This is a genomic window from Streptomyces sp. NPDC056169, assembly GCF_042268445.1.
Classification (GTDB): domain Bacteria; phylum Actinomycetota; class Actinomycetes; order Streptomycetales; family Streptomycetaceae; genus Streptomyces.
The window spans coordinates 55730-112729 of record NZ_JBHJUO010000008.1 but is presented as its reverse complement, the minus strand read 5'-3'; the positions used below and the strand labels follow the sequence as shown (position 1 = coordinate 112729).

Sequence of the window (57000 nt, the reverse complement as noted above, 5' to 3'; positions counted from 1 at the left end):
GCCAGCTCTGCGAGCAGTTCGGCTTCACCAAGGAGAAGCAGTGGACGCCGGTCGGCGACCTCTCCGGCGGTGAGCGCCGCCGCCTCCAGCTGCTGCGCCTGCTCATGGACGAGCCGAACGTCCTCTTCCTCGACGAGCCCACCAACGACCTCGACATCGAGACCCTGACGCAGCTGGAGGACCTCCTCGACGGCTGGCCGGGCTCCATGGTCGTCATCTCCCACGACCGGTTCTTCATCGAGCGCACCACCGACAAGACGCTCGCGCTGCTCGGCGACAAGACGCTGCGGATGCTGCCGCGCGGCATCGACGAGTACCTGGAGCGCCGCCGGAAGATGATCGATGCGGCCGTCCCGGCGCCCGCCGCCGCGGCCGCGCCGCAGAAGGCGGGCGTCTCCGCCGCCGACGCGCGCGCCGCGAAGAAGGAGCTCCAGAAGGTCGAGCGGCAGCTCGACAAGGTCGCCCAGAAGGAGGCGAAGCTGCACACGCAGATCGCCGACAACGCGACCGATTTCGAGAGGGTGGCGAAGCTCGACGCGGAGCTCCGGGAACTGGTCGGGGAGCGCGAGGAGTTGGAGATGCGCTGGCTCGAACTGGCCGAGGACGCCTGAGGCCGACCGGCCCCGACGTCGACAGGACGCATAACAAGGGCATCACGGGCCGGTCCTCCCTTGGGTACAAGGGGCGGACCGGTCGCTTTTGCGCCATCGCGTGAGTGGTAGAAAGAAAAGTCGCTCACGTCAAGGGGGAACCGCTGATGACCCAGCCGCCCAGCAACCAGCCGCCGGGGGGCTTCGGAGCCCCTCAGGACCCGAACCAGGTCCCGGCCCCGGGCATGCCGCCCGTCCCGCCCGTCCCGCCGCAGGCACCGCCGGTGCCGCCGCAGGCCCCGCAGGCGGGCGCGCCCGGCGCACCCGGCCAGCCGGCCCAGCCGGGCCCGTACGGGCAGCCTCCGCAGCCGCAGCAGCCCGGCTACGGATATCCGCAGCAGCCGGGCCAGCCGGCCCAGCCCGGTCCGTACGGGCAGCCGCCGCAGCAGCCCTACGGCTACCCGCAGCAGCAGCCCGGCCCGTACGGCCAGCAGCCGCAGCAGCCGGGTCCGTACGGCCAGCAGCCCGGCCCGTACGGCGGCGGCTACCCCACGCAGCCCATGTACCAGGGCGGCCCCACCCCGCCGCCCGCGCCGGGCGGCGGTGGCCTCAAGGGCCGGACCGGTCTCGTCGCGGGCGTGGCGGCCGGTGCCGTCCTGATCGCGGCCGTCACCACCTGGGCGGTCGTCGGCGGCGGGGACGACGAGAAGACCCCGATCTCCCAGCCGACCGTGACCGCGAGCCCCTCGACCTCGGGGTCCGACGCCCCGAAGCCGACCGAGTCGGTGGACGAGGGCGACGGTTCGGGCGACGGCCGGGGCGGCGACGACGACCTCAACGCCGGCCGCAAGCCCGGCGAGGCGAAGGTCGGCTGGCTGCTCAAGAACAACGTCGACCTGCCGCGCAACGGCGCCGACGTCCTCGGCCCGTGGATCGTCGGCGACGTCGTCGTCAAGGCGATGTACAAGAGCATCGACGGCTACAGCCTCAGCGACGGCTCCCTGAAGTGGCACGTCGACGTGCCGTTCGAGCTGTGCGCGGCCCCGCCGGCCCCCTCCTCCGGCGGCTTCATGGTCTTCGGGCACAACGACAGCGCCAAGGACGGCGCCAAGTGCCTCGGGCTCCAGCAGGTGAACCTGAAGACCGGCAAGGTGGGCTGGAAGAAGTCCGTCCCCAAGCCGACCGGTCTCTTCGCCTTCTCCGACAACACCCTGGCCATCAGCGGCAACACGGTCACCGCGGCCGGTTCCAGCACCGCGTACGGCTTCTCCCTCGCCGACGGCAAGCAGCTCTTCAAGGGCGCCACCACCGGCTGCAAGCCCTTCGCCTTCGCCGGCGGCAGCAAGCTGATCGCCGCCATGGACTGCCCCTCGGGCAGCACCACGAAGAAGATCCAGGCGGTCGGCGAGGTCGACCCGGCCACCGGCAAGCCCAAGTACACCTTCCAGCTGGAGGCGAACTGGGAGGTCGACAAGGTCTACTCGGTCGACCCGCTGGTCGTCTCCGCCACCCAGCGCGATCAGAAGAAGTGGACCATCTTCGCGCTCGACGCCAAGGGCAAGCTCCGCTCGCAGATCCAGGGCGGCAAGGACAAGTTCGCCCCGTCCTGCGGCGGCAGCTTCGTCATCTTCGGCAAGAACCTCCAGGGCTGCACGGGTGTCGCCGCCGACGCGAACACCTTCTACATGGCCACCGAGACCTCGTACGGCAAGTCCAACGAGGTCGTCGCCTTCGACCTGAAGACCGGGAAGCCCAAGTGGCGTTCCAAGGCGCCGGAAGAGCAGTCGATGACCCCGCTGCGCATGGAGGGCGGCCAGGTCCTGGTCTACGTCGACCCGAAGTACGACAAGGGCGGCGCCGTCGCGACCATCGCCCCGACCGGCGGTGCGCCGAAGATCGTCCTCCAGCACCCGGCCTCGACCGCCGAGATCGAGAACAGCTTCTACGACCCGGGGTTCGCCTACGGCAGCGGCACCTTCGTCGTGACGAGCGGGCGCGTCTCCGCGTCGAACGACAAGGAAGAGAAGCAGGTCAAGACGATGATGGCGTTCAGCAAGTGAGGTATTCGGACCGATGACGCAGCCACCTCCGCCCCCGCCGAACCAGCCCCCGGATCCCCAGGGCGGCGGCTTCGGCGCGCCCACGCCCCCGCAGCAGCCGCCGGGTTACGGCTACCCGCAGCAGCCGCCCGCTCAGCAGCCCGACCCGGGGTACGGCTACCCGCAGCAGCCGCCGGCCCCGCAGCCCGAGCCCGGCTACGGCTACCCGCAGCAGCCGCCGGCTCAGCAGCCCGACCCGGGGTACGGCTACCCGCAGCAGCCCCCGGCGGCTCCGCAGCAGTCCCCGTACGGCTACCCGACGGCCCCGCAGCAGCAGCCCGTCCAGCCGCCGTACGGCTACCCGGCGCAGCCGCAGCAGCCCTACGGCGGTCACCCGCAGACCGGCTACCCGCAGACCGCCCCGATCCCGGCCGCGGCGCCCGGCGGCAAGAAGCTGTCGGCGCAGCTCCAGATCGTGATCGCGGCGGCCGTCGCCGTCGTCCTGATCGTCGGCGCCGGCATCTGGTACGCCAACTCCGAGAGCGGCGGCGGCAAGGACGACGAGGCCAAGACCTCGGCCGGCACCTCGCAGGGCACGTCGCAGGGCGGCTCCGGTAGCGACGGCGGCAACGGCGAGTCGAAGGGGACGGGCGGGGGCGGCAGCGAGAAGGCGCCGGCCGAGACCCAGGCGAAGCTCACCTTCCAGCTGCCCAAGCCCGGGGTCCCGGACGTCACCGACGTCTCCGGCTCCTGGGTCACCGACAAGGCGTACGTGAAGACGGGCGTGAACTCGCTCGCCGGCTACGACCTCGCCAAGGGCACGCCCGTCTGGACGCTGCCGCTGACCGGCCAGATCTGCGGCGTCTCGCGTCACGTGACCGCCGACAACAAGCTGCCGATCCTCTTCGAGGCCACCAAGCGGGTCCCGCCGCGCTACTACCAGCAGTGCACCGAGGTCGGCGTGGTCGACCTGAACACGGGCAAGCTGCTCTGGTCCACCTCGGTCACCGGTGGTTCCGCCGGCGACCAGAAGGCCCGGTTCAGCGAGGTCACGGTCAGCGGCAAGACGGTCGCGGCCGGCGGCAACGACGGAGGCGCCGCCTTCGACATCGCCAACGGCAACCCGCGCTGGAAGCCGCAGGCCAACGACGAGGACTGCTTCGACCTGGGGTACGGCGGCGGCGAGGGCCTCGTCGCGGTCCGCAAGTGCGGCCCGTACGACACCCAGTACGTGCTGATCCAGAACCTCAACCCGACGACGGGCGCGCCGCTCTCGCAGTACAAGATGCCCACGGGCGTGAAGTACGCGTCGATCGTCTCCACCAAGCCGCTGGTCGTCGCGGCCGACGTCGGCGACAGCGCCGGTGACGGCAGCGGCATCTCGGACTTCTTCTCCCTCGACGAGAAGACCGGCAAGCTGAAGGCGAAGATCACGGCGGACGCCGACCAGTACGCGGGCCGCTGCCGCTCGACGAAGGTCGAGTCCTGCACCAAGGTCCTCGTCGGCAACGGCCGGCTGTACGTGCCGACCGAGGAGCACGAGGGCTCCACCGGGGAGTACGGCGACGAGACCAACGAGGTCATCGCCTTCGACCTGGCCACCGGTCAGACGGCGCCGGAGAAGGCGGACGCGGGCGACAAGTACACGCTCGTCCCGCTCCGCATGGACGGCGGCAGTCTCATCGCCTACAAGGCCCCGCCCTACGACAAGGGCGGGCGGATCGTCTCCCTCGACGGCGTCACCATGAAGGAGACGCTTCTCCTGGAGAACCCGGCGGACGCCACGGTCAACGACATCGAGAACTCCTTCTCGCCGGACTACTCGGAGATCCTGTACCGCGACGGAAGGGTGTTCATGTCCGCCATGATGCTCTCCAAGCCGCGGGCGTCGGCATCGCCGGACGACAAGGAACCTCTGGCGGTGTCGTACAGCACCCGCTGAACCCGCCGACGCCGTACGGAACGCCGTACGGGCGTCCGTGGAGACTCGCGCGGCCCGGCGCATCGGTTCACCCCGATGCGCCGGGCCGTTTGCGTGGTGCGCGGGCTGGTGAGGAATTCGAGGTCGAGCGGGCCGTGCCGGGTGACGGCGGGCCCGGAGGATGGGGGATGACCGGGATGGGCGTACGCCTCGTGGTGGTCGACGACCACCGACTGCTCGCCGAGGCGCTGGCCTCGGCGCTGAAGCTGCGCGGGCACCGGGTGCTCGCGGCGGCGGCGCCGGTGGCGGGTGCGGCGGAGCTCGTGGTGAGCAGGGCGCCGGAGGTGTGCCTGCTGGGCACCGCGGCCCCCGCCGAACCGGGCGCCTTCGACGTGGTCGTCCGGATCAAGCGGGAGCGGCCGCAGGTGGCCGTGGTGGTGCTCGGTCCCGTGCCGTCGCCGCGCGGGATCGCGGCGGCCTTCGCGGCCGGGGCCTCGGGGTACGTCCGGCACGACGAGCGCATCGAGGGCGTGGAGCGCGCGCTCGTGAAGGTCCGGGCGGGGGAGACGGCGGTGGCGCCGCAGCTGTTGCAGGCGGCCTTCGCGGAGCTGCTCAACCCGGCGGTGCGGCAGGACGACGAGGGGCAGCGACTGCTGCGGCTGCTCACGCAGCGGGAGGTGGAGGTCCTCGTCCGGGTCGCGGAGGGGGAGGACACCCGGCTGATCGCGGCGGGGATGCGGATCGCGCCGAGCACGGCGCGGACGCATGTGCAGCGGGTCCTGATGAAGCTGGGCGTGGGCTCGCGCCTGGAGGCGGCGGCGCTCGCGGCGCGCACGGGGCTCCTCGACCGGGCGGTGCCGACGCAGCGCGGCACGTTCTCGTAATCCTTCGGTCAGATGTCCGTCCGTCCGTGTGAGCGGGCGGTGGAGCTTCGCCATTGACGGTGATGTTTGAATGTGATTCTTTGTGCGTGGTTCTGTTTGATCCCGCCCGGAGGGCACCCCCGTGAAGAAGACCGTCACCACGCTCGCCGACGGGCGCGAGCTCATCTACTACGACTCGCGCGACGACGCCGTCCGCGACGCCGTCGACCCGCGCCCCCTCACCCCCGTCGTCTCCCGCTCCGAGATCCGGTACGACGAGCTCACCGGCGACCCCGTCGCCGTCGCCTCGCACCGGCAGGCCCGCACCTACCAGCCGCCGGCCGACGCCTGCCCCCTCTGCCCCGGCGGCCGGGACGGCCACGAGAGCGAGATCCCCGTCGCGGACTACGAGGTGGTGGTCTTCGAGAACCGCTTCCCGTCCCTCTCCGGCGGCGTCGGCCGCTGCGAGGTCGTCTGCTTCACCGACGAGCACACCGCCTCCTTCGCCGGCCTCACCGAGGAGCGGGCCCGGCTCGTCCTCGACGCCTGGACCGACCGGACCGCCGCACTCTCCGCGCTGCCCGGCGTCGAGCAGGTCTACTGCTTCGAGAACCGCGGCCAGGAGATCGGCGTCACCCTGCCCCACTCGCACGGCCAGATCTACGCCTTCCCGTACGTCACGCCCCGCACGGCCCGGATGCGGAGCCGTCTCGACGAGCACCGCGCCGCGACCGGACGGAACCTCTTCGACGACGTCGTCGCCCGGGAGCGGGCCGACGGCGAGCGCGTGGTCCTGGAGACCGCGCACTGGATCGCCTTCGTGCCGTACGCCGCCCACTGGCCGTACGAGGTCCACCTGTACCCCAAGCACCGGGTGCCCGACCTGCTCGCCCTCGACGAGGCCGCCCGCACAGAGTTCGCACAGGTCTACCTGGAACTCTTGAGGCGCTTCGACCGGCTCTTCGGCCCGGACGAGCCGCCGACGCCCTACATCGCCGCCTGGCACCAGGCGCCCTTCACGGACGAGCGGCGCGAGGACTTCGGACTGCACCTGGAGCTTTTCACCGTCCGACGGGCCTCTGGCAAGCTGAAGTTCCTCGCGGGCACCGAGTCCGGCATGGGCGCGTTCATGAACGACGTACGGCCGGAGGACGCGGCCCGACGCATCCGAGAGGTGGCCACCGCATGACCACGACCGCGAAGAAGTACCTGGTGACGGGAGGGGCCGGGTACGTGGGCAGCGTCGTCGCCGCCCACCTCCTGGAGCGGGGCCACCGGGTCACCGTCCTCGACGACCTCTCCACCGGTTTCGCCGAAGGCGTCCCGGACGGCGCCGAGTTCATCGAGGGCCGCATCCAGGACGCCGCACGGTGGCTGGACTCCGGTTACGACGGCGTCCTGCACTTCGCCGCCTTCTCGCAGGTCGGCGAGTCCGTCGCCAAGCCCGAGAAGTACTGGGAGAACAACGTCGGCGGCACCATGGCCCTCCTCGCCGCCATGCGCGCGGCCGGGGTGCGCCGGCTCGTCTTCTCCTCCACCGCCGCGACCTACGGCGAGCCGGAGTCCGTGCCGATCACCGAGTCCGCGCCGACCGCGCCCACCAGCCCGTACGGCGCGAGCAAGCTGGCCGTCGACCACATGATCGGCGGGGAGTGCGCCGCGCACGGCCTGGCCGCCGTCTCGCTGCGCTACTTCAACGTGGCCGGGGCGTACGGCTCGCTCGGCGAGCGCCACGCGCCCGAGTCGCACCTGATCCCGCTTGTCCTCCAGGTCGCCCTGGGCGAGCGCGAGGCCATCTCCGTGTACGGCGAGGACTACCCGACCCCGGACGGCACCTGCGTCCGCGACTACATCCACGTCGCCGACCTCGCCGAGGCCCACGTCCTCGCCCTCGACGCGATGACGGCGGACACCGTGCCGGCGGGGGAGCACCTGGTCTGCAACCTCGGCAACGGCAACGGCTTCTCCGTCCGCGAGGTCGTCGAGACCGTACGGAAGGTCACCGGCCACCCGATCCCGGAGATCACCGCCGCCCGCCGCCCCGGCGACCCGGCCGCCCTGGTCGCCTCCGCCGAGGCCGCCCGCGAGCGGCTCGGCTGGACGCCGTCCCGCCCGGACCTGGCGGACGTGGTCGCCGACGCCTGGGCCTTCGCACGCCTTCGCGCCGAGGGGGTCCGGCCATGACGTCGACGAGTGTCGCCGCCGGCTTCGAGGCGCTGTACGGCGCCGCCCCCGACGGGGTGTGGGCCGCCCCCGGGCGGGTCAACCTCATCGGTGAGTACACCGACTTCAACGACGGCTTCGTGCTGCCGCTCGCGCTGCCGCACACCGCCGTCGCCGCCGTCTCCCGCCGCGACGACGGGATCCTGCGCCTGCACTCCGCCGACATCGACGGCGGGATCGTGCAGCTGGAGACCGACGCCCTGGAGCCGCTCTCCGGCGGCGGCTGGGCGGCCTACCCGGCCGGTGTCGTCTGGGCGCTGCGGGAGGCCGGCCACCCGGTGACGGGGGCCGACATCCACCTCGCCTCGACCGTCCCGACGGGCGCGGGGCTCTCCTCCTCGGCGGCCCTGGAGGTCGTCACCGCGCTCGCCCTGAACGACCTCTTCGGCCTCGGGCTCTCCCGGCCCGACATCGCGCGGCTCGCCCAGCGCGCGGAGAACGCCTTCGTCGGCGTCCCCTGCGGGGTCATGGACCAGATGGCCTCCGCGTGCGCCGAGGAGGGCCATGCCCTCCATCTGGACACCCGTGACCTCTCGTACCGTCAGGTCCCCTTCGACCTGGCGGGCGAGGGGCTCCGGCTGCTCGTCGTCGACACCCGCGTGAAGCACGCGCTCGGGGACGGCGCGTACGCGGAGCGGCGCGCCGGTTGTGAAGCGGGTGCGCGGGCGCTCGGCGTGCGGGCCCTGCGCGACGTGAGCGCCGCGCACCTACCCGAATCCCTCGCACTCCTGAGCGACGAGACGGTTCTGCGCTATGTCCGGCACGTCGTCACGGACAACGCCCGGGTCGAGCGCGTGATCGCGCTGCTCGACGCCGGGGACACCCGGGCCGTCGGCCCGGTCCTCACCGAGGGCCACGCCTCCCTCCGGGACGATCTGCGGGTCTCCTGCCCCGAGCTGGACCTCGTGGTCGAGGCGGCGAACGCGGCCGGGGCGCTCGGCGCCCGTATGACCGGCGGCGGCTTCGGCGGCTCGGCCGTCGTCCTGGTCGAGACCGACCGGGCGGAGGCGGTCACCGCCGCCGTCGGGAAGGCCTTCGCCGAGGCCGGGTACGCGGCCCCCGGGGTCTTCCCCGCCGTGCCCGCGGAGGGCGCGCGCAGGATCTGAACCCGGTCAACCGTACGTACGACTTCGGACAGTTCCGCCAAACGGCCCCCGCCGCGACGCCCCGCCCCTAACCTGAGGGGCAGCGCCGGTGGGGGCCGGTGCTGTTCAGGGGTCGAGACCTGCCGGGTACGGCGCCACAAGCGGGGGTAACAGTCAACGCACGGCGGCGGCCGCGCGACCGGCGGACCCGCCTCCGGCGCCGTGCCCGCGCCGGTCCGTTCCTCGACACTTGGGGGTGTCCGTGGCACGTATCCGGGTCCTGGTGGTGGACGACCACCGCATCTTCGCCGAGTCGCTGGCCGCCGCTCTCGCGGCGGAGCCCGACGTCGACGTCTCCGCCGCGGGCAGCGGCCCGGCCGCCTTGCGCTGCCTGGACCGCGCGATCGCGGAGGGGCGGCGCTTCGACGTGCTGCTCGTCGACGCCGAGTTGGGAGCGGGGACCACCGGGGCCGCGGCGGCGCGCGCGGTGCCGGACCAGGCGGAGCCCGCCGTCGACGGGATCTCCCTGGTCGCGGGGGTGCGCAGGGCCCAGCCCGCCGTCCGTACCGTCGTCCTCGCCGAGAAGGACGACCCGCGCAGGGCGGCGCTCGCGCTCCAGGCCGGGGCCTCCGGGTGGGTGGCGAAGGACTGCTCGCTCCAGCGCCTCCTGGCGGTGGTGCGCGGGGTGCTGCGGGACGAGACGCATCTGCCGCCCGCGCTGCTCACGGGCGTCCTGCGGGAGCTCACGGCGGCCCGCAAGCACCGGACGGACAGCGAGCGGCTCGTGGAGGCGCTGACCCCGCGCGAGCGGGAGGTGCTGCGCTGCATGGTCGCGGGCCTGGGCCGCAAGGCGGTCGCCGAGCGGCTCTTCCTCTCCCCGCACACCGTCCGTACGCACATGCAGAACGTGCTGGGGAAGCTGGGCGTCCACTCGACCCTCGCGGCGGTGGCGCTGGCCCGCCGCGCGGGCGTCGGCCCGGCGGCGCTGGAAGCGGACGGCCCGCCCGCTCAGGCGCTAGCCGGGGACGTTGTCGAACGGGGCGGTCAGCCGGCGTAGCAGCGCGGCCAGTTCGCCGCGCTGGGCGCGGGAGAGCTGCGCGAGGATGGCGCGCTCCTGGGCGAGGAGCCCGGCGAGCGCCTCGTCGGCGCGGTCGCGGCCCTCGGGGGTGAGCCGGACGAGGACTCCGCGCCGGTCGCTGGGGTCGGGGAGCCGCTCGACCAGGCCCTTCTTGGTGAGCCGGTCGATGCGGTTGGTCATGGTGCCGGAGGTGACCAGAGTCTGCGTCAGGAGCTGGCCGGGAGAGAGCTGGTAGGGAGCGCCGGCCCGGCGGAGCGAGGTGAGGACGTCGAACTCCCAGGGCTCCAGCTGGTGCTCGGAGAAGGCGAGCCGACGGGCGCGGTCGAGGTGCCGGGCGAGCCGCGAGACGCGGCTGAGCACCTCGAGCGGTTCCACGTCGAGGTCGGGGCGCTCGCGGCGCCATGCTGCGACCAGTCGGTCGACCTCGTCCTCCATGACGATCAGTGTAGAGGGTCTGTTGACATAAAGTCTCTTGTGTTCGAGTTTCTCGATCTCAAGAATCTTGATTACGAGATATATTTCCCCGGAGTGTGGGGAAGAGACCGGGCCGGAACACCGTTCCGCTTCGGCAACTCGTTCCAGCAAGGGGGCTTCGAACATGCATTCCGTGGAATCCGCCGCGCCAACCTGGGATCCGCAGCAGTACCTCCGCCACTCCGGCCACCGCACCCGTCCCTTCCTCGACCTGCTCGCCCGAATACCGCGCCTGCCGGCCCAGGGCCGGCCCGCCCGCATCGCCGACCTCGGCTGCGGCCCGGGAAACGTGACGGCGCTCCTCGCCGACCACTGGGCCGACGCCCACATCACCGGCTTCGACCTCTCACCCGACATGCTGGAGCGCGCCGAGAAGGACTGGTCCGGCACCACCCGGGGCGGCGGCTGGCTCGACTTCCGGCCCGCCGACGCCGCGCACTGGACGCCCGACGAGCCGTACGACCTGATCGTCTCCAACGCGGCCCTCCAGTGGGTGCCGAACCACCCCGAGTCCTTCGCCGCGTGGATCGACGGGCTCCGCCCCGGCGGCACCCTCGCCTTCCAGGTCCCCGGCAACTTCACCGCGCCCAGCCACGCCCTCATCGGCGAGCTCTGCGACACCCCCGAGTGGCGGGACCGCCTCGGCGACCAGGGCCGCCGCTTCGTCCACATCCTCGACGCGGCCGAGTACCTCACCCGGCTCAGCGACCTCGGCTGCGAGACCGAGGTCTGGGAGACGACCTACTGCCGGCTCCTCCAGGGCGAGGACCCCGTCCTCGACTGGGTGATGGGCACGGCGCTGCGGCCCGTCCTCACGACCCTGGGCGACGACCACGAGGCGATCGACGCGTTCGTCGCGCAGTACCGCACCCGCCTCCGCCAGGCCTACCCGCCGGGCCCGCACGGCACGGTCTTCCCGTTCCGCCGCGTCTTCGCCGTCGCGCACAAGCCGGCGTGAGCGCCTCGACGCACGGACGCTTAAGCACGGGCGCCCCGCACCGGAGAACCGGTGCGGGGCGCCCGTGAGCGTTTTCTAGTACAGGTCGGCGTAGGTCTGGAAGCCGTGGCCGATGTTCACCCGGGGGGTGAGCGTGGCCTTGCCCGTACCCAGGTAGCGGTACAGATCGCCCGCCGCGTTGACCGCGACCAGGTCGGCCTTGCCGTCGCCGTTCAGGTCGCCCGGCGTCGCCAGCTTGTTGTACGTGCCCCAGCCACCGCCGAGGCTCACGCGCTTGGCGAAGGGGGCGGTCTTGGAGCCCGTGCCCTTGTACAGCCACAGGGTGCCGGAGCCGTCGCGGGCCAGCAGGTCCGTACGGCCGTCGCCCGAGAAGTCGCCCGCACCGAGGATGCGGTTGTAGGCGCTCCAGCCGTCACCGACGCGGATACGGGAGGCCACGGCTGTGCCGTTGCCGTTGCCGGGGTACAGGTAGAGGACGCCGGAACGGTCCCGGGCGACCAGGTCGGCCTTGCCGTCGCCGGTCAGGTCGCCGGGGCCGACGATCTGGTTGTAGATCTGCCAGCCGCCGCCGAGGTCGGTCTCACCGTTGTTGTACAGGTGGCCTTGGTAGACCTCCAGGAGGTCGGCGAAGGCGCCCGCGTCCAGGGCGGAGGCGTACACGATGTTCGCGCCCTCCCAGCCGTTGGTAACGCCCCACTGCCCGCGGGCGGTGAGCTTGCCGGTGTTCGTGTCGCCGTACCAGAAGAGCGTCGAGGCCTTGTCGCGGGCGAGGAACCCGCTCCGGCCGGCGGTCGGGATGTTGCCCGCCGCGCCGAACTGGTCCGCGTGGGTCCAGCCGCCGTTGAGCTTTACCGGGGCCGTGTACGTGCCGTTGCCGAGGCCGCTGTAGGCGTGGATGGCGCCGTTGTGGTCGCGGGCGAGCAGGTCGGCGCGGCCGTCGTGGTTGCGGTCGTCGGCGGCGATGATCTGGTTGTACGTGTTCCAGCCCTGGCCGAGCAGCTTGGGGGCCTTGAAGGGCGCGGCCGGGTTGCCGGTGGAGCCGTAGAAGAACAGCCGGCCGTCGGTGGCCCGGGCGACGATGTCGCCGCGGCCGTCGCCGCTGTTGTCGCCGATGCCGACGACCTGGTCGTAGATGCCCCAGTTGTGACCGACCTTCACCCGGGAGGCGAAGGGCGTACTGCCGCCGGTCCAGCGGTAGTAGTAGAGGTCGCCGTTGTGCTGGCGGGCGAGCACGTCGGCCTTGCCGTCGCCGTTGATGTCGCCGGGCGAGAACACCTTGTTGTAGATGTTCCAGCCCTTGCCCGCCCACGCGTACGAGGCGGAGGCGGTGGTCGCGTGGGTGTACAGCCGGACGACGCCCTCCTTGCCGACGGTGAGGAGCTCGGGGCGGCCCGAGCCGTCCTGGTCGCCGAGCGGAACGAGGTCGAGGTCGAGGAGCGCCTCGGAGGTCTCGAACTCGCTGCTCGCGGCGGACGTGAACGTCCGGCCGTTCTGGCCGCGGTAGACCAGATCGGGCCAGCCGTCGCCGTTCACGTCGAAGCGCGGCTTCACGGCCGCCGTCGCGGCGGCGATGCGGGCCGAGCCCGTCTCGACCGCCGGCTGCGTCATGTCCAGCTTCGTGAACGCGGTGCCACCGCTCTGCGGGTGCTCCGGGACGGGACGGGGGCCGTTCTCGGCCACGGCCGGCGAGGCGAGGAGCATGCCGGCGGAGAGGGCGAGCGCGGTGCAGGTGGTCACACGGCGGGCGCGGGTACGCCCGAGGAATGCGGAACGCAAAGGTCTCCCTGGGAAGGTGGGATCAGGAGAAGGGGAAAGAGGCCCGGGGGCGTCAGGACATCGAGTTGTAGATGCCGTAGCCGTTGCCGATCTTGGAACGGCCGGCGAACTTGCCCGGGGTGGTGTTCAGGTACCGGTAGAGGTCACCGGCCGAGGTCACACCGAGGATGTCGGCCTTGCCGTCGGCGTTCAGGTCGCCGGGGGCGGTGAGGTGCTTGTACGTGTTCCAGCCGAGGCCGACGCTGATGCGCGTCGTGAAGGGCGTGTTGGCGTTGCCGCTGCCCGGGTAGAGGAACAGCTCGCCGCCGGTGGTGCGGGCCAGCAGGTCGGCCCGGCCGTCGCCGGTGTAGTCGCCCGCGCCGAGGAGCTTGTTGAAGCCGCCCCAGCCGCCGCCGACCCGGATCCGGGTCGCGAAGGCGTCGCCCTTGCCGTTGCCGCGGTACAGGTAGAGGACGCCGGAGCGGTCGCGGGCGAGCAGGTCGGCCTTGCCGTCGCCGCTCAGGTCACCGGGGCCGACGAGGGCGTTGTAGACGCCCCAGCCGCTGCCGATGGGGCTGTAGTCGATCCAGAGGCTGCCGTCGCTCCAGACGTCGGCGATGTCGGAGTAGCTGTCCGAGTTGAACGAGGACGTGTTCGTGAAGCTGCTGTCCGCGTACTCGCCCGGGTCGCTCAGGTCACCGGCCGCGATCAGCTTGCCGGTCGTGTCGGCGAAGTACCCCTTGAGCGTGCCGGCGCCGGTCCGCCCGACGAGGGTGTCCTTGCCCGTGTACGGGTTGCCGCCGCCGCCGGAGAACTGGACGATGCCGAGGCCGTCGCCCGGGTTGCCGAGCTGCTGGCGCCCGGCGAGGGTGCCGTTGGAGCTGGTGACGTAGGTGTAGAAGGTGCCGTCGTTGGTCCGGGCGAGGAGAACGCCCTGGCCGAAGTTGGTGATCTGGTTGTACGCGCCCCAGCCGCCGCCGATCAGCTTCTTGCCGGCGAACGGAGCGGCCGTGCTGCCCGTGCCGGAGTAGAAGAAGAGGCTGCCGGAGCGGTCGCGGCCGTACAGGTCGGCGCGGCCGTCGCCGGTCACGTCGCCGGCGCCGACGAGCTGGTCGTAGGCGTTCCAGCCGCCGCCGACGCTGATCCGGCCGCCGAGCGGACGGTCCAGGTCGCCGGTGGCCAGGTACAGGTAGAGCCGGCCGTCCTTGGCACGGGCGACCACGTCGGCGCGACCGTCGTTGTTCACGTCACCGGGCGACACGATCTTGTTGTAGACCTGCCAGCCGCCGCCCACCGTGCTCTCGTACGGCGTGCCGGTCGGGCCGACGTCGGTGTACAGCTTCAGCGTGCCGTTCTCGGAGAGGACGAGCACCTCGGGCTCGGCCGTGTCGCCGCCCTGGTTGCCGATCGGGATGATCTCCGTCGCGACGTCCTCGAAGCGGTAGAGATCGAAGAACTCCTCCTCCGCCAGCGGCGCGGTCGAGTAGAGCTCGCCGTCGATGGCACGGTAGATGAGGTCGTCGGCGCCGTCGCCGTCCAGGTCGGAGAGCGGCAGCGAGGACGCGGTCCCGGCGGCGGCCGCGCCCGCGCGGGTCGTGCCCTGCTTGGGGTGCGTCAGCTGAGGCGGCGCGAAGGAACGCTCCACCTGCTTGGCCGCCGGCGTCGGCGCCGGCTCGTCCGCCGAGGCAGGGCCCGCCAGGATCATGCCGGCGGAGAGGGCGAGTGCGGTGCAGGCGGCGATGCGGCCCGCGCGCTTGGAGTTACGGAAACGCAAGGAGATCCCCCCCAGGGATCAGAGGTTCGACTGAACCGGGTTGGGGGGCTCGAGCAGCGTCGAACGGTGTCAGCGCAGGCCAAGCGCCTGTTCAGGCGAGCACGCGGAGACGGCCTCGCCCGACGGTCGGAACACCCCCCTGGATGTTGAAATGGATTCTACCCACGGGGGGATGTCGCGCCAGAGCTTTACTGAACGCATTCGAAATCAGACCGTCCGGTCCGCCTGTTCGGCGGGATGTACCCGGACGATCCGGTCAGTTCTTGCGATGCCCTATCAACCGCGGCTTCTGCTCCAGACCGTCAAGTCCGTGCCACGCCAGGTTCACCAGGTGCGCCGCGACCTCCGCCTTGTCCGGCTTCCGTACGTCCAGCCACCACTGGCCCGTCAGCGCCACACTGCCCACCAGCGCCTGCGCGTACAGCGGGGCCAGCTTCGGGTCGAAGCCGCGGTTCTTGAACTCCATCCCGAGGATGTCCTCGACCTGCGTGGCGATGTCGCTGATCAGCGAGGCGAACGTGCCCGTCGACTGCGCCACCGGCGAATCCCGCACCAGGATCCGGAAACCGTCCGTGTAGTTCTCGATGTAGTCGAGCAGCGCGAACGCCGCCTGCTCCAGGAGCTCCCGCGGATGGCCCGCGGTCAGCGCGCCCGTCACCCCGTCCAGGAGCTGCCGCATCTCCCGGTCGACGACGACCGCGTACAGCCCCTCCTTGCCGCCGAAGTGCTCGTACACCACCGGCTTGGAGACCCCGGCCTTCGCCGCGATCTCCTCCACCGACGTGCCCTCGAAGCCCTTCTCGGCGAACAGCGTGCGGCCGATGTCGAGGAGCTGCTCCCGGCGCTCCGCGCCCGTCATCCGCACCCGGCGGCCACGCCGGGGCTTCTGCTCGCCACCGCTACCGCCGCCGGCACTGTCGGTGCCGCCGGTGCCACTGGTACTGCCGTCGATCGCCACGTCTTCCATCATGCCGCTTCTGCGGACGGGTTCTGCCGCCGGGCTTCGACGCGTTCCTTCGCCGGCCAGCGCACGTCCGACGCCCAGCCCGCCAGCTCGAACCAGCGGATCAGCCGCGCGCTGGAGTCGACCTGGCCGCGCAGCACCCCGTGCCGGGCCGAGGTCGGGTCCGCGTGGTGCAGGTTGTGCCAGGACTCGCCGCAGGACAGCACCGCCAGCCACCACACGTTGCCCGAGCGGTCACGCGACTTGAAGGGACGCTTGCCCACCGCGTGGCAGATCGAGTTGATCGACCAGGTCACGTGGTGCAGCAGCGCCACCCGGACCAGCGAGCCCCAGAAGAACGCGGTGAACGCGCCCCACCACGACATCGTCACCAGACCGCCCACCAGCGGCGGGATCGCCAGCGACAGGATCGTGAAGGAGAGGAACTGGCGCGAGATCGCCCGGATCGCCGGGTCCTTGATCAGATCGGGGGCGTACTTGTGCTGCGGCGTCCGCTCCTCGTCGAACATCCAGCCGATGTGCGCCCACCACAGGCCCTTCATCAGGGCCGGGACCGTCTCCCCGAAGCGCCACGGCGAGTGCGGGTCGCCCTCCGCGTCCGAGAACTTGTGGTGCTTGCGGTGGTCCGCCACCCAGCGCACGAGCGGACCCTCCACGGCCAGCGAGCCCATGACCGCCAGCGCGATCCGCAGCGGCCGCTTCGCCTTGAAGGAACCGTGCGTGAAGTAGCGGTGGAAACCGATCGTGATCCCGTGGCAGCCGATGTAGTACATCGCCACCATCAGCCCGAGATCCAGCCAGCTCACCCCCCAGCCCCAGGCCAGCGGCACCGCCGCGAGCAGCGCCACGAACGGCACGGTGATGAACAGCGCCAGGGCGATCTGCTCGGCCGATCCCTTGCTGTCACCGCCCAGCGTGGCGGAGGGCAGGGCCGTGGCGCCGACGGGCGCCTCGGGTGCCTCGGGCGCCGAGGTCACCTCGGGGCTAGTGGTCATGGGTGTCCCCTGGGGATGAGGGTGAGGGTGAAAGAGCGGAAAACCAGGCCGTGGCTACGCTTCCGTAACCTACGGCGTCGTAAGTATGGCAGCGCCGTGACGCGCGGCAAGAGGGCACGAGAGGGGCGTTGGCCACGCCGCCCCGGCGGACACCTATCCTGGGTGCGTCGGACAGCGCGGTCCGCAAGCCTCCAGTACCCCTCCAGACGTGCTCAAACACTGCAAGGAGCCGCACCTGTGAGCAGTGCCGACCAGACCCCCACCGCCAGCACCGAGCTGCGAGCCGACATCCGCCGACTGGGCGATCTCCTCGGCGAGACCCTCGTCCGCCAGGAAGGCCACGAGCTCCTCGACCTCGTCGAGAAGGTCCGCCGCCTCACCCGCGAGGACGGCGAGGCCGCCGCCGAGCTGCTCCAGGGCGTCGAGCTGGAGACCGCAGCCAAGCTGGTGCGCGCCTTCTCCACCTACTTCCACCTGGCGAACGTCACCGAGCAGGTCCACCGCGGCCGCGAGATGCGCGAGAAGCGCGCCGCCGAGGGCGGCCTCCTCGCCCGCACCGCCGACATGCTCAAGGACGGCGACCCCGAGCACGTCCGCGAGACGGTCAAGAACCTCAACGTGCGCCCCGTCTTCACCGCGCACCCCACCGAGGCCGCCCGCCGCTCCGTACTCAACAAGCTGCGCCGGATCGCCGCCCTCCTGGAGACCCCGGTCATCGAGGCCGACCGGCGCCGCCACGACCTGCGACTCGCCGAGAACATCGACCTCATCTGGCAGACCGACGAGCTCCGGGTCGTCCGCCCCGAGCCCGCCGACGAGGCGCGCAACGCCATCTACTACCTCGACGAGCTGCACGCCAACGCCGTCGGCGACGTCCTGGAGGACCTCGCCGCCGAGCTGGAGCGCGTCGGCGTCGAACTGCCCGCCGGGACGCGCCCGCTGACCTTCGGCACCTGGATCGGCGGCGACCGCGACGGCAACCCCAACGTCACCCCGCAGGTGACCTGGGACGTCCTGATCCTCCAGCACGAGCACGGCATCACCGACGCCCTCGAACTCGTCGACTACCTGCGCGGACTGCTCTCCAACTCCATCCGCTACACCGGAGCCACCCAGGAACTCCTGGACTCCCTCCAGCGCGACCTGGAGCTCCTCCCGGAGATCAGCCCCCGCTACAAGCGCCTCAACGCCGAGGAGCCGTACCGCCTCAAGGCGACCTGCATCCGGCAGAAGCTCGTCAACACCCGCGAGCGCCTCGCCACCGGCACCCCGCACCAGGACGGCCGCGACTACCTCGGCACCGCCGAGCTGATCCACGACCTCACCCTGATCCAGACCTCGCTGCGCGAGCACCGCGGCGGCCTCTTCGCCGACGGCCGGATGGACCGCACCATCCGCACCCTCTCGGCCTTCGGCCTCCAGCTCGCCACCATGGACGTCCGCGAGCACGCCGACGCGCACCACCACGCCCTCGGCCAGCTCTTCGACCGCCTCGGCGAGGAGTCCTGGCGGTACGCGGACATGCCCCGCGACTACCGGCAGAAGCTGCTCGCCAAGGAGCTGCGCTCGCGCCGCCCGCTCGCCCCGACCCCGGCCCCGCTGGACGCCGCGGGCGAGAAGACCCTCGGCGTCTTCCACACCATCAAGCAGGCCTTCGAGCGCTTCGGCCCCGAGGTCATCGAGTCGTACATCATCTCGATGTGCCAGGGCGCCGACGACGTCTTCGCCGCGGCCGTCCTCGCCCGCGAGGCCGGCCTGATCGACCTGCACGCCGGCTGGGCCAAGATCGGCATCGTGCCGCTCCTGGAGACCACCGACGAGCTCAAGGCCGCCGACGTCATCCTCAACGACATGCTGGCCGACCCCTCCTACCGGCGCCTCGTCTCGCTCCGCGGCGACGTCCAGGAGGTCATGCTCGGCTACTCGGACTCGTCGAAGTTCGGCGGCATCACCACGAGCCAGTGGGAGATCCACCGCGCTCAGCGTCGCCTCCGCGACGTCGCCCACCGCTACGGCGTGCGCCTGCGCCTCTTCCACGGCCGCGGCGGCACCGTCGGCCGCGGCGGCGGCCCCTCGCACACCGCGATCCTCGCGCAGCCCTGGGGCACCCTGGAGGGCGAGATCAAGGTGACCGAGCAGGGCGAGGTCATCTCCGACAAGTACCTGATCCCGTCCCTGGCGCGGGAGAACCTGGAACTGACGGTGGCCGCCACCCTCCAGGCCTCCGCGCTGCACACCTCCCCGCGCCAGTCCGACGAGGCCCTCGCCCGCTGGGACGCGGCCATGGACACCGTCTCGGACGCCGCGCACACCGCGTACCGCAAGCTCGTCGAGGACCCGGACCTGCCCTCGTACTTCTTCGCGGCCACCCCGGTCGACCAGCTCGCCGACCTCCACCTGGGCTCCCGCCCGTCGCGCCGCCCCGACTCGGGTGCCGGTCTCGACGGACTGCGCGCCATCCCGTGGGTCTTCGGCTGGACGCAGTCCCGGCAGATCGTCCCCGGCTGGTTCGGCGTCGGCTCGGGCCTCAAGGCCCTGCGCGAGGCCGGTCTCGACGCGGTCCTCGGCGAGATGTACGGGAACTGGCACTTCTTCCGGAACTTCCTCGCCAACGTCGAGATGACGCTCGCGAAGACGGACCTGCGGATCGCCCGCCACTACGTCGACACCCTGGTCCCCGACGAGCTGAAGCACGTCTTCGACACCATCGAGGCCGAGCACGCGCTGACGGTCGCCGAGGTCCTCAAGGTCACCGGCGGCGAGACGCTGCTCGACTCCAACCCGGTCCTCCAGCAGACCTTCGCCATCCGCGACGCCTACCTGGACCCGATCTCCTACCTCCAGGTCGCCCTCCTCGCCCGCCAGCGCGCGGACGCCGAGCGCGGCGCGGACCCGGACCCGCTGCTCGCACGGGCCCTGCTCCTCACGGTGAACGGTGTCGCGGCGGGCCTGCGCAACACCGGCTGATCCACCCCCCCCCGCTCATGACGGTGCCCCCGTCGGAATCCTCGGACTCCGGCGGGGGCACCGTCATGTACGGGCTACGTGTACGTCAGTGCTGCTGCGCCTTGCGGCGACGGCTCACCAGGAACGCGCCGGCACCCGCGAGGGCCACGGCGACGGCGGCGAGGACGCCGACGGGGGCGCTGGAACCGGTCTCGGCGAGGTCGCCCTCACCCTTGGTGTCGGTGCCACCGGTGCCGGTACCGGCGGTCTCGCCGGCCGGGGTGGTGGCCGACGGGGACTCCGTGCCGCCCGGGGTCTCGGAGGAGCCCGGGGTCTCGGAGGCGCCAGGGGTGCCCGTCGGGGAGACGCTCTCGGTCGGGGTGCCCGGGGTGGTCTCCGAGGGGGTCTCGGTCGGGGTACCCGGGGTGGTCTCCGAGGGGGTCTCGGTCGGGGTGCCGGGGGTGGTCTCCGAGGGGGTCTCGGACGGCGTGCCCGACGGCGTGCCCGACGGCGTCGTGGTGACGCCCGCGGGGCAGGTGTGGGACAGGTTGAACCAGCCCTGCTTGACCGTGCCGTCGACCTCGGCCGAGGCGGAGACGAGCTTCGCGCCCGGCTCGGAGGTCGCGTAGGCGTGCTTGTCGCTCGGCGGGCCGAAGACCGTGATGGTCTGCTCGCCGCCGGGCTCGAACTCGACCGTCAGCTTGGTGAAGACGGCGGAGTCGCCCTTGCCGCTGCCGGGGAGCACGAAGTGCCAGCCGTCCTTGCCGGCCGGAACGGTCGGGCAGTCGCCCTTCTCGCCGAACTCGCCGGCGGTCAGCGGCAGGGACTCGATCTGGTGCAGCGGGAGCGGCTTGGGGCCCTCGGACGCGAGCGCGGCGGGGGCCAGAACGAGGGAGCCTGCCATGGCCGCGACAAGCGCGGCGGCAGGTATCAGGGAGCGTCGCATGTGCAGTCGTCCATCTGGGATGAGGGATGCCGTGGGAGGTGGCGGAGGCAGCCTATCCGTGGCTTTAAGCCATCCTTAACCCAGAGGTTCATAACGATCGCGCCGGACTCGGCAGTATCTCCGGTATCGGTCAGAGTGCGAAGAATGCGGAGACGAGAAGCGCCCCGCCCACCCCCGCGAGCGACCACGCCGTCCGCGTCATCCGCAGCCCGCCGCCGATCACCGGCGCCGCGAGCAGCAGCGCACCGCCCAGCGGCAGCCACGCGTGCAGACCGCCGCCCCACCCCGTCCGTACGCCCTCGTCCGTGCCCGGCTTCACCACCACCGGGATCGTCACGCCCTTCTCCGCCGCGACCGAGGCCTCGATCGTCAGCGTCCGCCGCGTCGACGCCGGGTCCTCGGAGGCGTACGTACCGCTGCACGTCTCCTCCGTGCAGCCGGTCACCGTCAGCGTCCCGTGCTCACGGCCCTTGGCGAGCAGGACGTGCTGGGCCGAGTCCCACGACGCCCACGCACCCCCGACGACGAGGAGCAGGGTGACCAGGGCCATGGCGGCGTTACGGACGTGCGTCATGACCCGCGATCGTACAGTCGTACGTTCGCGGCGCCAGGAACCCTACGAGTTGTACGCGGACTGGGCCCGCTCCAGGCCCTCCGCGACCAGGCACTCCACCGAGTCCGCCGCCCGGTCCACGAACCAGTCGAGGTCCTTGCGCTCCGTCGACGAGAAGTCCTTCAGGACGAAGTCCGCGACCTGCATCCGGCCCGGCGGACGCCCGATCCCGCACCGCACCCGGTGGTACTCGGGACCCATCGCCTTCGTCATCGACTTCAGACCGTTGTGCCCGTTGTCGCCGCCGCCGATCTTCAGCCGCAGCACCGCGTAGTCGATGTCCAGCTCGTCGTGGATCGCCACGATGTTCGCCGTCGGCACCTTGTAGAAGTCGCGCAGCGCCGTCACCGGACCGCCCGACAGGTTCATGTACGACATCGGCTTCGCGAGGACCACCCGGCGGCTCGAAGGCCCGGGGGGACCCATGCGGCCCTCGACGACCTGCGCCTGGGCCTTCTGCGCCCGCTTGAACGAACCGCGGATCCGCTCGGCCAGCAGGTCCACGACCATGAAGCCGATGTTGTGGCGGTTGGCCGCGTACTCGGGCCCCGGGTTGCCGAGGCCGACGATCAGCCAGGGGGCGTTGGCGTCGTCCGTCATGTGCGTCAGGTCTCCTCGTATGCGTATCCGTACGCGTATCCGTACGCGCGTCCGTGCGGGGGCAAGAGAAACGGGGTGACGGGCCGTACGGCCCGTCACCCCGTCACGTCAGGCAGAGCCTACGGCTCAGGCCTCGGCACCCTCGGTGGCCTCGGCCTCGGCCGACGGCTCCTCGGCCTGCGCGGCCAGGACCTGGAGGACGACGGCGTCGGCGTCGGTCACCAGGGTGGAGCCCTTCGGGAGGGTGATGTCCTTGGCGAGGACGGAGGCGCCGGCCTCCAGGCCCTCCACGGAGACCGTGACGGACTCGGGGAGGTGGGTGGCCTCGGCCTCGACGGAGAGGGTGTTGAGCACGTGCTCCAGCAGGTTGCCACCGGCGGCGAGCTCGCCCTCGGCCTGCACGGGGATCTCGACGGTGACCTTCTCGCCGCGCTTCACGAGGATGAGGTCGACGTGCACGAGCGAGCCCTTGATGGCGTCACGCTGGACGGCCTTCGGGATCGCCAGCTCGTTGGCGCCGTTGATGTCCAGGGAGAGCAGGACGTTCGGCGTACGCAGCGCCAGACCGAGCTCGTGGGCCGGGAGGGAGATGTGGACCGGGTCCGTGCCGTGGCCGTAGAGGACCGTGGGGACCAGGGAGGCGCGGCGCAGCTGGCGCGAGGCGCCCTTGCCGAACTCCGAGCGGACGGTGGCGGCGAGCTTGACCTCGGACATGTTGCACTCCTCGTAGATGGTGACGAAACAAGTGGTCACCCGGCCACGACTGGCGATGGCCTGCTACGAAGAGCGCGTCGATAACGGACCGCCGTGACCCTGTACATCCGTACGGGTACGGCCTCCCTCGCCGAGCAACTACGGCAGTCTACCCGCCGCCGCCGGACCGCCCAAATGGATCAACCGACACCCCGCCGGCCGTCAGCCCGCCGCGCCACCCCCGGCCAGCTCCGCCAGCAGGTCGCGGAGGACCGGACCCGCCGACCCCGAACCGCTCTCCGCCCCCTCCACCACGCACGCCACCGCGATCTCGCCGTCGTACGCGACCAGCCAGCCGTTGTTGTTCCCGTCCTCCGTCACCTCGGCCGTTCCCGTCTTCGCCCCCACCTCGCCGGGCACCCCAGCCAGCACCTTCGCCGACCCGTCCGTCACCGTGTCCCGCATCAGCGACCGCAACTGCTTCACCACCGCCCCCGGCAGCGGCTTCGTCGCCACCGCCGGCTGCTCCGCCCCCTTCACCAGCAGCGGCTGGTGGAACGTCCCCGACACCGCCGTAGCCGTCACCGACGCCATCGCCAGCGGATTCGTCCGCAGCCGCCCCTGCCCGAACAGCGCCGCCGCCTTCTCCGTCTCACTCGCCGGCACCGGCACCTCGGCGTCCACCGAGCCCACACCCGTCTTCCACTCCGGACCGATTCCGAAGTACTCCTTCGCGAACACGGTCATCTCGTCGTTCGCGAGACGCCCCCGCAGCGCCACGAACGCCGTGTTGCACGAGTGGATGAAGTCCTCACGGAACGAGGCACCCGGGATCTCCGAGGTCTCCACGTTGTGGAACTGCTTGCCGACCGTCAGGTACTTCGGACAGTCCACGCGTGTCTCCGGCGTCACCGCCCCCTTCGCGAGCAGCGCCGCACTCGTGACCACCTTCCACGTCGACCCCGGCGCGTACGTGCCCTGGAAAGCCCGGTTGAAGCCGCCGGCCGGCCCGTTCGCCACCGCGACCACCTCGCCGCTGTCGATCCGCACCGCGACCAGACCCGCGTTCCGCCCGTCGAGATGCCGGGCCAGCGCCTTCTCCGCCGCCGCCTGCGTCCGCGCGTCGATCGTCGTCCGCAGCGGACCGCCGCCCTCCCCGGGATCCGGCCCGAACCGCACCGCCGTCGCCCGCGTCTCGCCCGTGATCCGGTCCACGACCTGCACCTCGCCCCGCGGCTTCCCGCCACCGAGACCCAGCACCGACACCAGCGAAGGATGCTCCGCCGCCGAGATCGCCTTCCCGTCCCGGTCCACCGCCGCCAGTTCCGCCGACTCCTCCTCCACCAGCTTGAACCGCTGCTTGTCGTTGAGCTGCGGATGGATCAGCGGCAACTCCCACCGCACCCGCCATCCCGCGTCCGTACGCGCCACCGCGAGCTCGGAGCCGTACGACCACGTCCCCAGCTCCGCCACCGGCATCCGCGCCCGGTACGGGACCCGGGCAGCGGCACCCGCCGCACCGTCCACACGGGCCGCGCCCGCCGTCAGGACCGGCTTCGCGATCTCCAGACCCGCCGTGAAGTTCCGCAACGTCTCCTCGGCCTTCGCCGGCGAGTCCGTCAACCGCGCCGCGGCGGCCAGATCCCCCGCCGCCCAGCTGCTCAGGAACGCCCGCGCCGTCCGCACCGCCTCGGGATCCGCCGTCCTCGGCGCTTCCGCACCCTTCAACGGGCCGTACGCGACCGCCCACCCGGCGGCCCCCGCCACCAGCACGCCCGTCACCACCACCGCCGGCCACCGGCGCCGCCGCCTCGCCCGCCCCACCCCTGCCCGATGTGTCGTCATACCGGCAGGGAAACAGACACGCGTACGACCAGTCCAAGACTCATATGGCCATGCAAGGCATAGTCGAATGCCTATCCTTGCTGCTCATGGACCTGCTCCTGCACCTGCGGTACTTCAGGACCGTCGCCGAGGAACAACACTTCGGACGGGCCGCCGCCCGCCTGCGCATGGCCCAGCCCTCCCTCTCCCAGCGCATCCAGCGCCTCGAACGCGAACTCGGCGTCCGCCTCCTCGACCGCGGAGCCCGCGGCGCCACCCTCACCCCCGCCGGCCGCCTCGTCCTCGCCGAGGCCGACCTCCTCCTCGCCGCCGCCGACCGGCTCACCGCCACCGTCGCCCGCGTCCACAGCGGCGCCGCCGGCACCCTCCGCGCCGCCGTACCCCCCGGCCTCGGCGCCACCGCCGTCAGCGCCCTCCTCACCGCCTTCCGCGAACGCTCACCCGGCGCCACCCTCGACCTCCGCGAACTCCCCACCACCGAACAGACCGCCGAACTCACCGCCGGCACCCTCGACGTCGGGATCGTCCGCCACCCCTGCCCCGCCCCCGGCCTCGCCTTCGGACCCACCCTCCACCAGCCCCTCGGCGCCCTCCTCGCCGCCGACGACCCCCTCGCCACCCCGCCCGAACTCCCCGCCGCCGCCCTCACCGGCCGCGACCTCGTCCTCTTCCCCCGCGCCGAGGCTCCCGCCCTCCACGACGAGACCCTCACCGCCTGCGCCCGGCACGGCTGCACCCCCGCCGCCGTCATCGCCGCCACCGGAGCCGACTTCACCCGCGGCCTCGTCCTCTCCGGCGGCGCCGTCGCCCTCGTCCCGCGCACCCCCGACGAGGCCGGCACCGTCTGGCGCCCCCTCCACGGCTCCCCCGTCACCTGGCGCACCACCACCGTCTGGCCCGAGGGCAAGGACAGCCCCGCCGTACGCCTCTTCGCCGACACCGCCCACGCAGTCCTCCGCGCCCACGCGGACATGCGCACCGCCCCATCCGCGAGGATGGTCTTCCCCCGCCCCGCATCGGAGTTCCCCCTGTGACCGCGCATGCCGCAACCCGCCGCCGCATCACCGCGGCCTTCGCCGACGCGGGCGTCACCGGACAGCTCCACGCCACCGACATCGACACGGGCGCCGCACTCGGCATCGGCTCCGACACCCTCGTACCGACCGCCAGCGTCCACAAGCTCTGCCTCGTCGCCACCCTCTACCGGCAGGCGTCACTCGGCCTCGTCGACCCCACCCGACCCGTCGACATCCCCGCCGAAGACCGCGCCCCCGGCGCCACCGGCCTCTCCGTCATGCGCGACGCCGCCCGGCTCTCCCTCCGCGACCTCGCGAGCCTCGCCGTCGCCGTCAGCGACAACACCGCCGCCGACCTCCTCTGGGACGCCCTCGGCCTCGACACCGTCAACGCCACCATGACCGGCCTCGGGCTGACCCGCACCCACGCCGTCCAGACCATGCGAGAACTCCTCACGACCGTCCGCGAGGACGCCCACGGCGAACCCACCGCACTCACCGACCCCGCCGTCGTCGCCCGGCTCCGCGCCCTCGACCCGACCCGCACCAACCGCTCGACCCCCCGCGAGATCACCGCCCTGCTCGCCGCCGTCTGGCGCGACGAGGTCTGCCCGGGGGAGTACGGGGAAGAGCTGCGGGCCCTCCTCGGCCGTCAGGCCTGGAGCCACCGGCTCGCCGCAGGCTTCCCCTTCGACGACGTCCGGGTCAGCGGGAAGACCGGCTCCCTGCCCACGCTCCGGCACGAGGCGGGCGTCGTCGAGTACCCCGACGGCGGGCGGTACGCCGTGGCCGTCTTCACCCGCGCGGCCTCCACGGACGTGACACTGCCCGCGGCGGACGCGGTGATCGGCGCGGCGGCGAGGATCGCGGTGGACGCGCTCAGGACCCCGTGAACGCGGAAGAGGCCGCCTCCCCCGAAGGGGAAGCGGCCTCTCTCACTCACCGAACCGTGGCTCAGTGCTCCTCGAAGAGGCTCGTCACCGAACCGTCCTCGAACACCTCGCGCACGGCGCGCGCGATCGTCGGAGCGATCGACAGGACCGTGATCTTGTCGAGCTCAAGGGCGCCCGGCACGGGCAGCGTGTCCGTGAAGACGAACTCGCTGACCTTGGAGTTCTTCAGGCGGTCGGCGGCCGGGCCCGACAGGATGCCGTGCGTGGCCGTCACGATGACGTCCTCGGCACCGTGCGCGAACAGGGCGTCCGCGGCGGCGCAGATCGTGCCACCGGTGTCGACCATGTCGTCCACCAGGACGCAGACGCGGCCCTTCACGTCACCGACGACCTCGTGGACGGTGACCTGGTTGGCGACGTCCTTGTCGCGGCGCTTGTGCACGATCGCCAGCGGCGCGTCGAGACGGTCGCACCAGCGGTCGGCGACGCGCACGCGGCCGGCGTCCGGGGAGACGATCGTCAGCTTGGCGCGGTCGACCTTCGCACCGACGTAGTCGGCGAGGACGGGCAGCGCCGACAGGTGGTCCACCGGGCCGTCGAAGAAGCCCTGGATCTGGTCGGTGTGCAGGTCCACGGTCAGGATGCGGTCCGCACCGGCCGTCTCCAGCAGGTCCGCGACCAGACGGGCCGAGATCGGCTCGCGACCGCGGTGCTTCTTGTCCTGACGGGCGTAGCCGTACGACGGGATGATCACGGTGATGCTCCGGGCCGAGGCCCGCTTCAGCGCATCGACCATGATCAGCTGCTCCATGATCCACTTGTTGATCGGAGCCGTGTGGCTCTGGATCAGGAAGCAGTCCGCGCCGCGGGCCGACTCCTGGAAGCGGACGTAGATCTCACCGTTGGCGAAGTCGAACGCCTTGGTGGGAACGAGACCGACGCCCAGCTGGTGCGCGACCTCCTCGGCCAGCTCGGGGTGGGCGCGGCCGGAGAAGAGCATCAGCTTCTTCTCGCCGGTCGTCTTGATCCCGGTCACAGCACTGTCTCCTCAGACGTGTTCTCTGGCCGCGGACCCACGCCCTGCGAGCGCGTGTGCGAACCAGCCGAATTTGTGTGCACGTATCACGGTACGCCGAGTTCGACGCACCCGTTTCCGGTCAGCTTTCGCTTGTGGGGTTCTCCGAGGCGACCTGAGCGGCCTGCGCGGCAGCGCTGCCGGGCCGCTTCCGGGCCACCCAACCCTCGATATTCCGCTGCTGGCCCCGGGCCACGGCCAGCGCACCGGCCGGGACGTCCTTCGTGATCACGGAGCCGGCGGCGGTGTAGGCGCCGTCCCCGATGGTGACGGGAGCCACAAACATGTTGTCCGAACCCGTCTTGCAGTGGGAGCCGACCGTCGTGTGGTGCTTGGCCTCGCCGTCGTAGTTCACGAAGACGCTCGCGGCACCGATGTTCGTGAACTCGCCGATGGTCGCGTCGCCCACGTACGACAGATGGGGGACCTTGGTGCCCTCGCCGATCGTCGCGTTCTTCATCTCGACGTACGTGCCGGCCTTGGCCTTCGCGCCGAGGTTCGTGCCCGGACGGAGGTACGCGTACGGCCCCACGGAGGCGCCGTCGCCGACCACGGCGGTGTCGGAGACGGTGTTGTCCACGCGGGCGCCCTTGCCGACCCGGGTGTCCTTGAGGCGGGTGTTCGGGCCGACCACGGCGTCCTCGGCGACGTGCGTCGCGCCGAGCAGCTGCGTACCGGGCAGGATCACGGCGTCGGCCTCGAAGGTCACCGTCACGTCCACGAAGACGGAAGCGGGGTCGACGACCGTGACGCCGGCCATCATGGCCTGCTCGAGGAGGCGCTGGTTCAGCAGCGCACGGGCCTCGGAGAGCTGCACCCGGTTGTTGATGCCGAGGATCTCGCGGTGGTCGCCGGCGACGGAGGCACCGACGCGGTGGCCGGCCTCGCGCAGGATCGACAGGACGTCGGTGAGGTACTCCTCGCCCTGGCTGTTGTCCGTCCGCACCTTGCCGAGCGCGTCGGCCAGCAGCTTGCCGTCGAACGCGAACACGCCGGAGTTGATCTCGCGGATCGCGAGCTGCTCGGCGGAGGCGTCCTTGTGCTCGACGATCTCGGTGACGGCGCCGGAGGCGTCCCGCACGATCCGGCCGTAGCCGGTGGAGTCCGGCACCTCGGCGGTCAGCACGGTCACGGCGTTGCCGTCGGCGGCGTGCGTGCCGGCCAGGGCCCGCAGCGTCTCCCCGGACAGCAGCGGGGTGTCACCGCACACGACCACGACGGTCCCGTCCGGCGCGGAGCCCAGCTCCTCCAGGGCCATCCGCACGGCGTGCCCGGTGCCGTTCTGCTCCTCCTGGACGGCGGTCCGGGTCCCGGCGTAGTGCGCCTCCAGGTGACCCTTCACCTGCTCACGGGCGTGCCCGACGACCACGACGAGGTGCTCGGGCTCCAGCTCCCGGGCGGCGGACACGACATGTCCGACGAGCGAACGCCCGGCGATGTCGTGCAGGACCTTGGGGGTCTTCGACTTCATGCGGGTGCCCTCACCCGCTGCGAGGACGACGACGGCTGCCGGGCGGTTGGCGCTCACGGGAATGCCCTTCGGCTTTGGGTGGTGGACGCACGAAGGATACCGGGGGGCCGGGGGGCGGACATGAGTGCGGGTCCCGACCGTGGTGGTCAGGACCCGAATGAAGAAGCTCCCCCGCCAGGACTCGAACCCGGACATAAGGCACCAAAAGCCTCAGTGCTGCCAATTACACCACAGGGGATAGCACCTGGGGCCAAAACGGACATGCCGTCAGTCCTGTGCCCCGGCGGCATCCACTATGCCGTACCAGCAGCCTTCCGTGCGACGGTATAGCCCGGTGCTCCGCGCGACGCAAAAGCGCAGACGGGCGCCCGTAGGGTGGAGGGCATGACCACAACGGGGGCAGATCGGGACGCTGCGGGCGTTCGTTCGGGGAGTTGGTGGTGGTGGGGAAGACGGCGGAGTGTCGTTCTTGATGTGGGGCTCGCCCTCGTGTCCGCGCTGGAGTGCGGGTTCGAGGGGGTCGGGTTCGCCGAGAAGGCCGGGCTGCCCGTGCCCGTCGGGGTGCTGTTCGGGCTGATCGTCGGGTCCGCGCTGCTCGTGCGGCGGCGGTGGCCGATTTCCGTCGTCCTCGTCTCCATGGCCGTCACGCCCGCCGAGATGGGCTACCTGATGGGGATCGTCGGGCTGTACACGCTCGCCGCCTCCGAGGTGCCGCGCCGGATCACCGCCGTCCTCGCCTCGATGTCGACCGTCGCCGTCTTCGTGGTGACCGTGGTGCGGATGCGCCAGGACGTCGCACAGGCGGACGTCGGTCAGCCGGACCTCGATCCGAGCGGCTGGTACGTACTCGTCGTGTCGCTCTTCATGACCCTCGGGCTCAACGCGCCGCCGGTCCTCTTCGGCCTCTACATAGGGGCCCGGCGCCGGCTCATGGAGAGCCTGCGCGAGCGGGCCGACAGCCTGGAGCAGGAACTGTCGCTCCTCGCGGACCGGGCCGAGCAGCGCGCGCAGTGGGCGCGGCAGGAGGAGCGGACCCGGATCGCCCGGGAGATGCACGACGTGGTCGCCCACCGGGTGTCGCTCATGGTCGTGCACGCCGCGGCGCTCCAGGCGGTCGCCCTGAAGGATCCGCAGAAGGCCGTGCGGAACGCCGCCCTGGTCGGCGACATGGGGCGGCAGGCCCTGACGGAGCTGCGGGAGATGCTGGGCGTGCTCAGGGAGGAGACCGTGCCCGTCGCTCCGGCCGCGGTCCCGCTCGCCGCCGTGGGGCGGGCCGCTGCCGCCGCCGCGGAGGCCGCCGCGGACGACGGCCCGCGCCTCGACGCCCTGGAGGCGCTGTGCGAGCAGTCGCGGCTCGCCGGGGCGGTCGTGGAGCTCGTGGTGCTGGGGGAGGCGCGCGCGTATCCGCCGGAGGTGGAGCGTACGGCGTACCGGGTGGTGCAGGAGGCGCTGACCAACGTCCACAAGCACGCGGTGGGCGCCGCGGTCGTGGTGCGGCTCGCGCACCGGGAGGCCGAGGTCGCGATGCAGGTGGAGAACGGCCCCTGTCCGTCGGACGCCGGCGGCTCGGACGCACGGCTGCCGAGTGGCGGGAACGGGATCGTCGGGATGCGGGAGCGGGTCTCGCGGCTCGGCGGCGTGTTCGTGTCCGGCGCGACGGACGCGGGCGGGTTCCGCGTGTCGGCCGTGCTCCCGACGGGGGAGTGACGGGGGAGTAGGGGGTCCGGGGCCCTCGGTTTCCCGGTCCTGCCCCGCCGTGAGGGCCGAAGGGCGCCCGCTTCCTATCCCGCCGTCGTCAGGCGCGTCGGCTGGACGCCCGTGATCAGTGTCGACAGGGCCGCGTCGATGTCCTTGCCGAGGTACCAGTCGCCGGCGTGGTCGAGGCTGTAGACCCGGCCCTCGGCGTCCATCGCGAGGACGGCCTGGTGTTCGCCCTCCTCCCCGAGCGGCGCCAGCTCGCTCTCCAGCGCGCGCCCCAGGTCGGCGAGGGTGCGCGCGAGGTGGAGTCCGGCGAGCGGGTCGAAGCGGACGGTCGTGGGCGCTATCGTCCGCCCGTGCCCGGGCGAGGTGATCCGCAGGCCGCCGAACTCCGCCCAGGCCTCGACCGCCGCGGGGAAGACGCTGTGCCGGTGCCCGGCGGGGGAGACGTGGGCGCGCAGGGCGTCCGCCCACTCCTCGGCGAGCTTGATGTCCCAGCGGCCGGGCTGCCAGCCGGCCTCGCGGAGGGCGGCGTCGACGTTGACCGGGAAGCGCGTGGTGCTGAGGTGGTCGGGCATGGGGGTGCGGTCAGCCGTTCTCGACAGGTGTCGTGGGGTCGACGGTGCGGACACCGAAGTGGGCGAGCATCGCCGTACAGGAGCGACAGGGTGCCGCGTAACTGCCGTGGAGCGGGTCGCCGTCCTCCCTGATGCGCCGGGCGGTGAGCTTGGCGTGCTTGAGGGACCGGCGGGCCTCGCCGGGGGTCAGCGGCTTGCGCTGGGCGCGCTTGGAACGGCCGTTCTCGGTGGCGGTGAGGTGCCGGGAGAGCAGGATCGCCTCGGGGCAGCGCCCGGTGAAGCGTTCCCGCTGGTTGCTGGTGAGGGTGTCCAGGAAGTCCTGGACGAGCGCGTGCAGGAGGGGCGGGCGGTCGCCGCGGCCCGCGGTGCACGTGAGGGTCTCGCCGCGTACGGAGAGGGCGGCCCCGACGGTGGGGAGGATTCCGTCGCGGCGGTGTCGCAGTAAGGGCGCACGCGTGGCCTCGGCGCTGCTGCTCCAGTTGAGGCGTGGGTCACCCTGTGTGGGCGTCGTTGCTGTCTGCATGGTGCTGGTCTTCCCCTCCTGCAATCCCCCGAGTTGCGTGCACAGCCTGCCAAATAGGGAGCCATATGGGGAAGCTGGGGGCGCGATTGGTGGGGCCGGTGTGTCGGAATCATGGTGCAACTGTCATGGCGTCGTGACACTTGGTCACCGTCGGGCGGGGGCCGTTCGGGCTCTTGTGGCAGCGCATAGGCTGTGCCAGATCAGTCGGTAGCAGCAGTAGCAGCTAGCAGCAGTCAGCGACGCCAGTGCAGGGGGCAACCGCCATGACGACAGGTCGGCTCGGGCAGGACACCGCGCCACCGAACGCGGCCTACGCCGGGCAGGTCGTGCATTTTCCGGATCCGGTCCGCGCCGGCCGTCACCCCAGAGGGGTACGGATCGACGAGCACGGCCACCCGGACTTCTCGCCGTACGCGCGTGCGGCGGCGGAGATCGCCGACCCTCCGGAGGGCTTCGGCGTCGACGAGCTGCGTCTCACGGACTACGTGTCGGCGAACGCGGCGATGGCGGCGACCGGTCATGAGCTGTGGGACACGATCCCGTCGGTGGCGACCCCGCACGGCTGGACCTGGCACCACGTGGCGCGCAGTCGTCGGATGGAACTCGTGCCGGTCGAGGTGAAGGCGCTGCTGCGCCACCACGGTGGGGTGGCGACGGCCGCCGTCGATCACGGGAAGCGCGGCACGCGGCCGCTCCAGGAGACCCGTCCCGCGCACTTCGGCCTGCCGAAGACGCTCGTGTCGGTGTCGGAGTCGCAGCTCCAGGGCGTCGAGGAGGACCTCGGCTACCGGCTGCCCGGCGCGTACCGCTCGTTCCTGAAGGCGGCGGGCGGGTGCGCGCCGGTGGGCGCGGCGCTCGACGCCGAGCTGGGGCTCCTGGTCGACCAGCCGTTCTTCACGGTGCGGGAGCAGGCGGGGGTCAACGACCTCGTCTACGTCAACAAGTGTCTGCGCGACCACCTGACCAAGGACTATCTGGGCGTCGCCTTCGTCCAGGGCGGCCTGGTCGCGGTGAAGGTGCGGGGCGACGCGATCGGCTCGGTGTGGTTCTGCGCGTACGACGACGCGCGGGACTCCGGGCCGGAGGCGGCGGGCTGGACGGTGGCCGAGCGGGTGCAGCGGCTGCTGCTGCCCTGCGGTGAGGACTTCGACGCGTTCCTGCAGCGCCTCGCCGGCAATCCGCCGGAGCTGGAGACGGTGGCGAACCTGATGGTGGACGGCGGCTTCGCGCGCGCCGTGCCCGTGGTCGCGGTAGGGGAGTGAGCTGGCTGTGGTGACGTTCGCGCAGGCGCAGGAGCGCGCCGAGGAATGGATCAACGGCGACCTGCCGGCGTACCAGCACCGTGAGGTGCGGGTGCGGGAGTTCGAGCTGGGCTTCGTGGTGTGGTCGGAGGACCGCCAGGGCGGTCCGGTCTCGGACGGCGGCCGGCAGCGGCTGGTCATCGCGCGAGACAGCGGCGAGGCCACGCTGTGGCCGGGGCTGCCGGTGGGCGAGGTGATCCGCCGGTACGAGGAGGAGTACGGGTCGTCGGAGGAGGCGGCCGCTCCGGCGGCGCCCCAGGCGGCCCGGATCGACCTGAACCAGACGTCGTTCCTGCTGAGTCCGCCGGAGTGGCTCCAGGACGCGGCGGACCGGATCGGACTGCCGCAGGGGCCGAACGCGTCGCAGGAGGGCGGGAGCTCGTCCGCGCCGGTGGATGACGCCTCGGATGCGGTGGCTGTGCCGGTGGCTGTGGCTGATGCGGGAGCTTCGGTTTCTGCTTCGGCCTCGGCTTCGGTTTCTGTGGCGTCGTCGGTTGGTGCGGAGGAGCCGACGGCTCCGGTCGCGGCTGCTCCGGTTGCTCCGGTTGCTCCGGCTGCGCCGGTTGCTCCGCCGGCGCCGCCCGCTCCCGTACCCACCCCCGCTCCCGCTGCGAGTCCGTGGGCGGATGCGAACGCGAGTTCCGGTGGTGTGGACGGGGCGGTGCCGCTACCCGCGACCGTGTTCGCGCCGCCGCTGTCGGGGACGGACGACGAGGACACCCCGCCCCCGTCGGTGGGTGCCGACGCGCCGACCGCCCTGATGAAGGGGGGCAGCGCGCTGCCCCCGACCGCCGTGGCCCCGCGGCTCGACCCGGCCGCGCCGCCGCCGGTGGCTCCGGTGGCTCCGGTGGCGCCTCCGGTGCAGCCCGCGCCGCCCGTTCCGCCGGTGCAGGCCGCCGGGCCCGGTGTGCCGCCGCCTCCGCCGCCCGCGCCCCGGGCGCCGGGTGCCGGGGACATCGCGGACGCCGCGACGAGCAAGGCCGCGCTGTCGCCGAAGAGCGGGCGCGGTCCGGCGACGCCGCCTCCGCCGCCGGGCGCTCCGGGTGTGCCGGGTGTTCCCGGTGGGTCGGGCGCCCCCGCGTACGTACCGACGCAGCTGGTGTCGCAGCTCGGGCCCGAGGGGCTTCAGCCGCCCGGTCCGCCCGGGCCTCCGTCCCCTCCGGGGCCTCCTGGGCCTCCCGGCCCTCCGTCTCCTCCCGGTCCGCCGACTCCGCCGCAGCCCGTGCACCAGGCGGCGACGATGCTGGCGCACCCGGGTCAGGGTGGTCCGGGCGCGCCTCCGCCGCCCCCGCCGCCGCCGGGTGTGCCCGGTGGGACGCCCGCGGGCGGTGTCGCGCATGCGGCGACGATGCTGGCGCACCCCGGTCCGGGTGGTCCGGCGGTGCCGCCGCCTCCGGGTCCGCCGGCTCCGCCGCCCCCGGTGCACGGCGGGCAGACGCCGCCGCCCGGCCCCGGTCCGGTCCCTCCCGCGTACGGGTACCCACAGCCCGCCGGCCAGCCGACCGTCGGCCCCGGCTACCAGGCGGTGCTGCGCTACCGGGCGCCCGACGGTTCCGAGGCGCAGATCATCCGGCGTTCGGCGCCGGGCACCCCGCACCCGGAGTGGCAGATCCTGCACGAGCTGCGCGCGATGAACGTGCCGCCGCAGCAGGTGCTCGAACTGCACACCGAGCTGGAGTCCTGTGAGCTGCCGGGCGGCTACTGCGCGCGGATGATCCGGGAGACGTGGCCGCAGGCGCGGATCACGAGCATCGCCCCGTACGGCCGTGATCACACGGGCCGCCAGCAGGGCATGCGGCAACTCCTCACCCACCAGGGTGAGTTGCACCAGGTCGCGGACGGTCCGGCGCGTCCGGCGCCGGTACGGGCTCCGCTGCCGCAGGTGCAGCCGGCGCCGCCGGTCCCGCCGGAGGCGATCGCGCAGGAGCTCGCGGGGGCGTTCGGTCCGGGCATCCTCCGCTTCGACCAGCACGCGGTGTCCCGTCAGGGCGTGCCGGAGCTGGTGGCGCGGACGCTGATGTGGGCGGGCCTTCCGGCGGACTTCGGTCCGTTCTTCTGGGCGCAGCCGGCCGTGCCGGTGGTGCCGACGCTCGCGGAGCTGGCGGCGCAGCGGCAGGTACAGCCGGCGCCGGACGCGAGCTCGTACCTGGTGCTCGGTTCGGACTTCGGGCGGGCGATCTGCGTCCAGTACGGGACCGCGCACATCGTGGCGGTGCCGGTGGAGGCCGGTCCTGGCGGGCAGTCGGTGCCGCCGCAGTTCGTGAACACGGGACTGCCGGAGTTCACGCGTGCGATGGCGCTGCTCGGCCGGATGTGGCGGCTGCGCTTCGGGCTCAACCCGGAGCAGGCGGGTCGCTGGACGGTCGACTTCCAGGCGCAGCTCGCGATGCTGGACCCGGCGGCGCTGTCGTCGCCGGAGAACTGGTGGTCCGTGCTGCTTGAGCAGATGTGGGACGGCCTTCTGTAGTCCGTTCTGCAGTCCGTTCTGCCATCTGTTCTGTAGGCACAGTTGGACAGAATGTGATGAAAGGCGCTCGACGTGTATCCACGTTGGGCGCCTTTTGTCCGTTCTCATGACGCATCCTGGACGTTCGGGCCGTTGGGGTCACAGGGAAGGGGCGTCAGGGATGAATTTCGCTGTCGGACGGGGGCGCGGATACCGCCCCGAGCAGGTCGACCGCCACCTCGCCGCGCTCTCCGAGGAGAGGGACGGGGCGTGGGAGCGGGCGGCGCGGCTCACCGTCCTCGCGAAAGACATGGAGGCGGAGGCCGCGCGGCTGCGCGAGGCCGTCGCGGCGCTCGCGCCCCAGCGGTACGAGGCGCTGAGCGACCGGGCGCGGAAGATCCTGGCGATGGCCGAGCAGGAGGACGAGACGCTCGTCCGTGCCGCGGAGGCCGAGGCGCAGGCCCTCGCGGAGGCGGCCGAAGCGGCGGCCCGGGAGGCGGAGGAGTCGGCCCGGGCGTACGCGGAGGGTGTCCGGGCGGCGGCCGAGTCGGCGGCCCGCGCGACCCTGACGGCCGCGGGCGAGCGGGCCGAGGAGCTGACGACGGACGCGGGACGCGAGGCGGCGGAGCAGCGGTCCGCGGCGCGGGAGGTCTTCGAGGAGACCAGGCGCCGGGCGGCGGAACTCCGCGCGGAGCAGCGGGACGAGCAGACGGCGGTGGGGGACGAGGCCGAGCGCACGGCGGAGGGCAAGGCGGCCGAACTGGACGCGCGCCACGAGGAGCTGTTCGCCCGCGCGGAGGAACGGCTCGCGGAGGCCCAGCGCGCCCTGGCGGAGACCGAGGAGCAGGCCCGGCACGGCCAGGAGGACGCGGAGGCCCGTGGGGAGGAGATCCTCGCGGAGGCCCGGATGAAGGGGGAGCGGGCCGAACGCGAGACGGAGCGGGTGCTGCGGGAACACGACGAGGCGCGGGACGAGATCCACGGACACATGGAGCACATCCGCAACTCGCTGGCGGCGCTGACGGGGCGGGTGGCACCGCCGTCGGAGCAGGAGCAGGAGCAGGAGCAGGAGCAGGACAAAAAGGGGGAGGGGCAGGACCCGGACCAGGGCCCGGACCAGAACCCCGACTCCGACCCCGACTCCGACCCCGACCCGGAGCAGGCCTCTTAACAGGCTCCGGAGGGCGGGGAATTCGGCTCGCGAGGCGTCGAACGGCCGGACTAGTGTCCCTCCCCATGTACATGAAGCTGACGGCCGTCACGCTCGACTGCGCCGACCCGCTGGCGCTGGCCGACTTCTACCACCGGGCCACCGGACTGCCGCTCCACGAGCGCTCGGACGCCGAGTTCGCGGGCCTCGCCCGCGGCCCCGGCGGGTCCGGACTCTTCCTCGGCTTCCAGCGAGTCGACGGTTACAGGCCCCCGTCCTGGCCCGGCCAGGACGTCCCGCAGCAGCTGCACCTCGACTTCGACGTCGACGACCTGGACGAGGCGGCGACCCGGCTCGTGGAGTGGGGCGCGACCGTGCCCGCCGCCCAGCCCCGCCCCGACCTGTGGCGCGTGGTCCTGGACCCGGCCGGGCACCCGTTCTGCCTCACGCTGCCGCGCAAGCCCCAGGAGGGCTAAGGGGTTCGTTCGAGCAGGGCGAGGCCGAGTTCGCTGGCCCGGTAGTACACCTCGCGCCGGTACCGGTGCCCGGTCACGAGGCCCGCGTCCCGCAGCACCGCGAGGTGCTGGGAGACCGCGCCGGGGCTCAGCCCGGTCTGCCGGGCGAGGCCGGTGGTCGTGGTCGGGGTGCTCGTACGGCCGAGGAGCCCCGCACGGCTGCGCCCGAGGAGCCGCGCGAGCCCGTCGCCGGGTTCCGCGTGCCGCTCCCACAGGGTGCCGACGGCCCGCGCGGGGTAGACGAGGCACGGCGGAACGCCGTCCCGCCCGGGGAGCAGGACGCAGCGGGCCGCGAAGGCGCTCGGGGCGAGGGTGATCCCGCCCCCGTCGAGCGTGAGCCGCCCGACGGGCGGGCCGGTCCAGCTCAGCCGGTCCTCCGACCATCGCAGGCTCGGGTGGAGGTGGGCGAAGACCTCCTGGATGCCGTCCTCGGCGAGCTGCCGGGTGCGGTACGCGAGGTCGGCCTCCAGTACGGCCCGGATCCGGGGCCAGTGGGGGCGTACCCCTGCCTCCCACCAGGAGAGAAGGGCCTGGGCGAGCTCAGGCTGCCCCCGGAGGGCGGTGAGCTCCTCCTCGATCTCGGCGAGCGGGCAGCGCGGGGGAGGAGCGAGGGCGTCGAGCTCCGGGAGGCGCGGGAGCAGGTCGGTGCGTTCCCTGCTGATCGTCAACGCCTGTTTGATCCAGGGGAGATGGAGGGCGTGGCGGCCGGGGTCCGCGCTCGCCCGCAGGGCGGCGATCGTCTCCCACAGCGGCGACACGGCGAACCGGAGCTGTGCCAGGTCGTCGACCCCGAACCGTATCTCTCCCATCGGACCCCCTCGTGAGCTTTTCGCCCAGACTAAAACAATGGTCGGGTCGGGCCGTGGGTGATGGTGTTCGCCGACATGACGACCACCTCCACTGCGCCTCCCTCCCCTCCCCGCCCCCGGCTCTTCCGGCTGCCGGACTTCCGGCGACTGTGGATCGGCGACACCGTGAGCCAGGCCGGCACGGCCGTCACCGTCCTCGCGCTGCCCCTCGTGGCGATCGGCCCGCTCGGCGCGTCCCCCTTCGAGGCGGGGCTGCTCGTGATGTGCGAGTACCTGGGCTTCCTGCTCCTCGGGCTGCCCGCCGGGGCGTGGGTGGACCGGATGCGCAGCCGCCGGGTCATGATCGTGGGGGATGTCGGCAGGGCCGCGCTCCTCGCGACCCTGCCGCTCGCCGCCTGGCTGGACGTCCTGACGCTTCCTCAGCTGTACGGCGTGGCCTTCGGGTTGTCCGTCCTCACGGCGTTCTTCGACATCGCGTACCAGACCCAGCTGCCCCGGCTCGTCGACGAGGACCGGCTGGTGGAGGCGAACGTGGCCCTCGAAGCGTCCCGTACGGTCACGGCGGCCGGGGGCCCCGGTGCGGGCGGCGCGCTCGTCGCGGCGGTGACGGCCCCGGTGGCGCTCGTCGTCGACGCCGTCACCTTCCTCGCCTCCGCGCTCTTCCTCTCCCGGATCCGGCGCCCCGACCCCCGGCCCGAGCCGCGCCCGGGGGCCCGGCTGCGGGACGAGATCGCCGAGGGGCTCCGGTTCGTGTTCCGTGACCGGCTGCTGCGGGCGCTGACGCTCACCGCCGCGATCTCCAACCTCTGCGGCACGATCGGCACGTCCATGCTTCTCGTGCTGCTCGCCGGGGAGTTGGGGCTTTCGCCGTTCCTGTGCGGGCTCGTGTTCACGGCGGAGGCGGTCGGCGGCTTCTTCGGCAGCCTGCTCACGACCAGGGTCGCCGCCCGTCTCGGCCAGGGGCGCGCGATGTGCGCCTCGGTGGTCGTCAGCGGCGTGCTGTGGCTGCTCGCGCTGCCGTTCTTCCACGCGGACTGGCGGTACGCGGTGGCCTGCGTGCTCCAGGGCCTCGGCTGGACCGCGTTCATGACCTTCAAGATCAGCTCGGTGGCGCTCCGCCAGCGCCTCAGCCCGGCCCCGCTGCTCGGCCGGGTGACGGCGACCTTCCGGTTCGTGGTGTGGGGCTGCATGCCCCTGGGCGCGCTCGCCGGCGGTCTGCTCGGCCAGTACGCGAGCGTCCGGACGGCGCTCTGGACGGGAGCCCTGGGCGAGCTCCTCGCGGTGGTGCCACTGCTGCTGGTGGTGCGGGGCCGGCGGGACGTCTGAGGCGCGCCGCCCCCACCCCCACCGGCGCCCTGAAGACGGCGGCCGGCGCCCCGCTGGGTGCTGCGTCAGCTGTCGGAGGGATCCCGTGGGGCTGCGGCGACCACGCCGTAGGTGCGGCCGCCCGCGACGAACTCGCCGAGCGGGCTCATGCCCACGCCCTAGCTGCCGAAGGCCGCGAGGGCCAGTCGCTGGGCCGCCGCGGGCACGCCGTCGACGGGACCTGCGGTGCCCACCGCGTAGACCGCGCGCAAGCCGAGGTCCCGGGAGGCGAAGACACCGCTGCGGTACCCCGGATCCGATCCCGTCTTGCCCCACAGGAGCGATCCGTCGGGCAGGGGCGTGGACATCAGCCCCACGCTGAAGCAGGCCGTGCCCCTGCCCGGCCCGGTGTTGCACTGGGAGCCGTCCGCGTACGGCAGGGGCTTGCCATCGGCGCCCTTCGGTAGCGAGAACAGTTCGGCGGTCTGCGCCGGGCGCAACAGCCGGCCGTCGAACAGGCCGGATATGAACCGGTCCAGATCCGCCGTGGTCGAGGTCATGCTCGCGGGCAGCCCACCCTGCACGTTGACGTCGACCAGACCGCCCCCGCTCCTCGCCTGATAGCCGGGCAGGTACGGCCGGGGCACGGGTGTGCTGCGGTTCGGCACGGCGGCTCGGGTGTCCCGCATCTTCAGCGGCTTGAGGATGCGGGTGGTCACCTCGTACTGGTACGAGTGTCCGGTGATCTCCTCGATGAGCTTCCCGGCGATCCGGTAGCCGAAGGAGTTGTACTCCTGCCGTGTGCCGGGGCTGAAGTGCGGTCCCGGGCCCGGCCGGCCCTCGGGGCGGAGCGTCTCCCGGATCACCTCGTCGAAGGTGACGTAGTCCAGCCGGCGCTCGATCTCCTCGTCCGGCGTGCCGGCCGGCGCGCCCTCCAGGTCCTGCGGGAGCCCGCTGGTGTGGTCGAGCAACTGCCGCACGCTGACCGGCTCCTTGAACCGGTCCTCCGGCAGAAGGCCGGGCAGATGGCGCTGAATGCTCTCGTCCAGGTCGACGCGGCCCTCGGCGGACAGCTGGAGCAGGATCACCGCCTCCATGGGCTTGCTGATGCTGCCGATCCTGAAGTGCGCGCGCGGTGAGACGGGCCGGCCGGTGACGACGTCCCCGACCGCACCCCGCCAGGTCTCCCCGCTCTTGTGCACCTCCGCCACGACGCCGGCCGCACCGTCGCCCGGACGCGGGACGATCGCCGCGCGCAGAGCGGCCCGGTCCAGTGCCGGGGAGGGGCCGGTGGTGGCGGCCTGGGCGGGCGCGACGACACCGAACGCCAGGGCGGCGGACAGGGCAAGGGCCGAGGAACGACGCATGGGACGACGCATGGGGAGACTCCACCTCTCGAAGCGGTGATCAGGTTCGGTTCGAGTCTGTCCGCCCGGTGCGCCCGGGCCGACGGGGATCACCCCGGTTCAACCCTGAGACGACCCTGACCCCTCATCAGGGAGACGGGCTCCGCCTCAGCCGCGTGCCTCTTCGCTCCGGTCGTCCTCCGTCGCTTCCGTCAGGACCGGGAAGCGGCGTGGTGCCAGGGTGAGGAGGGCCAGGAGGGCCAGGGCGGCCGCGGCCGCCGCGCCCAGGTAGACGTAGTCGACCGCCGCGTCGACCGCCCGGCGCAGGTGGTCCATCGTCTCGGCGGTGAGGGACGCGGGGGCGTCCAGGGCGCGGGCCAGGGTGTCCAGGTCGGTGCCGCCGCCCAGGCGGGCCGCCAGGACGCCGTTCGCGACCGCGCCGAAGAGGGCCGCGCCGACGCTCTGGCCGACCTGGCGGCAGAAGAGGACGGAGGCGGTGGTCGTGCCTCGTTCCTCGTACGGGACGGTCGACTGGACGCCGACGATCAGGGGGAGTTGGAAGAGGCCGAGCGTCGCGCCCAGGAGCAGCATCAGGAGCGCGGGCTGCCACGGTTCGCCGGGGAACGGCAGGAACGGGAAGGCGAGCAGCAGGAGCAGTGCTCCCGAGATGCCGAGGATCGCGGTGGCGCGGAAGCCGATGCGGTTGTAGACGCGGTTGGAGAGCGCCGCCGAGATGGGCCAGCTCAGGGTCCAGGTGGAGAGGACGAAGCCGGCGGCTATGGGTCCCAGGCCGAGGACGGACTGGGCGTATGTCGGGAGGAAGACGGTCGGGGCGACCATCAGCAGGCCCAGGGCGCCCAGGGAGAGGTTGACGGCGGCTATCGTGCGGCGCCGCCAGACCCAGCCGGGGATGATCGGTTCCGCCGCGCGCCGTTCGATGACGACGGTGAGCGCGCCGAGGGCGGCGGCTCCGCCCAGCAGGCAGAGGGACGGGGCGGAGAACCAGGGCCAGGCGACGCCGCCCTGGACGAGCGCGGTGATGAGCAGCGCGCCGGTGGCGAAGACGGCGAGCGCGCCGGCCCAGTCGATCCGGGGCTTCTCGCGGGGCGTGGTCGTGGTGCGCTGGGGTTCTACCAGGTGGCGGGTGACCAGCCAGAGCGCGACGAGGCCGACCGGCAGGTTGATCAGGAAGATCCAGCGCCAGTCGGCGTACCCGGCGAGCAGGCCGCCGACCGCCGGGCCGGCGACGGAGGACGCGGCCCACACGGAGGAGAGCCGCGCCTGGATCTTCGGGCGCTCCTTCAGCGGGTACAGGTCGGCGGCGATCGTCTGGACCGTTCCCTGGAGGGCGCCGCCGCCGAGGCCCTGGACGACGCGGAAGGCGATGAGGGAGGCCATGCTCCAGGCGGCGGCGCAGAGCAGCGAGCCGATGAGGAACAGGACGATGCCGGCGACGAGGACGGGCTTGCGGCCGAAGGTGTCGCTGAGCTTCCCGTACACCGGCAGGGTCACGGTCACGGCGAGCAGGTAGCCGGAGAACAGCCAGGAGAAGACGGTGAGTCCGCCGAGGTCGCCGACGATCTGGGGGACGGCGGTGGAGACGATCGTGCCGTCGATGGCGGCGAGCCCCATGGCGAGCATGAGCGCGGCCACGACGGGGCCTCGGCGTGCGGCCGTGCGGGGGTCGGGGGGTGCGGTGGCGGCCGGTGTCCCGGGCCCGCCCGCTCCCGCCGGTGTCGTGGACGCCTCGGTCACCGCGAGATTCCTTTCTTCGTACACCTAAATGTTCGCGGTCAGGGTCTCACCCGTACCAGGGTCGTAGGAACCCCTAGGGGGCTCTCCCCCATACGGGCCAGGGGTCGTTCGTCCCGTCGGAGGAGGAGAAGTCCCGTTCCCGGTTCTTAACTTGAACCTACAAACCCACCCACTGCTCCTAGGAGAAGACCGTGACTTCGGCTGTGACCATCCCCAGGCACGGGGGTACTGGAGGGCGTACGGCCGTCGCCGCTCGGGCGCGACAGGTCGTCAAGGCGTACGGCACGGGGGAGACCCGGGTCGTCGCGCTGGACGCCGTCGACGTGGACATCGCCCGTGGCCGCTTCACCGCGATCATGGGGCCCTCGGGCTCCGGCAAGTCGACCCTGATGCACTGCCTCGCCGGGCTCGACACCGTCACCAGCGGCGAGATCCACCTCGACGAGACCGAGATCACCGGGCTCAAGGACAAGAAGCTCACGCAGCTGCGCCGGGACCGGATCGGCTTCATCTTCCAGGCGTTCAACCTGCTGCCGACCCTGAGCGCCATCGAGAACATCACGCTCCCGATGGACATCGCCGGGCGGAAGCCGGACGCCGAGTGGCTGCGCCGGGTCGTCGACACCGTCGGGCTCTCCGACCGCCTCAAGCACCGGCCGAACGAGCTCTCCGGCGGTCAGCAGCAGCGTGTCGCCGTGGCCCGCGCGCTCGCCGCCCGGCCCGAGATCATCTTCGGCGACGAGCCGACCGGAAACCTCGACTCCCGGGCCGGCGCCGAGGTCCTCGGCTTCCTGCGGCAGTCCGTCGACGAGCTGGGCCAGACGATCGTCATGGTCACGCACGACCCGGTCGCCGCCTCCTATGCCGACCGGGTCCTCTACCTCGCCGACGGGCGGATCGTGGACGAGATGGAGCGGCCCACCGCCGACGCCGTCCTCGACCGCATGAAGGACTTCGACGCGCGCGGGCGGACGTCATGACCGTCCTCAAGACCTCCCTGCGCAACTTCCTCGCACACAAGGGACGCATGGCGCTCTCCGCCGTCGCCGTCCTCCTCTCCGTCGCGTTCGTCTCGGGGACGCTTGTCTTCACCGACACGATGAACACGACGTTCGACAAGCTCTTCGCGTCGACCGCCTCCGACGTCAGCGTCAGCCCGAAGGCCGCGGCGGCGGACGACGAGACCCCGCAGACCGGCCGCCCCGAGTCCCTCCCCGCCTCGCTCGTCGAGCAGGTCAGGAAGGCGGAGGGCGTCCAGGACGCGCAGGGCGCGATCGCCTCCACCAGCGTCACCGTCGTCGACGCCGCGAACAAGAACGTCGGACCCACCAGCGGCGCCCCGACCATCGCCCTCAACTGGAGCCCCAACGAGCTCCGTTCGGTGGAGCTCGTCTCCGGCCACGAGCCGCGCGGCCCCACCGACGTGGTCGTCGACGGCGCCACCGCCGAGAAGCACGGCCTGAAGATCGGCGACGAGCTGCGGACCATCGCCGTCGACGGCGACTTCACCGCGAAGATCTCCGGCATCGTCGACTTCAAGGTCACCAACCCCGGCGCCACCCTCGTCTACTTCGACACGGCCACCGCGCAGCGCGAACTCCTCGGCAAGGAAGGCCTGTTCACCCAGGTCCAGGCCGACGCGAAGCCCGGTGTCAGCGACGACGCCCTCAAGGCGGGCATCGCCGCGGCCATCGGCGACGGCTACAAGCTCCAGACGGCCGCCGAGGCCGCCGACGCGGGCCGCGAGGACGTCGCCGGCTTCCTCGACGTCATGAAGTACGCGATGCTCGGCTTCGCCGGGATCGCCTTCCTCGTCGGCATCTTCCTCATCGTCAACACCTTCTCCATGCTGGTCGCCCAGCGCACCCGCGAGATCGGCCTCATGCGGGCCATCGGCTCCAGCCGCAAGCAGATCAACCGCTCCGTCCTCGTCGAGGCGCTGCTCCTCGGCGTCGTCGGCTCGGTCGCCGGCGTCGCGGCGGGCGTCGGACTCGCCGTCGGCCTCATGAAGCTCATGTCCTCCATGGGCATGGAGCTCTCCACCCGCGACCTCACCGTCGCGTGGACGACCCCCGCCGTCGGCCTCGCCCTCGGCATCGTCGTCACCGTCCTCGCCGCCTACATCCCGGCCCGCCGCGCCGGGAAGGTCTCCCCGATGGCCGCCCTCCGCGACGCGGGCACCCCCGCCGACGGGAAGGCCGGACGGGTCCGGGGCGGGCTCGGCCTCGCCCTCACCGCCGCCGGAGCCGCCGCCCTGTGGGCCGCGACCCGCGCCGACGAAGCCGGTCCCGGCTCCCTCTGGCTCGGCCTCGGCGTCGTCCTCTCCCTCCTCGGCTTCATCGTCATCGGCCCGCTCCTCGCGGGCGGCGTGGTCCGCGCCCTCGGCGTCGTCGTCCTGCGGGTCTTCGGCCCCGTCGGCCGGATGGCCGAGCGCAACGCCCTGCGCAACCCGCGCCGCACCGGCGCCACCGGCGCCGCCCTGATGATCGGCCTCGCCCTCGTCGCCTGCCTCTCGGTGGTCGGCTCCTCGATGGTCGCCTCGGCCACCGACGAGCTGGACCGCTCCGTCGGCGCCGACTTCATCGTCCAGTCCGGCACCGGCCAGCCGATCGTGCCGCAGGCGCAGGCCGCCCTGGAGAAGGTCCCCGGCCTCGACCACGTCACCGAGTACAAGTGGGTCGACGCCAAGGTCACCGACACGCGCGGCCGGACCACGACGGCCGACCTGGCCGCCACCGACCCGACGTACATGAAGGACCTCCGCCGCGACGTCACCGCCGGCACGCTCACCGACGCCTACGGCGCGGACGCGATGTCCGTCGGCAGCGACTACGCCGCCGAGCACGGCGTGAAGGTCGGCGACGTGCTGACCCTCGCCTTCAAGGGCGGCGAGACGGCGAAGCTCAAGGTCGCGGCGATCACCGCGGACACCGGCCAGGTCGACAAGGGGGCGATGTACATCAACGTCACCACCCTCGCCCGGTACGTCCCCGCCGACCGGACGCCCCGCAGCCTGCTGATCCTCGCCAGCGCCAAGGAGGGCCAGGAGACCCAGGCGTACGAGGCGGTCAAGGACGCCCTCGCGCCCTACCCCCAGTACAAGGCCAGCAACCAGGCCGACTACAAGGAGGACCTCAAGGACCAGGTCGGCCAGCTCCTCAACATCGTGTACGGGCTCCTCGCCCTCGCGATCGTCGTGGCGATCCTCGGTGTCGTGAACACCCTGGCCCTCTCGGTCGTCGAGCGGACCCGCGAGATCGGCCTCATGCGCGCCATCGGCCTCTCCCGCCGCCAGCTGCGCCGCATGATCCGCCTGGAGTCGGTGGTCATCGCCCTCTTCGGCGCCCTCCTGGGCCTCGGCCTGGGCATGGGCTGGGGCACGGCCGCCCAGAAGCTGCTCGCCCTGGAGGGCCTCGGCGTCCTGGAGATCCCCTGGCCGACGATCCTCACCGTCTTCGTCGGCTCGGCCTTCGTCGGCCTCTTCGCGGCCCTGGTCCCGGCCTTCCGCGCGGGCCGCATGAACGTCCTGAACGCGATCGCGAGCGAGTAGCGGTCGCGGGACGGCAACGGGGGAGCGGCCCCGGTGGACCCTGCCAGGTCCACCGGGGCCGCTTGGTGTCGCCGGCTCCGGTGGTGCCGCCTGGTGTCGCCGGCTCCGTCACTCTCCCGAGTGGCCCCTTTCCTTCGGGCGAGTGACAGCGGCACGTCGTAGGCTGAGGGACGCACCGGGCGGCCGTACGCGCCCGGGACCACCCGGCCCGTGAGACGTGTCGGGCTGTTCGCGTTGCCCGCCCCGCGCCACCGCGCCCCGTACTCCGAACCCGGGATGGAAAGCTCCATGAGCCTGCACGGCCTGCTTGATGTAGTCGTCAAGGACGCGGCCCTCGCCGAGGCGGTGAAGGCCGCCGCCGACGGGAACCGCCCGCACGTCGACCTGGTCGGGCCCGCCGCCGCGCGGCCGTTCGCCGTCGCCGCGCTCGCCCGCGACTCGGGGCGCCCGGTCCTCGCCGTCACCGCGACCGGGCGGGAGGCCGAGGACCTGGCCGCCGCGCTGCGCTCGCTCCTCGACCCGGACACTGTCGCCGAGTACCCCTCCTGGGAGACCCTCCCGCACGAGCGGCTCTCGCCCCGCTCCGACACCGTCGGACGCCGCCTCGCCGTGTTGCGCCGCCTCGCGCACCCGCGCGACGACGACCCGGCCGCCGGCCCCGTGAGCGTGGTCGTCGCACCCATCCGCTCCGTGCTCCAGCCGCAGGTCAAGGGCCTCGGCGACCTGGAGCCAGTCTCGCTGCGGTCCGGCCAGAGCGCGGACCTGAACGAGATCGTCGAGGGGCTCGCGGCCGCCGCGTACTCCCGTGTCGAGCTCGTCGAGAAGCGCGGCGAGTTCGCCGTCCGCGGCGGCATCCTGGACGTCTTCCCGCCCACGGAGGAGCACCCGCTCCGCATCGAGTTCTGGGGCGACGACGTCGAGGAGATCCGCTACTTCAAGGTCGCGGACCAGCGCTCCCTCGAAGTCGCCGAGCACGGCCTGTGGGCGCCGCCCTGCCGCGAGCTGCTCCTCACCGACTCCGTACGGGAGCGGGCTGCGGCGCTCGCCGAGGAGCACCCGGAGCTGGGCGAGCTCCTCAACAAGATCGCGGAGGGCATCGCGGTCGAGGGCATGGAGTCCCTCGCCCCCGTCCTCGTCGACGACATGGAGCTGCTGCTCGACGTGCTGCCGAAGGGCGCCATGGCCGTGGTCTGCGACCCGGAGCGCGTCCGGACCCGGGCCTCGGACCTGGTGGCGACCTCGCAGGAGTTCCTCCAGGCCTCGTGGGCGGCGACCGCCGGCGGCGGCGAGGCCCCGATCGACGTCGGCGCGGCCTCCCTGTGGGGGATCGCGGACGTCCGGGACCGGGCGCGCGAGCTGGACATCGCCTGGTGGTCGGTGTCGCCGTTCGCGGCGGACGAGGTCCTGTCGGGCGACACGCTCGTCCTCGGCATGCGCGCCCCGGAGTCGTACCGCGGCGACACCGCCCGCGCGCTCGCCGACACCAAGGGGTGGCTGGCCGACGGCTGGCGCACGGTGTACGTGACGGAGGCCCACGGCCCCGCGACCCGTACCGTCGAGGTCCTCGGCGGCGAGGGCATCGCCGCCCGCCTCGACGCGGACCTGGCGGAGATCTCGCCGTCCGTCGTGCACGTGTCGACCGGCTCCATCGACTTCGGCTTCGTCGACCCGGCGCTCAAGCTCGCCGTCCTCACCGAGACCGACCTGTCCGGCCAGAAGGCGGCCGGCAAGGACGGCCAGCGGATGCCGGCCAAGCGCCGCAAGACCATCGACCCGCTGACCCTGGAGGTCGGCGACTACATCGTGCACGAGCAGCACGGCGTCGGCCGGTACGTGGAGATGGTCCAGCGGACCGTGCAGGGAGCGACCCGCGAGTACCTCCTCGTCGAGTACGCCCCCGCCAAGCGCGGCCAGCCCGGCGACCGGCTGTACATCCCGACCGACCAGCTGGAGCAGGTCACCAAGTACGTGGGCGGCGAGGCGCCGACGCTGCACCGGCTCGGCGGCGCGGACTGGACGAAGACCAAGGCGCGCGCGAAGAAGGCCGTCAAGGAGATCGCCGCCGACCTGATCAAGCTGTACTCGGCGCGGATGGCGGCCCCCGGGCACGCCTTCGGCGAGGACACCCCGTGGCAGCGCGAGCTGGAGGACGCCTTCCCGTACGTGGAGACGCCCGACCAGCTGTCCACCATCGCCGAGGTGAAGGAGGACATGGAGAAGACGGTCCCCATGGACCGGCTGATCTGCGGCGACGTCGGCTACGGCAAGACGGAGATCGCGGTCCGCGCGGCCTTCAAGGCGGTCCAGGACGGCAAGCAGGTCGCCGTCCTCGTCCCGACGACGCTCCTCGTGCAGCAGCACTTCGGCACGTTCAGCGAGCGGTACTCGCAGTTCCCGGTGAAGGTGCGGGCGCTGTCCCGGTTCCAGAGCGACACCGAGTCCAAGGCGACCCTGGAGGGGCTGCGGGAGGGTGCGGTCGACGTCGTCATCGGCACCCACCGCCTGTTCTCGTCCGAGACGAAGTTCAAGGACCTGGGCCTGGTCATCGTCGACGAGGAGCAGCGCTTCGGCGTCGAGCACAAGGAGCAGCTGAAGAAGCTCCGCGCCAACGTCGACGTGCTGACGATGTCGGCCACCCCCATCCCCCGTACGCTCGAAATGGCGGTCACGGGCATCCGCGAGATGTCGACGATCACCACTCCGCCGGAGGAGCGGCACCCGGTCCTCACCTTCGTCGGCCCGTACGAGGAGAAGCAGATCGGCGCGGCCGTCCGCCGTGAACTCCTGCGCGAGGGCCAGGTCTTCTACATCCACAACCGGGTCGACTCCATCGACCGCGCGGCCGCCCGCCTCCGGGAGATCGTGCCGGAGGCGCGGATCGCGACGGCCCACGGCCAGATGTCGGAATCGGCCCTGGAGCAGGTCGTCGTCGACTTCTGGGAGAAGAAGTTCGACGTGCTCGTCTCGACGACGATCGTCGAGTCCGGCATCGACATCTCCAACGCCAACACCCTCATCGTCGAGCGCGGCGACAACTTCGGCCTCTCGCAGCTCCACCAGCTGCGCGGCCGTGTCGGCCGGGGCCGCGAGCGCGGCTACGCGTACTTCCTCTACCCGCCGGAGAAGCCGCTGACGGAGACCGCGCACGAGCGGCTCGCGACGATCGCCCAGCACACCGAGATGGGCGCGGGCATGTACGTGGCGATGAAGGACCTGGAGATCCGCGGCGCGGGCAACCTGCTCGGCGGCGAGCAGTCCGGTCACATCGCGGGCGTCGGCTTCGACCTGTACGTACGGATGGTCGGCGAGGCGGTCGCGGACTACCGGGCGCAGATGGAGGGCGGGGTGGAGGAGGAGGCGCCGCTGGAGGTCAAGATCGAGCTCCCGGTCGACGCCCACATGCCGCACGACTACGCGCCGGGCGAGCGGCTCCGCCTCCAGGCCTACCGCTCGATCGCCTCCGCGAACTCGGAGGAGGACATCAGGGCCGTACGCGAGGAGCTCACCGACCGGTACGGCAAGCTCCCGGAGCCGGTCGAGAACCTGCTCCTGGTGGCGGGCCTCCGCATGCTGGCCCGCGCGTGCGGCGTCGGCGAGATCGTCCTCCAGGGCCCGAACATCCGCTTCGCCCCGGTGGAGTTGAGGGAGTCGCAGGAACTGCGCCTGAAGCGCCTCTACCCGCGCACGGTCATCAAGCCGGCGGTCCACCAGATCCTGGTCCCGCGCCCGACCTCGGGCAAGATCGGCGGCAAGCCGGTCGTGGGCCGCGAACTCCTCGCGTGGACGGGGGAGTTCCTGACGACGATCCTCGGCTCGTGAGGCCGTGAGGCCGTGAGGCCGTGAGGCCGTGATGTCGTGAGGCCGTGGAGTCGTGAGCTCGTGAGCTCGTGAGCTCGTGAGGCCGTGTGGCCGTGTGGCCGTGTGGCCGTGTGGCCGTGTGGCCGTGAGGCCGTGATGTCGTGCGGCCGTGAGGCCGTGCCCGTGCCCCGGGTGGTTCCGCCGGACCGCCCGGGGCACGGACGCGTCCGTCAGAGCTCGTCGAGGTCGAGGGCGTCGGCCATCGCCTCGTAGCCCGCGTCGTTCGGGTGGAGGGCGTCGCCCGAGTCGTAGGCCGGGAGGATGCGGTCCCGGTCCGCCGGGTCCGCGACCGCGCGGTCGAAGTCGACGACCGCGTCGTACGCGCCCGACGTGCGGATCCAGTCGTTGACGGCGTCCCGCTTGGCCTCGTTCGCCGGGGAGTCGTAGAAGGAGCCCTTGATCGGCGTGAGGGTCGCGCCGACGGCCTTGAGGCCCTTCGCGTGGGCCTCGCGGATCAGGGTGCGGTGACCCGCGATCAGCCGCGCGGCGGAGACGTCGGGGGTGGGCGCGGCGGGGAAGGTCGTCGTGCTGCCGCCGATGTCGTTGATGCCTTCGAGGATGATCACGGTCCGGGTGCCGGGCTCCGTCAGGACGTCCTGACGGAAGCGCGTGAGGGCCTTCTCGCCCGCCCAGGTGGTGTCGTTGACGACCTGGTTGCCGGCGATGCCGTGGTTGACGACGGCGCGCGGGCGCCCGGCCTCGGCGAGGCGTTCCGCCAGCTGGTCGGGGTAGCGGTTGTCGGTGTCGACGGTGGAGCCGACGCCGTCGGTGATGGAGTCGCCGAAGGTGACGACGCCGTTCCGGCGTCCGGCGTCCCGGCCGCCGGTCACCTCGATGCCGGAGAGGAAGTACCAGGACGAGCTGGTCTCCTGGAAGGCCGCGCCGGTCAGGTCGGCGCGGTGGTCGCCGTCGGCCCGGTAGCTGGTGGCCGAGGAGATGTGGTGGAAGGTGGCGGGGCCGGTCTTCTCCGCCAGGTAGAGGGTGACGGTCAGGGACTCGAAGGCCGCGACGGGGAGGTTCGCGGCGTCGCTGAGGAGCGTGCCGCCGGCCGGGATCGTCACGGACGCCTGCCCGTCGAAACGGAGTTGGCGTACGGAGCCGGGGCGGACGGCGCTGCCCTCGGCGGTACGGGCGACGGTCGCACCCGTGATCCGCAGGGGCGTGGAGCCGTAACGGTTCGTCAGCTCGATCCGGGCCCGGGTGCCGCTGGTGGTGACCCGGACGACCTGGCGGACGGTGTGGTTGTCGAAGCCCTGCTGCGACCAGTTGGCGGCGAAGGGTGCGGTCGCCGACTGCGGGGACGCGGCCCAGGCGGCGCGCCAGGAGGGGCCCTGGTGGCCGGTGTCGGCGAGGGCCGTGGGGGCCAGTCCGAGGGCGGCGGCGGTGAGGAGGGCTATGGCGGAGCGGCGCAGGGTGTTCGTCGTTTGCATGCTTGGGTCAATTACGGGCTGGCGCGGGGTATTCCCGGGGAGTAGCGGCTAGTTCCGCTGTTCCGTGGCCAGTTGGGCCGTGAAGAGCAGGCCCGTCAGTGAGCGGAAGTACTCCTCCGGGTTCCGGTCGCCCAGCGCCGACGCGATGTTCTGCGTCAGGAGCAGCGTCGCGAAGCCGTGGGCGAGCGACCAGGCCGCGATGCCGGCCGTGCGGGCGTCGGGGACGTCCGGCAGGCCGGCCACGCCCGCGCGGAGTTCGGCGGAGGCGCGCTCCTTGGCGGCGAGGAGGGCCGGGTCGTCCGTGCGGAGCAGCTCCGGCTGGAACATGACCTGGAAGTGGGCGGGGTGCTCCGTCGCGAACCGCACGTACCGCACGCCGCGTTCGCGCAGCTCGGGCGTGTCGGCGAGGGCGTCGGCCAGGAGGTCGTACCCCTCGGCGGCGATCGCGGTGAGGAGTCCGGTGCGGTCCTTGAAGTGGTGGGCGGGGGCGGCGTGGGAGACGCCGGCGCGGCGGGCGAGGTCGCGCAGGCTCAGCGCCCCGGGGCCCTCGGCGGCGATCACGTCGAGGGCGGCGGCGAGGACGGACTGTCGCAGGTCGCCGTGGTGGTAGGTCTTCCGGCTCGTCATGGCAGCAGCCTAGCCGGTATCTAGTCATTGACAAGTTCGCGGGGTCGGGGGCAATCTTGTCAGTGACAAGTCGTTGGGTCAGTCGAACGCTCGATCACTGGGGAGACAGCTGTGGAAACCGGACGCGTACGCCAGATGTGGCACCTGCTCGAACCCCTGCACGCCCTGCTCTACTACGCCCCCGAGGCCTTCGACGAGGCCGCTGCCCTCGGCTACGACACCGCCGAGCGCTGGCCCTCCTACTTCGCCTGGCGCTCCGCCCCGCTCGGCGCGCCCGGCCCGGCCCGGGTGGCCTCGGCCTTCTACAGCTTCAGCCCCGCGATGGTCGCCCGGTACGTGCCGGCGGGCGACGGTCAGGAGGCCCGGGGCCCCGCCGTGAGCCCCGTCGCGAGCGCCGCCGACGTCCTCGCCGCCCGCCTCCGGGCCGTCGACCGCACCTACCGTGCCGTCCTCGGCGAGGACGCGGTCAAGAGCTCCGAGCTCGTCGCGGCCGCCGCCCTCGCCCGCCGCGCCGCCGAGGCGGCAGGGACGGAGGGGCGGCCCCTCGCCGCCGCCAACGCCGGCCTGCCCTGGCCCGACGCCCCGCACCTCGTCCTCTGGCAGGCCGCGACGATCCTGCGCGAGCACCGCGGCGACGGACACCTCGCCGCGCTCCTCGTCGCCGGGCTCGACCCGGTCGAGGCGCTCGTCTCCTTCGCGGCGATCGGCGCCGCCTCCGAGCCGGTCTTCGAGAGCCGGGGCTGGAGCCCGGCCGAGTGGGCGGCCGCGCGCGAGCGGCTCGTCGCCCGCGGGGTCCTGGGCGAGGACGGGGACGTCACCGACGAGGGCCGCGCCCTGCGCGCCGAGGTCGAGCTCCGTACGGACGAACTGGCCGCCGCCCCCTGGGCCGCCCTCGGCCCCGAGGACACCGCCCGGCTCGCCGAACTGCTCGGCGGCCCCTGGCTGTCCGCGATCGGCTCCGGCCTCCTCCCCGCCGAGAACACGCTGGGGATCGGCAAGGTGTGAGGCCGGCGGTCGGAGTCCGGTGACCTGCATGTCACGGGATCGACCGGCGGGATCAGAAGAGCAGTTCGCCCGCCGGGAAGCTCGAACCGATCTTCACGCGCGGGGCGTACCCGCCGGTGCCGTTGCCCCTGTACGAGTACAGGCCGCCCCCGGCCTCGCGGCCGACCAGGTCCGGCTTTCCGTCGCCGTCCAGGTCGCCGGGGGCGACGAGGACGTCGTAGACGTTCCAGTTCGTGCCGATGGCCTGGCGGGCCGCGAACGTCCCGTCGCCGTTGCCCCGGTGGAGCCAGAGGCGGCCGGTGCCGTCGATCGCGACGAGGTCGGCGGCCTTCGGGCCGGCAAGGTCCTGGTCGAAGTCGACGGCGACCACGGACCGGTAGCCGCCCCAGGTGCTCCCGTCCCCGCCGGTGTCGGCGATCCGCGTGCGCGCGGCGTAGGCGTGCGCGCCGGTCCCCTTGTGGAACCAGAGCCCGCCCGCGGTGTCGCGGGTGATCAGGTCGGGGACGGTGTCACCGTCGACGTCGCCGGGGGCGAGGAGCAGGTCGTCGTTCCCGAAGCCGGTCCCCGCCGCCGTACGGCCGGAGCCGCCGGAGTACGAGCCGTCGGAGGCGGCGGCCTCGTAGTGCCACAGGTCGCCGGCCGCGTCGACGGCGGCGAGCGTCGTTCCCTGGCGGGCGACCAGCCTCATCCCCTTCCAGCCGGTGCCGACCTTGCACGGCTTGGCCAGGGCGGCGGTGGTGCCGTCGGCCCGGCCCTCGTAGCGGTACAGCCCGCCGACCGCGTCCCGCCGGAACACCGCGCCGGGGGTGGCGCCGTAGGCGACGCAGTCCTCCCAGGAGGCCGCGCCGCGGATCGGCAGGTGGTCGGAGACCCATCGGCCGGCGGTCGGGGTCGTCGGCTCGGGAGGCACGTCGCCCACCTCGCCGCGGAAGTACCGGGAGCTGAAGAAGGTGTAGTCGAGCTTCTGCGTCCGCGCCGTGTGCGCCGCGTCGAGCTTGGTCTGCTGCCCGCTGCGGCACCGCACGGCCGGGGCGGCGCAGAGCGTGCCGCGCATCCCGAAGCGGTCGGCGTCGGTCTCGTCGGCCTCGGCGAACGTGCCGTGGCCGCCTTCGCCGGCGCCGGCCTCGTAGAAGCGGTCGAGCACGTCACCCCAGGGGGAGGAGTTGAAGTCGCCGCCGAGGACGACGGGGAGGCCCGCGTCCTCCCACGCCTTGGCCTGCGCGGCCAGCTTGTCGGCCTCCCTGGCCATCACCGCGTGCATCGCCCGCTGCTGGGCGGTGGGGTCGGCGGGCAGGGTCGGGAGCCCCCACCAGAGGTGGACGGAGCACGCCCAGGTCAGCCGGGACTGCACCCAGGCCTTGACGCAGGGGGCCTTGATGTCCTCCGCGTTCGAGCCCGGGACGGTGGCCAGGATCGCGGCCCGCGTGTCCAGGGCGAGGTCGACGCCGTCGACGACGACGCCCCTGACGAAGGTGGCCATCCCGTAGCTCGGGGTGGTGGTGCCGACCGGGTCCTCGCAGAGCGACCCGAGGCTGCCGGCCGGGACGGTCTCGACGTACCGGCCCGTGTATCCCCGGCTGCCGAGGCGGGCGTTCAGGTCGTCGAACTGGTACCTGCAGACCTCGACGAGGAAGAGGTAGTCGGCGTTCCAGACACCCGCCGCCGTCTCGTCGACGATCGCGTCGTACCGCGCCTCGTTGCCGGCGGCGCTGACGTCGCACCCGCCGGTGCCGCCGCTGCCGCACATGTTGTACGTGTACGTCCTGACCGGCGGCGCGGTCGACGGACCCACCGTGTCCGCCTGGGCCTGAGGCGCTGTCAGCACCGGACCCGCGCACAGGACGGCCAGTACGGCGATCAGCGCCCGGAACGCTCCGGACCTTTGCATGCGTCCCCCTGAGGAATCGTGTCGGAAGGTCGGAACGCTACCTTCCGGCGGTGGGGGGCGAATGCCTCATATCCACCCAGCCTAGGATTCCAGGGTGCTGACGTATCGAAAGACCCTGACCGCCGCCGCGCTCGCCGTCGCCGCCGCCCTGGTGACCACCGCCTGTACGCCCGGAGCCGGCTCCCCGTCCTCCGGGGCGTCCGACGGCGGCCCGGCCGGCAAGCCCGCCGCGCGCGGGTCCGCGCTCGCCGCCGTGGACACCCTCACCGTCAAGGGCCGGGCCCCGAAGACCGGGTACGAGCGGGAGAAGTTCGGCCGCGCCTGGGCGGACGTCGACGGCAACGGCTGCGGGACCCGCGTTATCTCTATGCTTCGCGCCGTGATGGGGCTGTTCTCGCAGCGTATGCAGGGTGTGGTCGGCTTTGCGTACTGAGAGGCACGTGAGTCACAGCGCCATGCGCACTCACCGGAAGAGGGCCGCGGTTGCGGTCGCCGTTGTCGCCGCGTTCGTCGCAGGCTGTGATGCCATCGAGCCGGGCGGAGACTCCCCGGGGTCTGGACCGGGCACCTCTGCCGGGCGTGCGGTGAGCCCGCTGGCGAATCCCGACGGGACGAAGCCGGGTCTCGCCGCACTCGCGTCGGAGACGGACAAGGCCAACGCGCGCAAGCTCATCGAAGGACTGACCACGAAGGGCCGTGGACCGAAGACGGGCTACGACCGGGACGAGTTCGGGTACGCCTGGATGGATACGGCAGACGGCGTTCCGCTCGCTCGGAATGGTTGTGACACTCGAAACGATCTTATGAATCGCGATGGTCAGGACGTGCGTTTCCGTGCGGGTTCCGACTGTGTGGTCGTCGCCATGACCCTGCACGACCCCTACACCGGCCGCACCATCGAGTGGCGTAAGCAGCAGGCCACCGAGGTCCAGATAGACCATGTGGTGCCGCTGTCCTACAGCTGGCAGATGGGCGCTGCCCGGTGGCCGGAGAACAAGCGCAAGCAACTGGCGAACGATGTGCTCAATCTGCTTCCTGTTGAAGGCCGCGCCAACTCGGCAAAGCAGGACTCAGGACCCGCCTCCTGGTTGCCGCCGAACAAGAAGATCCGATGCGCGTACGCCGTGCGGTTCGCGCAGGTCGCCGACAAGTACGAGCTCCCGGTGACGACGGCGGACAAGGCGATGATGCTGAAGCAGTGCGAAGACTGATAGTGCCCAGTGACCTGGGAAAATGCGATCGGTTTCGGGCTGTCCGACGCGTACGCTCCACACCGTGGCTGACCGCATACAGAAGATCGTGACGAAGCTGCCGGGCCTCAAGAGCGTCACCGACGTGTGGAAGATGGCCGACCGCCATCTCGCGCGGGGGGATGCTGCGTTCCTCACGGACCTCGGCATCGCGCTCGCCGGGGCTTACGGCTCCGACGCCGGGCGGATCTGGCAGTACAGGAGCGTCTTCGACCATCTGCTCCGGCTGCTGGCCACCACTCCCGGTCCTGGGAACGTCGCCCAGGCGCTGCGGCTGGTCTCCTCGGCGGAGGCCGCTGACAGGAAGCTGGACCGTTACACGGCCTCCCTGCTGGCCTCCAGCCATCCTGCTGAGGAACTGGCCGTGGCGTTTACCGGGAACGCCACGGAGGAGCTGCGTGCCTGCCTGGTCCATGAACTGGTGCTCAGGGGCGTCGGCGTCACGGAGACGCCGGCGATCGCAGGGTGGGCGACATCGCTGCACTGGAGGCACCATCCGCTGGGATGGCTGCCGTTGGCGCTGTCCGATGTGGAAGGACAGCCGGATCTGCCGAGCTACAGCGCGCGCGGCGGCAGCCACTCGATGCCATACGGTCCGTCGGCGAACCGCCGGGTGGGGGTTGATGCCGGGGCCCACGTGCCTTCGGTGGAGGAGACGACGACCGAAGCCGCTGCCAAGGGCATCGGCGCGGCTGTGGCGAACTGGGCCGAGGAGTCGAACGGCCGGGTCGAGGCACGAGTCTTCGACCTGGCAGCTTCTCTGGAGGCCGAGTCGGTACCGAGCGCGTTGCTGGCGCTGGGGCTGGAGTGTCTGAAGGGTGCGGGGAAGACCTTCTCGGTCGCGGCCTGTCCGCCGGGCCAGGCATGGCGGGTGCTCTTCGCCGCCGCGTCCACGGGAGGGGCCTACAACTCCGGCGCTCGCGGTGCCTACGGCCGTCTGGCCGCGTGGCAGTCCCTGGCCGGCCTCTCCGGGGCCGCAGAGGGCAGCCCTGCGGAGGAGGTCGAGGCACGTGCACGGGAGTGCACCTGGTACGGCTTCGGCGCCGACACCAAGTGGTTCGAGCGCGTGGCCTGGGACATTGGCCTGGCCGTGGTCCGTTCAGAACGCCGACGGCTGGCGGTGCTGGCCGCGACGGACACCGATTGATC

The 57000-nt window shown here is 72.3% G+C and carries 44 protein-coding genes, 1 tRNA gene and 1 pseudogene (1 of these 46 running past the window's edge); 25 read left to right on the top strand and 21 right to left on the bottom strand.

Translation table 11 applies throughout. The annotated features are described in order from the left end of the window. The 8 genes from ACFC0G_RS14760 to ACFC0G_RS14725 form a co-directional block, all read left to right on the top strand. Positions 1-611: the 3' portion of an ABC-F family ATP-binding cassette domain-containing protein gene (locus tag ACFC0G_RS14760; RefSeq protein ID WP_376402655.1), read on the top strand. The gene continues 1195 nt to the left of window position 1, outside the view; only the last 611 of its 1806 coding nucleotides appear in the window; its start codon lies beyond the left edge, outside the window; it ends in the stop codon at positions 609-611. 146 nt (positions 612-757) lie between these two features. Continuing rightward, complete coding sequence (locus ACFC0G_RS14755; RefSeq protein ID WP_376402652.1) at positions 758-2650, top strand: PQQ-binding-like beta-propeller repeat protein; 1893 nt, start codon at positions 758-760, stop codon at positions 2648-2650. A 13-nt stretch (positions 2651-2663) separates the two neighbouring features. After that, a complete protein-coding gene (locus ACFC0G_RS14750; RefSeq protein WP_376402650.1) occupies positions 2664-4571 on the top strand; it encodes a PQQ-binding-like beta-propeller repeat protein in 1908 nt (635 codons plus the stop codon). Positions 4572-4747: 176 nt separating this feature from the next. Beyond that, complete coding sequence (locus ACFC0G_RS14745) at positions 4748-5434, top strand: response regulator transcription factor (RefSeq protein ID WP_376403298.1); 687 nt, start codon at positions 4748-4750, stop codon at positions 5432-5434. A 121-nt stretch (positions 5435-5555) separates the two neighbouring features. Then, the gene (galT, locus tag ACFC0G_RS14740; RefSeq protein WP_376402648.1) at positions 5556-6602 is read left to right on the top strand and encodes a galactose-1-phosphate uridylyltransferase; all 1047 of its coding nucleotides are present in this window, start codon (positions 5556-5558) and stop codon (positions 6600-6602) included. After that, complete coding sequence (gene galE, locus ACFC0G_RS14735) at positions 6599-7597, top strand: UDP-glucose 4-epimerase GalE (protein WP_376402645.1); 999 nt, start codon at positions 6599-6601, stop codon at positions 7595-7597. The genes galT and galE overlap by 4 nt, the downstream gene beginning before the upstream one ends. Continuing rightward, the gene (gene galK / locus ACFC0G_RS14730) at positions 7594-8742 is read left to right on the top strand and encodes a galactokinase (protein WP_376402643.1); all 1149 of its coding nucleotides are present in this window, start codon (positions 7594-7596) and stop codon (positions 8740-8742) included. Before galE ends, galK begins: the two co-directional genes overlap by 4 nt. Before the next feature lie 241 nt (positions 8743-8983). Next, complete coding sequence (locus ACFC0G_RS14725; RefSeq protein ID WP_376402640.1) at positions 8984-9778, top strand: LuxR C-terminal-related transcriptional regulator; 795 nt, start codon at positions 8984-8986, stop codon at positions 9776-9778. Here ACFC0G_RS14725 and ACFC0G_RS14720 read toward each other — a convergent pair. Continuing rightward, entirely contained in the window at positions 9737-10234 is a 498-nt protein-coding gene (locus tag ACFC0G_RS14720; RefSeq protein ID WP_024754861.1) for a MarR family winged helix-turn-helix transcriptional regulator, read from the bottom strand. The two genes, ACFC0G_RS14725 and ACFC0G_RS14720, sit on opposite strands and share 42 nt — an antisense overlap. Before the next feature lie 163 nt (positions 10235-10397). Between ACFC0G_RS14720 and ACFC0G_RS14715 the strand changes: the two genes are divergently transcribed. Beyond that, positions 10398-11231 (top strand): trans-aconitate 2-methyltransferase, encoded by an 834-nt coding sequence (locus tag ACFC0G_RS14715; RefSeq protein ID WP_376402635.1) that lies wholly within the window; start codon positions 10398-10400, stop codon positions 11229-11231. 75 nt (positions 11232-11306) lie between these two features. Here ACFC0G_RS14715 and ACFC0G_RS14710 read toward each other — a convergent pair whose 3' ends face one another. The 4 genes from ACFC0G_RS14710 to ACFC0G_RS14695 form a co-directional block, all read right to left on the bottom strand. Next, positions 11307-13007 (bottom strand): FG-GAP repeat domain-containing protein, encoded by a 1701-nt coding sequence (locus ACFC0G_RS14710; RefSeq protein WP_376402634.1) that lies wholly within the window; start codon positions 13005-13007, stop codon positions 11307-11309. Between the two features lie 52 nt (positions 13008-13059). Continuing rightward, positions 13060-14760, bottom strand: coding sequence for an FG-GAP repeat domain-containing protein (locus tag ACFC0G_RS14705; RefSeq protein ID WP_376402631.1), 1701 nt, complete (start codon positions 14758-14760; stop codon positions 13060-13062). Positions 14761-15016: 256 nt separating this feature from the next. Next, positions 15017-15730 (bottom strand): TetR/AcrR family transcriptional regulator, encoded by a 714-nt coding sequence (locus ACFC0G_RS14700; protein ID WP_376402628.1) that lies wholly within the window; start codon positions 15728-15730, stop codon positions 15017-15019. Further along, on the bottom strand, positions 15727-16719 hold the full coding sequence (locus tag ACFC0G_RS14695) for an acyl-CoA desaturase (protein ID WP_376402626.1): 993 nt from the start codon (positions 16717-16719) through the stop codon (positions 15727-15729). The genes ACFC0G_RS14700 and ACFC0G_RS14695 overlap by 4 nt, the downstream gene beginning before the upstream one ends. A 237-nt stretch (positions 16720-16956) precedes the next feature. Between ACFC0G_RS14695 and ppc the strand changes: the two genes are divergently transcribed. Next, on the top strand, positions 16957-19686 hold the full coding sequence (ppc, locus tag ACFC0G_RS14690; RefSeq protein ID WP_376402623.1) for a phosphoenolpyruvate carboxylase: 2730 nt from the start codon (positions 16957-16959) through the stop codon (positions 19684-19686). An 85-nt stretch (positions 19687-19771) separates the two neighbouring features. Here the strand turns inward: ppc and ACFC0G_RS14685 are convergent, their stop codons facing one another. From ACFC0G_RS14685 to ACFC0G_RS14665, 5 genes are all read right to left on the bottom strand, one after another. Then, complete coding sequence (locus ACFC0G_RS14685) at positions 19772-20611, bottom strand: LPXTG cell wall anchor domain-containing protein (RefSeq protein WP_376402620.1); 840 nt, start codon at positions 20609-20611, stop codon at positions 19772-19774. 130 nt (positions 20612-20741) lie between these two features. Next, positions 20742-21185: a hypothetical protein gene (locus tag ACFC0G_RS14680; protein ID WP_376402618.1), complete on the bottom strand. Its 444-nt coding sequence runs from the start codon at positions 21183-21185 to the stop codon at positions 20742-20744. A gap of 42 nt (positions 21186-21227) precedes the next feature. Beyond that, the gene (pth, locus tag ACFC0G_RS14675; RefSeq protein WP_376402615.1) at positions 21228-21824 is read right to left on the bottom strand and encodes an aminoacyl-tRNA hydrolase; all 597 of its coding nucleotides are present in this window, start codon (positions 21822-21824) and stop codon (positions 21228-21230) included. 126 nt (positions 21825-21950) lie between these two features. Continuing rightward, on the bottom strand, positions 21951-22538 hold the full coding sequence (locus ACFC0G_RS14670) for a 50S ribosomal protein L25/general stress protein Ctc (RefSeq protein WP_376402612.1): 588 nt from the start codon (positions 22536-22538) through the stop codon (positions 21951-21953). Positions 22539-22739: 201 nt separating this feature from the next. Beyond that, positions 22740-24362, bottom strand: a complete 1623-nt coding sequence (locus tag ACFC0G_RS14665) for a penicillin-binding transpeptidase domain-containing protein (protein ID WP_376402609.1) — start codon at positions 24360-24362, stop codon at positions 22740-22742. Between the two features lie 86 nt (positions 24363-24448). On the opposite strand from ACFC0G_RS14665, the gene ACFC0G_RS14660 reads away from it, so the two are divergent. Both ACFC0G_RS14660 and ACFC0G_RS14655 read left to right on the top strand, forming a co-directional pair. Further along, positions 24449-25396 (top strand): LysR family transcriptional regulator, encoded by a 948-nt coding sequence (locus tag ACFC0G_RS14660; protein WP_376402606.1) that lies wholly within the window; start codon positions 24449-24451, stop codon positions 25394-25396. Continuing rightward, positions 25393-26271 carry a serine hydrolase gene (locus ACFC0G_RS14655; protein ID WP_376402603.1) on the top strand — a complete coding sequence of 293 codons (879 nt, stop codon included), beginning with the start codon at positions 25393-25395 and terminating at the stop codon, positions 26269-26271. Before ACFC0G_RS14660 ends, ACFC0G_RS14655 begins: the two co-directional genes overlap by 4 nt. 61 nt (positions 26272-26332) lie before the next feature. Here the strand turns inward: ACFC0G_RS14655 and ACFC0G_RS14650 are convergent, their stop codons facing one another. From ACFC0G_RS14650 to ACFC0G_RS14640, 3 genes are all read right to left on the bottom strand, one after another. Beyond that, positions 26333-27307 (bottom strand): ribose-phosphate diphosphokinase, encoded by a 975-nt coding sequence (locus ACFC0G_RS14650; protein ID WP_056649212.1) that lies wholly within the window; start codon positions 27305-27307, stop codon positions 26333-26335. A gap of 121 nt (positions 27308-27428) precedes the next feature. Further along, on the bottom strand, positions 27429-28874 hold the full coding sequence (gene glmU, locus ACFC0G_RS14645; RefSeq protein ID WP_376402598.1) for a bifunctional UDP-N-acetylglucosamine diphosphorylase/glucosamine-1-phosphate N-acetyltransferase GlmU: 1446 nt from the start codon (positions 28872-28874) through the stop codon (positions 27429-27431). 109 nt (positions 28875-28983) lie between these two features. Next, positions 28984-29055 (bottom strand) — tRNA-Gln (locus tag ACFC0G_RS14640). A gap of 146 nt (positions 29056-29201) precedes the next feature. On the opposite strand from ACFC0G_RS14640, the gene ACFC0G_RS14635 reads away from it, so the two are divergent. Next, on the top strand, positions 29202-30524 hold the full coding sequence (locus ACFC0G_RS14635; RefSeq protein ID WP_376402595.1) for a sensor histidine kinase: 1323 nt from the start codon (positions 29202-29204) through the stop codon (positions 30522-30524). A gap of 74 nt (positions 30525-30598) precedes the next feature. Here ACFC0G_RS14635 and ACFC0G_RS14630 read toward each other — a convergent pair whose 3' ends face one another. Continuing rightward, positions 30599-31093: an SUKH-3 domain-containing protein gene (locus ACFC0G_RS14630; protein ID WP_376402592.1), complete on the bottom strand. Its 495-nt coding sequence runs from the start codon at positions 31091-31093 to the stop codon at positions 30599-30601. A gap of 10 nt (positions 31094-31103) precedes the next feature. Further along, positions 31104-31616, bottom strand: coding sequence for a YwqJ-related putative deaminase (locus ACFC0G_RS14625; RefSeq protein WP_376402589.1), 513 nt, complete (start codon positions 31614-31616; stop codon positions 31104-31106). Between the two features lie 263 nt (positions 31617-31879). On the opposite strand from ACFC0G_RS14625, the gene ACFC0G_RS14620 reads away from it, so the two are divergent. The 4 genes from ACFC0G_RS14620 to ACFC0G_RS14605 all read left to right on the top strand — a co-directional run bounded on the left by ACFC0G_RS14620 (position 31880) and on the right by ACFC0G_RS14605 (position 36989). Next, the gene (locus ACFC0G_RS14620; protein ID WP_376402586.1) at positions 31880-32878 is read left to right on the top strand and encodes an SMI1/KNR4 family protein; all 999 of its coding nucleotides are present in this window, start codon (positions 31880-31882) and stop codon (positions 32876-32878) included. A 7-nt stretch (positions 32879-32885) separates the two neighbouring features. Next, entirely contained in the window at positions 32886-35384 is a 2499-nt protein-coding gene (locus ACFC0G_RS14615; RefSeq protein ID WP_376402583.1) for an SUKH-4 family immunity protein, read from the top strand. 160 nt (positions 35385-35544) lie between these two features. After that, positions 35545-36534 (top strand): cellulose-binding protein, encoded by a 990-nt coding sequence (locus tag ACFC0G_RS14610; RefSeq protein WP_376402580.1) that lies wholly within the window; start codon positions 35545-35547, stop codon positions 36532-36534. A 65-nt stretch (positions 36535-36599) separates the two neighbouring features. Continuing rightward, positions 36600-36989 (top strand): VOC family protein, encoded by a 390-nt coding sequence (locus ACFC0G_RS14605; RefSeq protein WP_376402578.1) that lies wholly within the window; start codon positions 36600-36602, stop codon positions 36987-36989. On the opposite strand, the gene ACFC0G_RS14600 is transcribed toward ACFC0G_RS14605, so the two are convergent. Then, entirely contained in the window at positions 36986-37837 is an 852-nt protein-coding gene (locus tag ACFC0G_RS14600; RefSeq protein WP_376402575.1) for an ArsR family transcriptional regulator, read from the bottom strand. The genes ACFC0G_RS14605 and ACFC0G_RS14600 overlap by 4 nt on opposite strands. A 75-nt stretch (positions 37838-37912) precedes the next feature. Between ACFC0G_RS14600 and ACFC0G_RS14595 the strand changes: the two genes are divergently transcribed. Continuing rightward, positions 37913-39163 carry an MFS transporter gene (locus ACFC0G_RS14595; protein ID WP_376402572.1) on the top strand — a complete coding sequence of 417 codons (1251 nt, stop codon included), beginning with the start codon at positions 37913-37915 and terminating at the stop codon, positions 39161-39163. Between the two features lie 158 nt (positions 39164-39321). On the opposite strand, the gene ACFC0G_RS14590 is transcribed toward ACFC0G_RS14595, so the two are convergent. Together ACFC0G_RS14590 and ACFC0G_RS14585 are read right to left on the bottom strand one after the other, a co-directional pair. Then, on the bottom strand, positions 39322-40521 hold the full coding sequence (locus ACFC0G_RS14590; RefSeq protein WP_376402569.1) for a serine hydrolase domain-containing protein: 1200 nt from the start codon (positions 40519-40521) through the stop codon (positions 39322-39324). Between the two features lie 135 nt (positions 40522-40656). Further along, entirely contained in the window at positions 40657-42243 is a 1587-nt protein-coding gene (locus ACFC0G_RS14585) for an MFS transporter (protein ID WP_376402567.1), read from the bottom strand. Positions 42244-42434: 191 nt separating this feature from the next. Here ACFC0G_RS14585 and ACFC0G_RS14580 point away from each other — a divergent pair, with 191 nt between their 5' ends. The 3 genes from ACFC0G_RS14580 to mfd all read left to right on the top strand — a co-directional run bounded on the left by ACFC0G_RS14580 (position 42435) and on the right by mfd (position 49612). Then, positions 42435-43223, top strand: coding sequence for an ABC transporter ATP-binding protein (locus tag ACFC0G_RS14580; protein WP_376402564.1), 789 nt, complete (start codon positions 42435-42437; stop codon positions 43221-43223). Continuing rightward, on the top strand, positions 43220-45793 hold the full coding sequence (locus tag ACFC0G_RS14575; protein ID WP_376402561.1) for an ABC transporter permease: 2574 nt from the start codon (positions 43220-43222) through the stop codon (positions 45791-45793). Before ACFC0G_RS14580 ends, ACFC0G_RS14575 begins: the two co-directional genes overlap by 4 nt. Before the next feature lie 288 nt (positions 45794-46081). Continuing rightward, positions 46082-49612: a transcription-repair coupling factor gene (mfd, locus tag ACFC0G_RS14570; protein ID WP_376402558.1), complete on the top strand. Its 3531-nt coding sequence runs from the start codon at positions 46082-46084 to the stop codon at positions 49610-49612. 209 nt (positions 49613-49821) lie between these two features. Here the strand turns inward: mfd and ACFC0G_RS14565 are convergent, their stop codons facing one another. Together ACFC0G_RS14565 and ACFC0G_RS14560 are read right to left on the bottom strand one after the other, a co-directional pair. Then, a complete protein-coding gene (locus ACFC0G_RS14565; protein ID WP_376402555.1) occupies positions 49822-51081 on the bottom strand; it encodes an SGNH/GDSL hydrolase family protein in 1260 nt (419 codons plus the stop codon). A gap of 48 nt (positions 51082-51129) precedes the next feature. Continuing rightward, entirely contained in the window at positions 51130-51708 is a 579-nt protein-coding gene (locus tag ACFC0G_RS14560; protein WP_376402552.1) for a TetR/AcrR family transcriptional regulator, read from the bottom strand. A 135-nt stretch (positions 51709-51843) separates the two neighbouring features. On the opposite strand from ACFC0G_RS14560, the gene ACFC0G_RS14555 reads away from it, so the two are divergent. Next, positions 51844-52713: a hypothetical protein gene (locus ACFC0G_RS14555; RefSeq protein WP_376403296.1), complete on the top strand. Its 870-nt coding sequence runs from the start codon at positions 51844-51846 to the stop codon at positions 52711-52713. 52 nt (positions 52714-52765) lie between these two features. Here ACFC0G_RS14555 and ACFC0G_RS14550 read toward each other — a convergent pair whose 3' ends face one another. Then, positions 52766-54601: an endonuclease/exonuclease/phosphatase family protein gene (locus ACFC0G_RS14550; RefSeq protein ID WP_376402549.1), complete on the bottom strand. Its 1836-nt coding sequence runs from the start codon at positions 54599-54601 to the stop codon at positions 52766-52768. Between the two features lie 94 nt (positions 54602-54695). Here ACFC0G_RS14550 and ACFC0G_RS14545 point away from each other — a divergent pair. From ACFC0G_RS14545 to ACFC0G_RS14535, 3 genes and pseudogenes are all read left to right on the top strand, one after another. Further along, positions 54696-54959: pseudogene (locus ACFC0G_RS14545) on the top strand (hypothetical protein); the annotation flags it as partial. Between the two features lie 97 nt (positions 54960-55056). After that, complete coding sequence (locus tag ACFC0G_RS14540) at positions 55057-55812, top strand: HNH endonuclease family protein (RefSeq protein ID WP_376403293.1); 756 nt, start codon at positions 55057-55059, stop codon at positions 55810-55812. A gap of 64 nt (positions 55813-55876) precedes the next feature. Then, positions 55877-56998: a DUF6183 family protein gene (locus ACFC0G_RS14535; protein WP_376402547.1), complete on the top strand. Its 1122-nt coding sequence runs from the start codon at positions 55877-55879 to the stop codon at positions 56996-56998. Positions 56999-57000: the final 2 nt, after the last annotated feature.

What these genes read in the sequence shown, in the direction of transcription:
- galE (WP_376402645.1), top strand. Translation starts at nt 6,599, where the DNA reads ATGACCACGACCGCGAAGAAGTACCTGGTGACGGGAGGGGCCGGGTAC.
- ACFC0G_RS14635 (WP_376402595.1), top strand. Translation starts at nt 29,202, where the DNA reads ATGACCACAACGGGGGCAGATCGGGACGCTGCGGGCGTTCGTTCGGGG.
- pth (WP_376402615.1), bottom strand. Translation starts at nt 21,824, where the DNA reads ATGACGGACGACGCCAACGCCCCCTGGCTGATCGTCGGCCTCGGCAAC.
- ACFC0G_RS14625 (WP_376402589.1), bottom strand. Translation starts at nt 31,616, where the DNA reads ATGCAGACAGCAACGACGCCCACACAGGGTGACCCACGCCTCAACTGG.
- ACFC0G_RS14680 (WP_376402618.1), bottom strand. Translation starts at nt 21,185, where the DNA reads ATGACGCACGTCCGTAACGCCGCCATGGCCCTGGTCACCCTGCTCCTC.
- ACFC0G_RS14540 (WP_376403293.1), top strand. Translation starts at nt 55,057, where the DNA reads ATGCGCACTCACCGGAAGAGGGCCGCGGTTGCGGTCGCCGTTGTCGCC.
- ACFC0G_RS14750 (WP_376402650.1), top strand. Translation starts at nt 2,664, where the DNA reads ATGACGCAGCCACCTCCGCCCCCGCCGAACCAGCCCCCGGATCCCCAG.
- ACFC0G_RS14595 (WP_376402572.1), top strand. Translation starts at nt 37,913, where the DNA reads ATGACGACCACCTCCACTGCGCCTCCCTCCCCTCCCCGCCCCCGGCTC.
- ACFC0G_RS14670 (WP_376402612.1), bottom strand. Translation starts at nt 22,538, where the DNA reads ATGTCCGAGGTCAAGCTCGCCGCCACCGTCCGCTCGGAGTTCGGCAAG.
- mfd (WP_376402558.1), top strand. Translation starts at nt 46,082, where the DNA reads ATGAGCCTGCACGGCCTGCTTGATGTAGTCGTCAAGGACGCGGCCCTC.
- ACFC0G_RS14700 (WP_376402628.1), bottom strand. Translation starts at nt 15,730, where the DNA reads ATGATGGAAGACGTGGCGATCGACGGCAGTACCAGTGGCACCGGCGGC.
- ACFC0G_RS14720 (WP_024754861.1), bottom strand. Translation starts at nt 10,234, where the DNA reads ATGGAGGACGAGGTCGACCGACTGGTCGCAGCATGGCGCCGCGAGCGC.
- ACFC0G_RS14695 (WP_376402626.1), bottom strand. Translation starts at nt 16,719, where the DNA reads ATGACCACTAGCCCCGAGGTGACCTCGGCGCCCGAGGCACCCGAGGCG.
- ACFC0G_RS14590 (WP_376402569.1), bottom strand. Translation starts at nt 40,521, where the DNA reads ATGCGTCGTCCCATGCGTCGTTCCTCGGCCCTTGCCCTGTCCGCCGCC.
- ACFC0G_RS14660 (WP_376402606.1), top strand. Translation starts at nt 24,449, where the DNA reads ATGGACCTGCTCCTGCACCTGCGGTACTTCAGGACCGTCGCCGAGGAA.
- galK (WP_376402643.1), top strand. Translation starts at nt 7,594, where the DNA reads ATGACGTCGACGAGTGTCGCCGCCGGCTTCGAGGCGCTGTACGGCGCC.
- ACFC0G_RS14555 (WP_376403296.1), top strand. Translation starts at nt 51,844, where the DNA reads ATGTGGCACCTGCTCGAACCCCTGCACGCCCTGCTCTACTACGCCCCC.
- ACFC0G_RS14630 (WP_376402592.1), bottom strand. Translation starts at nt 31,093, where the DNA reads ATGCCCGACCACCTCAGCACCACGCGCTTCCCGGTCAACGTCGACGCC.
- ACFC0G_RS14565 (WP_376402555.1), bottom strand. Translation starts at nt 51,081, where the DNA reads ATGCAAACGACGAACACCCTGCGCCGCTCCGCCATAGCCCTCCTCACC.
- ACFC0G_RS14550 (WP_376402549.1), bottom strand. Translation starts at nt 54,601, where the DNA reads ATGCAAAGGTCCGGAGCGTTCCGGGCGCTGATCGCCGTACTGGCCGTC.
- ACFC0G_RS14605 (WP_376402578.1), top strand. Translation starts at nt 36,600, where the DNA reads ATGTACATGAAGCTGACGGCCGTCACGCTCGACTGCGCCGACCCGCTG.
- ACFC0G_RS14745 (WP_376403298.1), top strand. Translation starts at nt 4,748, where the DNA reads ATGGGCGTACGCCTCGTGGTGGTCGACGACCACCGACTGCTCGCCGAG.
- ACFC0G_RS14620 (WP_376402586.1), top strand. Translation starts at nt 31,880, where the DNA reads ATGACGACAGGTCGGCTCGGGCAGGACACCGCGCCACCGAACGCGGCC.
- ACFC0G_RS14755 (WP_376402652.1), top strand. Translation starts at nt 758, where the DNA reads ATGACCCAGCCGCCCAGCAACCAGCCGCCGGGGGGCTTCGGAGCCCCT.
- ACFC0G_RS14715 (WP_376402635.1), top strand. Translation starts at nt 10,398, where the DNA reads ATGCATTCCGTGGAATCCGCCGCGCCAACCTGGGATCCGCAGCAGTAC.
- ACFC0G_RS14575 (WP_376402561.1), top strand. Translation starts at nt 43,220, where the DNA reads ATGACCGTCCTCAAGACCTCCCTGCGCAACTTCCTCGCACACAAGGGA.
- ACFC0G_RS14560 (WP_376402552.1), bottom strand. Translation starts at nt 51,708, where the DNA reads ATGACGAGCCGGAAGACCTACCACCACGGCGACCTGCGACAGTCCGTC.
- ACFC0G_RS14685 (WP_376402620.1), bottom strand. Translation starts at nt 20,611, where the DNA reads ATGCGACGCTCCCTGATACCTGCCGCCGCGCTTGTCGCGGCCATGGCA.
- ACFC0G_RS14665 (WP_376402609.1), bottom strand. Translation starts at nt 24,362, where the DNA reads ATGACGACACATCGGGCAGGGGTGGGGCGGGCGAGGCGGCGGCGCCGG.
- ACFC0G_RS14610 (WP_376402580.1), top strand. Translation starts at nt 35,545, where the DNA reads ATGAATTTCGCTGTCGGACGGGGGCGCGGATACCGCCCCGAGCAGGTC.
- ACFC0G_RS14600 (WP_376402575.1), bottom strand. Translation starts at nt 37,837, where the DNA reads ATGGGAGAGATACGGTTCGGGGTCGACGACCTGGCACAGCTCCGGTTC.